This window comes from Streptomyces sp. NPDC047000 (genome assembly GCF_040644295.1).
Lineage (GTDB): Bacteria > Actinomycetota > Actinomycetes > Streptomycetales > Streptomycetaceae > Streptomyces.
The window spans coordinates 57672-106650 of the sequence record NZ_JBEYWE010000029.1 but is presented as its reverse complement, the minus strand read 5'-3'; the positions used below and the strand labels follow the sequence as shown (position 1 = coordinate 106650).

The window sequence follows — 48979 nt, the reverse complement described above, 5'->3', positions numbered from 1 at the left end:
GGCCGCGCCGAGCGCGTGCAGCGGGGCGTCCCGGTAGAGGGCGAGTGCCTCCTCGGGCGTGATCCGGCCGCCCTCGGCGGCACGGTCGAGCACGGGCTGGAGCGGGTGTGTGGACGGGGTCGGTCGGGACATGGTGCCGGCCTTTCCGGGACTGGGGTGGGGTTCTCGGTCGTGCGGGAACGGCGGTGAGCCGCGGGAACGGTCGTCGTACGGACGCGGTCGCTGTACGGACGCGGTCCTCGTACGGGGCCGGCGGGCGCCGGAGGCCGGGGGCCGGGGGCCGCGGCGTCACCCGGCGCCGTCGGCCTCCAGCAGGCGTACGGTCACGTCGGGCGCGAAACCCGCGTCCGCGCCGCCGACCCGGCGGGCGAACTCCGCGATTCCGGCGAGCTGTTCGGCGCCGAGCGAGAAGTCCAGCGCCGACGTGTAGTACTGCTCCAGCGTCGCCGCGTCGAACTCCTCCCACTGCGCGGCCTGTTCGCTCACCTCGGTCACCTCCCGCAGCGACAGGTCCCGGGAGGCCAGCAGATCGGCGTGCACACTGCGGACCAGTTCGGGCTCACGGGCGAGGAAGTCACGGCGCGCGGCGAACACCGCGAACACGAACGGCAGTCCCGTCCAGTCCTTCCACATCCGGCCCAGGTCGTGCACCTGGAGACCGAGCCGCGGAGCCTCGTACAGGGCGGCGCTCAGCGCGACGTCGCCGATGATCACGGCGGCGCTCGCGTCGGCCATCATCGCGCGCAGGTCGGGCGGCCGGACGACGTACTCGGGCCGTACCCCGACCCTTTCCTCCAGCAGCAGCCGGGCGAGCCGCACCGAGGTCCGGCTCGTCGAGCCGAGCGCGATCCGCTCGCCGTCCAGCTGGTCCAGCGGGACCTTGCTGAGGATCAGGCAGGACATCACGTCGCCGTCGCTGCCGACCGCGATGTCGGGCAGCGCGACCAGGTCGTCGGCGTTGCGCAGGAACTCGACCAGGCTGATCGGCCCCATGTCGAGGTCGCCCGCCGCGAGTGCCTGGTTGAGGCCGTCCGGGCTGTCCGTGTGCAGATCCAGGCCCAGCAGGCTGCCGGTACGGGCGAGTCCCCAGAACAGGGGAAGGCAGTTGAGGAACTGGATGTGCCCGACGCGGGGGCGGCGGCGCTTGGCGCGCAGCGCGGGCGACGGTGCTGCGGCGACGAGTTGTTCGGTCATCTCTGGGCGCTCCCGTGACGTTTCTGTCGGGCGGTGCTGCGGGGGTTCGATGCGGAAGGCGGTGCGGGTCTCACGCCCCCGGGACGGCCGCCGCGGCGGTGAAGTGGTCCGTGAGGACGGCGAGGACGTCCGCCGCGCGCTCGGTGAGGTAGAAGTGGCCGCCGGGGAAGACGTGCAGCTCGCTGCCGCCGAGGGTGTGCCCCTCCCAGGCGCGGGCCTCCTCGAGGGAGGTCTTGGGGTCGTCGTCGCCGGTCAGGACGGTCACCGGGCAGCGCACGGTGTCGTCCGGCGCGGCCAGGTAGGTCTCGACGGCCGTGTAGTCGCTGCGGATGGCGGGCAGCACCATGCGCAGCAGTTCCTCGTCGTCCAGGAACCGCGAGTCGGTGCCGCTGAGGGAGCGGATCTCGGCGATCAGCCGGTCGTCGCCGAGGGTGTGGGTGCGTTCGTCACGGGTGCGGGACGGTGCCCGGCGCCCCGACGCGAACAGCCGTACCGGCCCGGTGCCGGACTGCTCCAGACGCCGGGCGGCCTCGAAGGCCACCACCGCGCCCATGCTGTGGCCGAAGAAGGTCAGCGGCTTGTCGTCCCAGCCGTAGAGCGTCTCGGCGATCCGGTCCGCGAGTTCCGCGACCGAGGTCAGCCCGGGCTCGGCGCGCCGGTCCTGCCGTCCGGGGTACTGCACGGCGACCACGTCGACACGGGGGCTGAGGGCCGTGGCGACCGGCAGATAGAAACTGGCGGAGCCGCCGGCGTGCGGGAAGCACACCAGCCGCTCCGGTGCGTCGGGAGCGGGACGGAAACTGCGGATCCACAGATCGTCCCGGGCACTCGCGGGGTTCGCACTCATGAGGCGTGAAGGTCCTTCCAGGGTCCAGGGTCCAGGGGCCGGGACCGAGGTCCGGGGCCGGGGCCGGGGGCGGGGCGGAGACGGTCAGGCGCTCTCCGCGTCCGGTCCCCACACCTCGACGGCGTCCTCGACGCGCCGTACGTGGATGCACTCGCCGGGGCACTCCTTCGCCGAGTCGGTGACGTCCTGGAGCAGCTGGAGCGGCACCCTGGTGCTCGCCCTGGGCTCCTGGAGGAGTTCGTCGTCCTCGTCCTTGACGTAGGCGATGCCGTCGATGTCCAGCTCGAAGACCTCGGGCGCGTACTGGGCGCAGATACCGTCGCCGGTGCACAGGTCGTGGTCGATCCAGACCTCGTAGTCCTGCTCGTCGCTCGTCTGCGGAGACATGTCCACCTGCCTGTCTGCACTGCCGGGTTCGGTCGTGGGGGGGTGAGGGAGAGGAAGAGGCTCTCCCGGACGGGGCTCTCCCGGGCGGGGCTCAGACCCGCATCGGCTGCGGCGCGTCGCGGCGGGCCGGGTCCGGTCCCTCGTACTCGCGGATGATCTCGTAGCGCGTGTTGCGTTCGACCGGGCGGAAGCCGGCCTCGCGGATCAGGTCCAGGAGGTCGTCACGGGTCAGCTTGTTCGGCGTGCCGTAGTTGTCGGCGTCGTGCGTGATCTTGTACTCGACGACCGAGCCGTCCATGTCGTCCGCGCCGAACTGCAGGGCCAGCTGGGCGGTGTGCAGGCCGTGCATCACCCAGAAGACCTTGACGTGCGGCACGTTGTCGAAGAGCAGCCGGGAGACCGCGAAGGTCTTGAGTGCCTCGGCGCCGGTGGCCATGGTCGTCCGCGCCTGGAGCTTGTTGCGGACCTTGCCGTCCTTCATGTCGACGAAGTCGTGCTGGTAGCGGAGCGGGATGAAGACCTGGAACCCGCCGGTCTCGTCCTGGAGTTCACGCAGCCGCAGTACGTGGTCGACGCGGTGGCGGGGTTCCTCGATGTGGCCGTAGAGCATGGTGCACGGGGTCTTGAGACCCTTGCCGTGGGCGAGGCGGTGGATGCGGGACCAGTCCTCCCAGTGGGTGCGGTGGTCCACGATGTGCTGCCGCACCTCCCAGTCGAAGATCTCCGCGCCGCCGCCGGTCAGCGACTCCAGCCCCGCGTCGATGAGTTCGTCGAGGACGTCGGAGGCGGGCAGCCCGGAGATGGTCTCGAAGTGGTGGATCTCGGTCGCCGTGAACGCCTTGATCGACACGTTCGGCAGCGCCTTCTTCAGCTCCCGCAGCGAACGCGGGTAATAGCGCCAGGGCAACGACGGGTGCAGGCCGTTGACCATGTGCAGCTCCGAGAGGTGCTCGTTCTCCATCGCCTTGGCCAGCCGCACGGCCTCCTCGATGCGCATCGTGTAGGCGTCCATCTCGCCCGGCTTGCGCTGGAACGAGCAGTAGGCACACGACGCGGTGCACACGTTGGTCATGTTGAGGTGACGGTTGACGTTGAAGTGCACGACGTCGCCGTTCTTGGCGGTGCGCGCGTGGTGCGCGAGACCGCCGAGCCAGGCGAGGTCGTCCGACTCGTACAACGCGAGACCGTCCTCACGGGACAGCCGCTCACCGGAGTAGACCTTCTCCTCCAGCTCACGCTTGAGCCCAGCGTCCATTACCGGGGAACCTCCTCGGTCAGTGCCTGGCGGCACACGTACATGCGGTGGTGGATGCGGTGGATCCGACGGATGCGGTGGAATTCGGCCGCTTCGGATGAGGCCCCCTCATAGTCGCGGAGGGCAGTCTGGGGAAAACCCCACATCCATCACGGGTTTCCTGGAGGTGCCCCAGCACAGACGAACCGAGCAGCGAACAGAATGAGGCGGGCCGCATGACGTCACCCCTGACCCTGGCGCACTCCTCGTGCCCGAACGACACCTTCGTCTTCCACGCCCTGACGCACGGCCTGCTGCCCGGCGCCCCCGCCACCGACCTGCGGATCGCCGACATCGACATCACCAACGGCCTCGCTCAGCAGGGCGAGTTGGATGTCCTGAAGGTGTCCTACGGCGTGCTGCCGTACGTCCTCGGCGACTACGCCCTGCTGCCCTGCGGCGGCGCGGTCGGCCGCGGTTGCGGGCCCCTCGTCCTCGGCAGGCGGGCCGGCGACCCGGCCACGGCCCTCACCGGCGCCCGGGTCGCCGTACCCAGCACCACCTCCACGGCGTATCTGCTGTTCCGGCTGTGGGCCGCCCGCGCCGTGCCCGGCGGTGTCGGCGAGACCGTCGTCATGCCGTTCCACGAGATCATGCCCGCCGTCCGGGACGGCGCCGTCGACGCCGGACTCGTCATCCACGAGGCCCGCTTCACCTACGGCCACTACGGGCTGCACTGCCTCACCGACCTCGGCGAGGAATGGGAGAAGGACACCGGGCTGCCCATCCCGCTCGGCGCGATCATCGCCCGCCGCAGCCTCGGCGCCGAGCGTCTCACCGCCCTCTCCGCCGCCGTACGGTCCTCCGCGCAGGCCGCCTGGTCCAGCCCCGCCGCCTCCAGGCCGTACGTCCTCGAGCATGCCCAGGAACTGGCGACCGACGTCGTCGACCAGCACATCGACCTGTACGTCAACTCGTTCACCGCGGACCTCGGCGCCGAGGGCCTCGCCGCCGTACGCGCCCTGCTCGACCGCAGCGCGGAACAGGGGCTGCTGCCGGCCGTCCCGGAGGGCGCCCTGGACTTCCCGGGACCCGCCGCCGCGTAGGGCCGGGGCGGGTGGGAGCTCCGGGGCCGGGACGGCAGCACTAGGGGTTCTCTTAGAGCTGGTCGGAGCAGGTCCGGGGCCCGGTACAGCCGTTCACATAATCAGCCCCGGGCACCGCCGCACCGGCGGACCACCTGCACCGGCAAACCGCCGACACCGGCAAACCGCCCGCCACGCGAGCACACCGCACCGCACCGCACCAGCACACACCGCACCACCGCACCGCACACCCGGCGAGAACGACGGGCCCGCTGCCGAAGGGAACCGATCCGTGAGCGACGACACCAACCGCGAGCTCCGCGATTTCCTGAAGCGCGTCACCGCGGACCTCCAGCGCACCCGCACCCGGCTGCGCCAGGTCGAGTCGAGGGCCACCGAACCCGTCGCCGTTGTCTCCATGGCCTGCCGCTACCCCGGCGGCGTACGCACCCCCGAGGACCTGTGGCGGCTCGTCGACACCGGCACCGACGCCGTCTCCGGCTTCCCCGAGGACCGCGGCTGGGACGTGGCGACCCTCTACGACCCCGATCCCGACCGCCCCGGCACCTGCTACACCCGCGAGGGCGGCTTCCTGCACGACGCCGCCGACTTCGACGCCGGCTTCTTCGGCATGTCACCCCGCGAGGCCCTCGCCACCGACCCCCAGCAGCGCCTCCTCCTGGAGGTCGGCTGGGAGGCCATGGAACGCGCCGGACTGCGCCCCGCCGACCTGCGCGGCAGCAACACCGGCGTGTTCGCCGGCGTCATGTACAACGACTACGGCTCCCGCTTCCCCGAGCCGCCCGAGGGCCTCGACGGCTTCATCGGCAACGGCAGCGCCGCCAGCATCGCCTCCGGCCGCCTCTCCTACACCTTCGGCCTCGAAGGACCGGCGATCACCGTCGACACGGCGTGCTCGTCGTCGCTGGTCGCGCTGCACCTGGCGGTCCAGGCACTGCGGGCGGGGGAGTGCGACCTCGCCCTCGCGGGCGGCGTCGCCGTCATGTCGACCCCGGTCACCTTCCTGGAGTTCAGCCGCCAGCGCGGCCTGTCCGCCGACGGCCGCTGCAAGTCCTACGCCGAAGCCGCCGACGGCACCGGCTGGGGCGAGGGCGTCGGCATGGTCCTCCTGGAACGGCTCTCCGACGCACGCCGGGCCGGACACGAGATCCTCGCCGTCATCCGCGGCTCCGCCGTCAACCAGGACGGCGCCAGCAGCGGCCTCACCGCGCCCAACGGCCCCTCCCAGCAGCGCGTCATCCGCGCCGCGCTGGCCGCCGCGGGACTGCGGCCCGGCGACGTCGACGCCGTCGAGGGCCACGGCACCGGCACCAGACTCGGCGACCCCATCGAGGCCCAGGCCCTCCTCGCCACCTACGGCCAGGAACACCCCGCCGACCGGCCCCTGTGGCTCGGCTCCCTCAAGTCCAACATCGGTCACACCCAGGCGGCGGCGGGCGTCGGCGGGATCATCAAGATGGTGATGGCGCTGCGCAACGGCGTCCTGCCCCGCACCCTGCACGTCGACGAGCCGTCCACCACCGTCGACTGGTCCGACGGCAACGTCCGCCTCCTCACCGGCCCCGTCGACTGGCCCGGCACCGCCGACCGGCCCCGCCGCGCCGCCGTCTCCGCCTTCGGGGTCAGCGGGACCAACGCCCACGTCATCGTGGAACAGGCACCGGCCGAGGAGACGGAAGCGAAGCCGGAGCCGGAGCCGGCGGACGGTCCGGGTCTGCCGGTGGCGCCCTGGCTGCTGTACGGGCAGAGCCCCGAGGCGCTGCGGGCGCAGGCCGGTGCGCTGCTCACCCGCCTGGAGAACCACCCGGACGGGAACGGCACCGACGACCACGCCGTCGCCCACGCCCTCGCCACCACCCGGTCCGTCTTCGAACACCGGGCGGTGGTCCTCGGCGCCGACCGCACCGCCCTGCTCCGGGGACTGAAGGCCCTCCGCGACGACGAACCCGCACCGCTCGAGACCGTGACGGGGAAGGCACGGCGGGGCGGGGGCAAGGTCGCGTTCCTGTTCTCCGGTCAGGGGGCGCAGCGGGTGGGTATGGGGCGGGAGTTGTACGAGGCGTATCCGGTGTTCGCGGACGCCTTCGACGAGGTGTGCGCCCGTCTGGACGGTGATCTGAAGGCGGTGGTCTTCGGTACGGACGCCGAGGAGTTGAACCGGACCGGGTGGACGCAGCCCGCGCTGTTCGCGGTCGAGGTCGCGCTGTTCCGTCTGGTCGAGTCCTGGGGTGTGCGGCCGGACTTCCTGGTGGGTCACTCGGTGGGTGAGCTGGCCGCCGCGCACGTGGCCGGGGTGCTGTCGTTGGACGACGCCTGCCGACTGGTGTCGGCGCGTGGCCGTCTGATGCAGGAACTGCCGTCCGGTGGGGCGATGTTCGCCCTGGAGGCCACGGAGGACGAGGTGGTGCCTCTCCTCACGGACGACGTGTCGGTCGCGGCGGTGAACGGTCCGCGTGCGGTGGTCGTCTCCGGTACCGAGGCCGCCGCGCAGGCCGTCGCGACGGAGATCGCCGCTCTCGGCCGCCGCACCACCCGCCTGCGCGTCTCGCACGCCTTCCACTCCCCGCTCATGGACCCGATGCTCGCCGACTTCCGCACCGTCGCCGAGAGCGTGACCTACGGCGAGCCGCGCATCCCGGTCGTGTCGAACGTGACCGGACAGGTGGCGGACGCAGGAGAGTCGGCCTCTCCCGAGTACTGGGTCCGCCACGTCCGCGAGGCCGTGCGGTTCGCCGACGGAGTCAGGACGCTCCAGGAACGCGGTGTCCGCCGCTTCCTGGAACTCGGCCCCGACGCCACCCTCACCGCGCTCGCCCAGTCCTGCGTCACCGAGGACGAGAACACCCTCCTCGCCCCCGTCCTCCGCAAGAACCGCCCCGAGCCGGTCACCGTGCTCGCCGCGATCGCCGCGCTGCACACGCGGGGTGTCGCCGTCGACTGGCCGGCCGTGATCCCGGCCGACCCGCGTCCGCCGTTCCCGCTGCCCACGTACGCGTTCCAGCGCCGCCGCCACTGGCTCGACCCGGTGCCCCGGGACACCTCGGCCGCCGAGCCGGGCGACGACCTCTTCGGCGTCGTATGGACGCCGCCCGAGGAACCGGCGGCGCTGCCGGCCGCCCCCGAAGTGACGCTCGTGGACTCCCTGGACGACCTGGACCGCCTCCCGGTGCCCTCCGGCGGCCCGCTGCCCGGGATCGTCGCCCTGCCCGTCCGCACCGCCCGTGGCACGACCGCCGAAGCCGTCCACGAGGCCACCGCGACCGCGCTCACCCAGCTCCGGACCTGGCTGGCGGACGACCGCCGCACCGGATCCCGCCTGCTGTTCCTCACCCGCGGAGCCGTCGCGGCGGCCGACGGCGAGACGGTCACCGACCTGCCCGCCGCCGCCGTACGCGGCCTGGTCCGCTCCGCCCAGGCGGAGAACCCCGGCCGCTTCCTGCTCCTGGACACCGACACGCCGGACACCGCGGCTCTCGCCGAGGCCCTCCGCCACGACGAACCCGACCTCGCCCTCCGCGCCGGCCGCGTCCTGGTCCCCCGCCTGACCCGCACCCCCACCGCACCCCCGGCGGACGCGTCCCCGGCACTGTCCTTCGACCCCCACCGCACGGTCCTGGTCACCGGAGGCACCGGAACCGTCGGCGCGGCCACCGCCCGCCACCTGGTCGCCCAGCACGGCGTACGGCATCTCCTGCTGACCGGACGGCGCGGCCCCGACGCCCCCGGCGCCCGCGAACTCGTCGCGGAACTCACCGAGTCCGGGGCGCAGGTCACCGTGGCCGCCTGCGACGCCGCCGACCGGGACGCCCTCGCCGCGCTCCTCGCGGCCGTCCCGCACGACCACCCGCTCGGCGCCGTCGTCCACGCCGCCGGAGTCCTCGACGACGGCGTCGTCACCGCCCTCACCCCCGAGCGCCTCGGCACCGTACTGCGCCCCAAGGCGGACGCCGCCGTCAACCTGCACGAACTCACCGCGGATCTCGACCTGTCGGCGTTCGTCCTGTACTCCTCGGCCGCCGCCGCACTGGGCGGCCCCGGCCAGGGCAACTACGTCGCCGCCAACTCCTTCCTCGACGCCTACGCCGCCCACCTCCGCCACCTGGGCCGCCCCGCCCTCGCCGTCGGCTGGGGCCTGTGGGCCGAGGACAGCGCCATGACCGGTGGCCTCGGCACCTCCCGGCGCGACCGTATCGACCGCAGCGGTATCGGCGCCCTGCCCACCGAGCGGGCCCTCGCTCTCCTGGACCGCTGCCTGGCCGGGCCAGCGGCCACGACCCCGCTGCCCCTGCGGATCGACCTGCCCGCGCTGCGCCGCAACGCCGCCGGACTGCCCCCGCTCCTGCGGTCCCTGACCGGCCCCGCCACCCCCGCGCGCCGCGACCGGGACCGGGCCGATGACACGACGAGCGCCCCGGACGCAGGCGCCGCACTGGCCGCCCTGCCGGAGGGACAACGGCAGAGGGCGGTGCTCTCCCTGGTCCGTACGACGGTCGCGGGCGTCCTCGGCCACGACACCGAGACCGCCGTCGACCCCGACCGCCCCTTCACGGAACTGGGCTTCGACTCGCTCACCGCGCTCGAACTCCGCAACGCCCTCACCCGCGCGACCGGCCTGGCCCTCCCCGCGACCCTGATCTTCGACCACCCCAGCCCGGCCGCCGTCACCGACGCGATCCTGGCCGGACTGACCCCGCCGGGAGAGACGGCCACCACGGACGAACAGCACGTCACCCGAACGGAGCCGGCGGACGACCCCATCGCGGTCATCGGCATCGGCTGCCACTTCCCCGGCGGGGTGGAGAGCCCCGGGGACCTGTGGGAGATGCTCCTCAGGGGCGAGGACGGCATCACCGACTTCCCCGCCGACCGAGGCTGGGACGTCGCCGCCCTCTACGACCCCGACCGCGAGGCACGGCGACCGGGCACGACGTACACGCACCGGGGCGGGTTCCTGAAGGACGCCGGATCGTTCGACGCGGACTTCTTCGGTGTCTCGCCGCGCGAGGCGCTCGCGATGGACCCGCAGCAGCGGCTGCTGCTGGAGACGTCGTGGGAGGCGGTCGAGCGGGCCGGTATCGACCCGAGATCACTGCGCGGCTCCCGGACCGGAGTGTTCACCGGCACCAACGGCCAGGACTACGTCCACATCCTCAACACCGCCGACACCGACACCGAGGGCTACCTCGGCACCGGCAACGCGGCCAGCGTCGTCTCCGGCCGCGTCGCCTACGTCCTCGGCCTGGAGGGCCCCGCGGTGACGGTCGACACGGCCTGCTCGGCGTCCCTCGTCGCCCTGCACTGGGCCGGCCGCTCGCTCACCGCCGGGGAGTGCTCGATGGCCCTGGTCGGCGGGGTGACCGTGATGTCGACCCCGGCCGCCTTCGTCGAATTCAGCAAACAGGGCGGCCTCGCGGCGGACGGCCACTGCAAGGCGTTCGCGGAGGGTGCGGACGGGACGGGGTGGGGTGAGGGTGTCGGGGTGCTGCTGGTGGAGCGCCTGTCGGACGCGCGGCGTAATGGTCATCCGGTGCTGGCGGTGGTCCGCGGCTCGGCGGTCAATCAGGACGGCGCGTCCAACGGTCTCACCGCCCCCAACGGCCCCTCGCAGCAGCGGGTGATCCGGGCGGCGCTGGCCAACGCGGGTGTGTCGGCGGCTGATGTGGATGTGGTGGAGGCGCACGGTACGGGGACGGCGCTGGGCGACCCGATCGAGGCGCAGGCGCTGCTGGCGACGTACGGGCAGGACCGTGATGCGGGGCGGCCGTTGTGGCTGGGCTCGGTGAAGTCGAACATCGGGCACACGCAGGCCGCGGCGGGTGTGGTGGGTGTGATCAAGATGGTGGAGGCGCTGCGCCACGGGGTGCTGCCCGCGACGCTGCATGTGGACGAGCCGTCGTCGCACGTGGACTGGGGGGCGGGCGAGGTCCGGTTGCTGACCGGGGCGGTGGACTGGCCCGACACCGGCGGACGTCCGCGCCGCGCGGGGGTCTCGGCCTTCGGGTTCAGCGGGACGAACGCCCATGTGGTGCTCGAGGCCGCCCCCGACGCGCCGGTGGCGGCCGCTTCGGGGACGCTTCCCGCCGTGCCGTGGGTGGTGTCGGCACGGAGCGGGGCCGCACTGCGGGCGCAGGCCGAGCGGCTGCTCGCCCATGTCGCGGACCGGCCCGAACTGGACACGGCCGAGGTGGCGTGGTCGCTGGTCGAGGGGCGATCGGTCTTCGAACACCGTGCGGTGGTGCGGGGCGCGGACCGGGAGGAACTGCTCGCGGGGCTGGCCGCGGTGGCGGAGGGCGCGGGCACGCACGCGGAGGAAGGCAAGGTGGCCTTCCTGTTCTCGGGGCAGGGGGCGCAGCGGGTGGGTATGGGGCGGGAGTTGTACGAGGCGTATCCGGTGTTCGCGGAGGCTTTCGACGCCGTGTGCGCGCGGGTGGAGGGTGATTTGAAGGCGGTGGTCTTCGGTACGGATGCGGAGGAGTTGAACCGGACGGGGTGGACGCAGCCCGCGCTGTTCGCGGTCGAGGTGGCGCTGTTCCGGCTTGTCGAGTCGTGGGGCGTGCGGCCGGACTTCCTGGTGGGGCACTCGGTGGGTGAGCTGGCCGCCGCGCACGTCGCCGGGGTGTTGTCCCTGGACGACGCGTGCCGTCTCGTCTCGGCCCGTGGCCGGCTGATGCAGGAACTCCCGTCGGGCGGGGCGATGTTCGCCCTGGAGGCGACGGAGGACGAGGTGGTGCCTCTCCTCACGGACGATGTGTCGGTCGCGGCGGTGAACGGTCCGCGTGCGGTGGTCGTCTCCGGTACCGAGGCCGCCGCGGAGGCCGTCGCGGCGGAGATCGCCGCTCTCGGGCGTCGTACGACCCGCCTGCGCGTCTCGCACGCTTTCCACTCGCCGTTGATGGAGCCGATGCTGGCGGAGTTCCGCGCGGTGGCGGAGAGCGTGACCTACGGTGAGCCGGGCATCGCGGTCGTGTCGAACGTGACCGGACAGGTTTCTGCCGCAGGGGAGTTGGCGTCTCCGGAGTACTGGGTGCGGCATGTCCGTGACGCGGTCCACTTCGCCGACGGGATACGCACCCTGGAGGACCGGGGAGTCACCCGCTTCCTGGAACTCGGCCCCGACGGCACCCTCACCGCCCTCGCCGCCTCCACCGTCACCGACAGCGGGAACACCCTCCTCGTCCCGACGCTCCGCAAGGACCGCCCCGAGCCCGGGACGGTCGTGGCCGCGCTGGCGAGGGTGTTCGAACACGGCGTGCCCGTGGACTGGCGTGCCGTCCTGACCGGCACCGGAGCCGGTGTTCGAGCCCGGCAAGTCGACTTGCCGACCTACGCGTTCCAGCGCGAGCGCTACTGGCCCGAGCCCGCCCAGGGTGCCGCCGAACGCGCCCGCGTCGACGGCTGGCGCTACCGGGTCACCTGGGAGCCGATGCCCGCACCGGTCTCCACCGAACCGGCGGTACCGGGCCGCTGGATCCTCCTCCAGCCCTCCGGCACCGACGGCGACGCGCTGGCCGGCATCGAGGAATTCGTCCCCGGCGTCGACCGCTTCACCTGCCCGGCCGGCGCACTGGACCGGCGTTCGCTCACGCGGGTTCTGATCCAGGCGGCGGAGTGCGGCCTGATCGACGGCGTGCTGGCGTCTCCGGGCCCCGCCGGGGACGTACGGGCGACGACGGCACTCGTCCAGGCGATGGGCGACGCGGACCTGACCGCGCCCCTGTGGGTGATGACCAGTGGAGCCGTGGTGACCGGAGCACCGGGCGAGGAACCGGCCGTCGACCCGTCGCAGGCCGCGGTCTGGGGCCTCGGCCGGGTCGCCGCGCTGGAGTACCCGGACCGCTGGGGCGGCCTGGTGGACGTACCGGCCGTGAAGGCGTCCGAGCCCGCCGACCGGGACACCCTGGCCGGGATCGCGGCGGCCCTGCTCTCCGGGGAGGACCAGATCGCCGTACGCGGCGGCCCCGGCGCCTCCCCGCTCGTACGCCGCCTCGCCCCCGCACCCTCCGTCTCCGCCCCGGCCACGACGTGGACCCCGCGCGGCAGGGTCCTGGTGACCGGCGGCACGGGCGCCATCGGCGGACACCTCGCCCGCTGGCTGGTACGGCGCGGCGCCCGCGACCTCGTCCTGACCGGCCGACGCGGCCCGGACGCACCCGGCGCCGCCGAACTCGCGGCCGAGCTGCGGGCGGCGGGCGCCGAAGTCGCCGTAGAGGCATGCGACATGGCGGACCGGTCCGCGGTCGAGGCACTCCTGGAGCGCTACGCGTACGACATCGACGCCGTCTTCCACGCGGCGGGCCGGGGCGACGCGCTGCCGCTCGCCGAGGCGGACGACCGGCACCTCGACGACCTCCGGGGCGCGAAGGCGGCCGGTGCCGAACACCTCGACGCCCTGCTGGGCGACCGGGACCTCTCCGCCTTCGTCGTCTTCTCCTCGATCGCCGGAGTGTGGGGCAGCGGAGTCCAGTCCGCGTACGCCGCGGCGAACGCGCAGCTCGACGCCCTGGTGGAGGACCGCAGGGCCCGCGGCCTGACCGGTACGGCCGTCGCCTGGGGTCCGTGGGGCGGGGGCGGCATGGTGACCGACGCGGGTGCCGCCGACCTGGCCCGCCTGGGCCTGCGCGTCATGGACCCCGACCGGGCACTGAGCGCGCTCGGCCGGGCCCTGGACGTGGGCGACGGGACGGTCGTCGTGGCGGACGTCGAGTGGGAGAGGTTCCTGCCCACGTTCACCAGCCGCCGCCCGAGCCCGCTGCTGTCCGCGCTCGCCGCGCTCGCGGAGCCGGCCGGACCGGCGACGCGCAGGACCCCGGAGGACGGTGCGGGGGCGGCCGGGGAACTGCGCACCCGGCTGGCGGGACTCTCCGCCGCCGACCGCACGCTGGCCCTGCGGGACCTGGTACGCGACCGCGCCGCCGCGGTGCTCGGCCGGGCGAACGGCGAGAGCGTGGCGCCCGCGCAGGCGTTCCGCGACATCGGCTTCGACTCCCTGACCGCCGTGGAACTGCGCAACCGGCTCAACCAGGACACCGGCCTGCGCCTGCCCAGCACCCTCGTCTACGACTACCCGACCCCAGGCCACCTGGCCGAGCTGCTCGACGCCGAACTCTTCCCCGACACCGCGGAGTCGACTGCCGTGGCCGACGCGGACGAGGCGGCGGTGCGCAGAAGGCTGGCGACCGTCCCCCTGACGCGGCTGAAGGAGAGCGGTCTGCTGACGGCGCTGCTGGCCCTGACCGAGCCGGAGCAGCCGTCCGAGCCGCTCCCCGGGGACGGCTCCGCCGACCTGATCGAGGCCATGGACATCGACGACCTCGTCCAACTGGCCCTGGGCGAGGCGGCGCACTGACGGCCTACCGCTTCACGCCGCCCTGCCTCGTCCCGCGAAGCACCTGCCGTAGACCGATGCCGAAGCAAGAACAGTGGAGCTGAGTATGCCCACCTCCGAGGAACGCGTAGTCGCGGCCCTGCGTGCGTCGCTGCTCGAGAACGAGCGGCTGCGCAAGCAGAACGACACCCTCGTGCGCGCGGCGACCGAGCCGGTCGCCGTGATCGGCATGGCCTGCCGCTACCCGGGAGACGTCAACTCGCCGGAAGACCTCTGGCAGTTGGTGTCCGGGGGCAGCGACGCAATGACCGCCTTCCCGGCGGACCGCGGCTGGGACCTCACCGGCTCCACCACCGACCCGGCCGCCCTGCGCGGCGGATTCGTCGCGACGGCCGCGGAGTTCGACGCCGGCTTCTTCGGCATCTCGCCCCGCGAGGCCCTGGCGATGGACCCCCAGCAGCGCCTCGTCCTGGAGACGTCGTGGGAGGCGCTGGAACGGGCGGGTATCGACGCCGCGGCGGTACGCGGCAGCCGCACGGGCGTATTCATCGGGTCGAGCAACCAGAACTACGGCGCCGGGACCGCCGAGGACGTCGAGGGCATCGAAGGCCACCTGCTGACGGGCAACGCGGCGAGCGTGGTCTCCGGACGGGTGTCGTACACGCTGGGCCTGGAAGGTCCCGCGGTGACGGTCGACACCGCCTGCTCGTCGTCGCTGGTGGCGCTGCATCTGGCGGTGCAGGCGCTGCGCACCGGCGAGTGCGACCTCGCGCTGGCGGGCGGCGTCACCGTGATGTCGACACCGGACGTGTTCGCCGAGTTCGACCGCCAGGGCGGCCTCTCCGGGGACGGCCGCTGCAAGGCGTTCGCGGACGGCGCCGACGGCACCGGCTGGGGCGAGGGAGCGGGCGTCCTGCTGGTGGAGCGCCTGTCGGACGCGCGGCGTAATGGTCATCCGGTGCTGGCGGTGGTCCGGGGCTCGGCGGTCAATCAGGACGGCGCGTCCAACGGTCTCACCGCTCCCAACGGCCCCTCGCAGCAGCGGGTGATCCGCGCGGCGCTGGCCAACGCGGGCCTGTCGGCTGCCGATGTGGACGCGGTGGAGGCGCACGGCACCGGTACGACCCTGGGCGACCCGATCGAGGCCCACGCGCTGCTGGCGACGTACGGGAGGGAACGGTCCGGGGCCGAGCCGCTGTGGCTGGGTTCGGTGAAGTCGAACATCGGGCACACCCAGGCGGCGGCGGGTGTGGCGGGTGTGATCAAGATGGTGGAGGCGCTGCGCCACGGGGTCCTGCCCGCGACGCTGCACGTGGACGAGCCGTCGTCGCACGTGGACTGGGACGCGGGCGAGGTACGGCTGCTGACCGGGGCGGTGGACTGGCCCGGCACGGGTGAGCGGCCGCGCCGGGCGGCGGTCTCGGCGTTCGGCGTCAGCGGGACGAACGCGCATGTGATCCTCGAACAGGAGACAGCACCCGCGCCCGCCGCCGTGGCAGCCGTACCGACGCCGATGCCGGCGGTCGTCCCGTGGATCCTCTCCGCCCGCACCCCGGAGGCCCTGCGTGCCCAGGCCCGTGCGCTGTCGGAGTTCCTGACCGAGCACCCGGACGCAGGTCCGTCGGCCGTGGCCTGGTCCCTGCTGACGACCCGATCGGCCTTCGAACACCGGGCGGTCGCCCTCGGAGCCGACCGCGACGCCCTGCTCGCCGCCGTGCGCGACCTCGCCGAGGGCGAGAAGACCCCGCAGGTGGTGACCGGACGGGCCCGGGAGGAGAGCGGCAAGGTGGCCTTCCTGTTCTCGGGGCAGGGGGCGCAGCGGGTGGGTATGGGGCGGGAGTTGTACGAGGCGTATCCGGTGTTCGCGGAGGCTTTCGACGCCGTGTGCGCGCGGGTGGAGGGTGATCTGAAGGCGGTGGTCTTCGGTACGGATGCGGAGGAGTTGAACCGGACGGGGTGGACGCAGCCCGCGCTGTTCGCGGTCGAGGTGGCGTTGTACCGGCTCGTCGAGTCGTGGGGTGTGCGGCCGGACTTTTTGGTGGGTCACTCGGTGGGTGAGCTGGCGGCCGCGCATGTCGCCGGGGTCCTCACGCTGGACGACGCGTGCCGTCTGGTCTCGGCCCGTGGCCGTCTGATGCAGGAACTGCCCTCCGGTGGGGCGATGTTCGCTCTGGAGGCGACCGAGGACGAGGTGGCGCCTCTCCTCACGGACGATGTGTCGGTCGCGGCGGTGAACGGTCCGCGTGCCGTGGTCGTCTCCGGTACCGAGGCCGCCGCGGAGGCCGTCGCGGCGGAGATCGCCGCTCTCGGGCGTCGTACGACCCGCCTGCGCGTCTCGCACGCTTTCCACTCGCCGTTGATGGAGCCGATGCTGGCGGAGTTCCGCGCGGTGGCGGAGAGCGTGACCTACGGTGAGCCGGGCATCGCGGTCGTGCCGAACGTGACCGGACAGGTTTCTGCCGCAGGGGAGTTGGCGTCTCCGGAGTACTGGGTGCGGCATGTCCGTGACGCGGTTCGCTTCGCCGACGGGATACGCACCCTGGAGGACCGGGGAGTCACCCGCTTCCTGGAACTCGGCCCCGACGGCACCCTCACCGCCCTCGCGGCGTCCTGCGTGACGGGTGACGCGGACGCGCTGCTCTTCACACCCACGCTGCACAGGACGGCCCCCGAACCGGCGTCGGTCCTGCGTGGCCTGGCCCGTCTGCACGCGGACGGCGCACCGGTCGACTGGCGGACGCTCTTCGCCGGCACGGGGGCCGACGCCGTAGACCCGGTAGACCTGCCGACGTACGCCTTCCAGCGGGAGCGCTACTGGCTGGCCCCCTCCGCGACCGGCCCGCGACCCGCCACCGGGACCACGCCGTACCCCTCCGCGGTGGTCGACACGGAGTTCTGGGAAGCGGTCGAGCGGCAGGACGTCGGCACCCTGGCCGGTGATCTGGACGTGTCCCCGGAGGTCCTGGACGCGGTCGTCCCGGCGCTGTCCCGCTGGTACCGCAGGCGCAGCGACCGGCACCTCACCGAGTCCTGGCGCCACGGCGTCGTCTGGCGCCCTCTGACCCAGGTCACGGCGACGGGCGGCACGGCGCCGTCCGGCCGCCGGCTGGTGATCGTCCCGCGGGCGGGCGGGGGCGGCGAGGACCGGTCCGTGACCGAGGCCGTGCTCGACGGCCTCCGGACCCACCACGGCTTCGACCTGCACCGGATCGAGGCCGCCGGTGACCGAGCCGGACTGGCGGCTCAACTCGCGGCGGCCGACGCCGAATACGGTCCTTTCGAAGGAGTGCTGTCTCTCCTTCCGCTCGCCGGCGACCACGACGGAGGAGTGACGGGCACGGTCACCCTGATCCAGGCGCTGGCGGACACCGGTCTGTCCGGTGGGCCGGTGGTGTGGTCGGTGACGCGCGGGGCGGTGTCGGTGAGCCGTTCGGACGCCCTGTCCGCGCCCGGACAGGCCGGGGTGTGGGGGGTCGGGAGGGTGGCGGCGCTGGAACACCCCGACCTGTGGGGCGGGTCGGTCGATCTCCCGGAGACACTCGGCAGGCGGGAGATCGGACGGCTGGCCGCCGTACTGACCACGTTGCCGGGGGAGTCGGGAGAGGACCAGGTCGCGGTCCGTGACTCCGCGGTCTTCGGACGGCGGCTGTCGAGGGCGGCGGCGGCGCCGCGAGAGCCGTGGCAGCCGCGCGGGCCGGTACTGATCACCGGCGGCACCGGGGCGATCGGCGCCCGGGTGGCGCGGTGGGTGGTCGAGCGGGGTGCGGAGGACGTCGTCCTGGTGAGCAGGCGGGGCCCCGCGGCACCGGGCGCGGCCGAACTGGAGGCGGAGCTGCTGTCGCTGGGCGCCGCGCGGGTCACGCTGGCGGCGGTGGACGTCTCCGTACGGGAGGACGTCGCCGAGCTGCTCGCCCGGCACCCCGTGGACGCCGTCTTCCACACGGCCGGGGTGCTCGACGACGCCGTACTCGGCGGCACGGACCCGGAGCGCCTGCGGCAGGTCATGCGCGCCAAGTCCGAAGCGGCCGTCCACCTCGACGAGTTGACGCAGAACCTGTCGGCCTTCGTGCTCTTCTCGTCCCTCGCCGGAGTGCTGGGCAACGCCGGACAGGGCGCGTACGCCGCCGCCAACGCCGTCCTCGACGCCCTCGCCGAGCGGCGGCGGGCCGAGGGGCTGGCGGCCACGTCCGTCGCCTGGGGGCCGTGGGGCGGGGGCGGTATGGCCACGTCGACGTCGGTGTCGGCGGCGGCGGAATCGGTTGTGGGCGGCCGGGGACACGCCAGGGGCACGGTGACCCCGCTCGACCCCGACCTGGCCGTCGCGGCGCTGGCCACGGCCCTGGACTCCGGCGTGACCTGCGAGTTCGTCGCGGACATCGACTGGGGGCGGTTCGCTCCGGCGTTCACGACGCTTCGGCCCAGCGCGCTGCTGGGGGAGCTGCCGGAGGCCGTCGCCGGGGCCCGTTCCGGGGAACAGGGGCGGATCGGGGTGAGCCGTGACGACGGTCTCGCCGCGCGTATCGGTGCGCTGCCCCGGGACGCGGGGATCCGGGCCGCCGTGGAGCTGGTGCGGGCGCGGGCGGCGGGGGTGCTGGGGTTTGCGGGTGCGGAGTCGGTGCCCGCGGACCGGGCGTTCCGTGAGCTGGGTGTGGATTCGCTGATCGCGGTGGAGTTGCGGAACGTGCTGGGGGCCGAGTGCGGGGTGCGGTTGCCGGCGACGGTGGTGTTCGACTATCCGACGCCTGCGGCTCTGGCCGGCTTCCTGTACGGGGAGTTGGGGGGTGCGGTCGCGGAGACGGCCGCGGCGCCTGCGGTGCGTGCCGTCGGCTCCGATCCGGTGGTGATCGTGGGGATGGCGTGCCGGTTCCCGGGTGGGGTGGAGTCTCCGGAGGGGCTGTGGGGGCTGCTGTCCGAGGGGCGTGACGGGATGACCGGGTTCCCGACCGACCGGGGCTGGGAGGACATCGGCTCCGTGTACGGCATCGACGACGGGACGCCGTTCGCCCGGGTGGGTGGGTTCCTGTCGGGTGTGGGGTCGTTCGACGCGGGGTTCTTCGGGGTGTCGCCGCGGGAGGCTTTGGCGATGGATCCGCAGCAGCGGTTGCTGCTGGAGGCGTCGTGGGAGGCGGTGGAGCGGGCGGGGGTGGATCCGCGGGTGTTGCGGGGGTCGCGGACGGGGGTGTTCGCGGGGACGAACGGTCAGGACTATCCGGCGTTGCTGTCGCTCGCGGAGGGTGACTTCGGGGGGTATGTGGGGACGGGGAACGCGGCGAGTGTGTTCTCGGGGCGGGTGTCGTACGTGCTGGGTCTGGAGGGGCCTGCGGTGACGGTGGACACGGCGTGCTCGTCGTCGCTCGTCGCGTTGCATCTGGCGGTGCAGTCGTTGCGTTCGGGGGAGTGTGATCTGGCGCTGGCGGGTGGTGTGACGGTGATGTCGACGCCGGGTGCGTTCGTGGAGTTCAGCAGGCAGGGGGGTCTTGCGGGGGACGGGCGGTGCAAGGCGTTCGCGGAGGGTGCGGACGGGACGGGGTGGGGTGAGGGTGTCGGGGTGCTGCTGGTGGAGCGGCTGTCCGACGCCCGGGCGAACGGTCATCCGGTGCTGGCGGTGGTGGCGGGGTCGGCCGTCAATCAGGACGGTGCGTCGAACGGGCTGACGGCGCCGAACGGGCCGTCGCAGCAGCGGGTGATCCGGGCTGCGTTGGCCAATGCGGGGCTCGCCCCGGGCGATGTGGATGCGGTGGAGGCGCACGGTACGGGGACGGCGCTGGGCGATCCGATCGAGGCGCAGGCGCTGCTGGCGACGTACGGGCAGGGCCGTGATGCGGACCGTCCGTTGTGGCTGGGGTCGGTGAAGTCGAACATCGGGCACACGCAGGCCGCCGCCGGTGTGGCGGGTGTGATCAAGATGGTGGAGGCGCTGCGCCACGGGATCCTGCCCGCGACCCTGCACGTGGACGAGCCGTCGTCGCACGTGGACTGGGACGCGGGCGAGGTCCGGCTGCTGACCGGGGCGGTGGACTGGCCCGACACCGGCGGACGTCCGCGCCGGGCGGGGGTGTCCTCGTTCGGCCTCAGCGGTACCAACGCCCACGTCGTGCTGGAACAGGCACCCGAGGAGACCTCGCCGGCGGAGTCTGCTGGGGTGCTCCCGGTGATCCCGTGGGTGGTGTCGGGCCAGGGGCCGGACGCCCTCCGCGCCCAAGCCGCACGCCTGCTGACGTACGTACAGGATCTGCCGGAACTGGACCCGGCCGATGTGGCGTTGGCACTGGCGACGACGAGGTCGGCGTTCGAGAACCGCGCGGTGATCAGGGGCGGTAGCCGTGAGGACCTGCTCACCGGGCTGGCCGAGCTCGCCCGGGGCGAGGACCGGTCGGCGATCGCCGGTGACGGCAGGCTGGCGTTCCTCTTCTCCGGCCAGGGTTCGCAGCGGCTGGGTATGGGGCGGGAGTTGTACGAGGCGTATCCGGTGTTCGCGGACGCCTTCGACGAGGTGTGCGCCCACCTCGACGGTGACCTGAAGCCGGTCGTCTTCGGCACGGACGCCGAGGAGCTGAACCGGACCGGCTGGACGCAGCCCGCCCTGTTCGCGATCGAGGTCGCGCTGTTCCGCCTCCTTGAGTCCTGGGGCGTGCGCCCGGACTTCCTGGTGGGCCACTCGGTGGGTGAGCTGGCCGCCGCGCACGTCGCCGAGGTCCTCACACTCGACGACGCCTGCCGTCTCGTCTCCGCCCGTGGCCGTCTGATGCAGGAACTCCCGTCGGGCGGGGCGATGTTCGCCCTGGAGGCCACGGAGGACGAGGTGGCGCCGCTCCTCACGGACGACGTGTCGGTCGCGGCGGTGAACGGTCCGCGTGCGGTGGTCGTCTCCGGTACCGAGGCCGCCGCGGAGGCCGTCGCGACGGAGATCGCCGCTCTCGGCCGCCGCACCACCCGCCTGCGCGTCTCGCACGCCTTCCACTCCCCGCTCATGGACCCGATGCTCGCCGGCTTCCGTACCGTCGCCGAGAGCATCGCCTACGACGAGCCGCACCTCCCGGTGATCTCGAACGTGACCGGACAGGTCGCCGCCACAGGGGAGTTGGCGTCACCGGAGTACTGGGTGCGGCATGTCCGGGCCGCCGTCCGGTTCGCCGACGGGATACGTACGCTCGCGGACCGGGGCGTGACCCGGTTCCTGGAGCTGGGCCCCGACGGCACCCTCACCGCCCTCGCCGCCTCCACCGTCACCGACGCCGAGAACACCCTCCTCGCCCCCACCCTCCGCAAGGACCGCCCCGAACCCGAGACGGTCGTAGGCGCGCTGGCGAAGGCATTCGAACATGGCGTGCCCGTCGACTGGCAGGCCCTGCTGACCGGCACCGGAGCCCGGCGAATCGACTTGCCGACCTATGCATTCCAGCGTGAGCGCTACTGGCCCAAGGCGGCGCAGTCCGGAACCGACGACTGGCGTTACCGCATCGAGTGGGAGCAGCTGACGGTCCCGCCCGCCGCACCCGACACCACGCGTCGCCTCCTTCTCCAGCCGGAAGGGGAGAAGGAACTGCTGCCCGGACTCGAGGAGTTCCTGCCCGGCATCGAGCGCCTCACCTACGACCCGCAGGCCGACCGGGCCGCCCTGAGCAGCGTCCTGTCTGCCGCGACCGGTGACGGATCCGCCGCCGCCGTCCTGGCCCGCCCCGCCGACACGGCCACCGCCCTCACCCTCGTCCAGGCCCACGCCGACGCCGCTCTGTCCGCTCCTCTCTGGCTGCTCACCGAAGGCGCGGTGTCCGCCGGAGCGCCCTCGGCGGACGGTGTCGACCCTGCCAGGTCGGCGCTGTGGGGCTTCGGCCGCGTGGCGGCGCTGGAACACCCGGACCGCTGGGGCGGCCTCATCGACACGACGCCCGACGCGAGTGCGGCCACCGTGGCGGCACTGCTGACCGACGGCACGGAGGATCAGGTGGCGGTCCGTGGTGCCGATGCCTACGCGCGCCGTCTCGTCCACGCCGCCCCGGCCACCCCGACCGCCGCCACCGCGACCGGTGAGTGGCGGGCGCCGGCCCGGGTCCTGATCACCGGTGGTACGGGTGGTCTGGGCGGGCATCTGGCGCGCTGGCTGGTGGCCCGGGGTGCCACGCACCTGACCCTGACCAGCCGCCGTGGCCCGGCCGCCCCCGGTGCGGCCGACCTGGCCGCCGAGCTGGAGGCGCTGGGTGCCGAGGTCACGGTGGTGGCCTGCGACATGGCCGACCGTGACGCCGTGGCCGCCCTGCTGACCGCCCGTCCCGCCGAGGCGGTCTTCCACGCGGCGGGTGTCCTGGACGACGATCTGATCGGCAGCCTCACCCCGGATCGTGTCGCCGCTGTCCTGGCGGCGAAGGCGACGGCCGCCGACCACCTCGACGCCCTCACCCGTGACAGCGACCTGTCGGCGTTCGTGGTGTTCTCCTCGATCGCCGGTGTGTGGGGCAGCGGGGGCCAGTCCGCCTACGCCGCCGCCAACGCCCACCTCGACGCCCTCGCCGCACGCCGCCGCGCCCGGGGCCAGGTGGCCACCGCCGTCGCCTGGGGACCCTGGGGAGGCGGTGGGATGGTGTCGGACGGGGCCGCGGCCGAACTGGCCCGAAGGGGCCTGCGGGTGATGGCACCGGACCGCGCGCTGACCGCCCTGGGCCGGGCCCTGGAACTGGACGACGCCGCAGTGGTCGTAGCCGACGTGGACTGGGCCAGGTTCCTCCCGCCGTTCACCAGCCGCCGCCCGAGCCCCCTCCTCTCGGCGCTCCCGGAGACGGCGTACTCCGCCGAGCCCCCGGCGAAGGAGACGACCGGGACCGGGACTGTGACGCGCCCGCTGCTGGAGAAGCTGACGGCGCTGTCCGCCGACACCAGGCTCCAGCAACTCCAGGACCACGTACGGAAGGCCGCCGCGACCGCCCTGGGACACGAGGGCGTCCAGGGCATCGAACCGACCCGGGCCTTCCGCGAGATGGGCTTCGACTCCCTCACCGCCGTGGAACTGCGCGACCGGCTGAACCAGGACACGGGTCTGCGCCTGCCCACCACCCTGGTCTTCGACCAGCCCACGCCGGCCGACCTGGCCCGCTATCTGGCGGGCGAGCTGTTCGGCGACGGGCCGGAGAACGCGTCGGTGCTCCTGGCGGAGGTGGAGAACACGGTGGCGAGGATCAGGCGAGCGGGTCCGGACGCCCAGACCCTCCTGAAGACCCGCCTCAGGACCATCCTCACCCAGCTGGAGACCCCGGACACCGACCCGGACCCCTCCACCGAGGGCATGTCGATGGCCGACCGCCTCGACGAGGCGAGCGACGAGGAACTGTTCGACCTCATCAGCCGGCAACTGGACCAGACCTGACGACCAGACCTGACGACCGGACGTGACGACCGGCCTGGCACCCGGACGTGACGACCGGACGTCAGGCCGCGCGCACCGCACCGCACCGCACCCCACCGTGCCGTCGGACTGTGCCTCGGTCATCCACCCGCATGGACGCCCCGGCAGGCAGGGCCTTCACCCGCGATCTACGTTCGTTCCGTCCCAGGACATCTTCCCGCCCGCGGCAGAACGGGCTTGCCGCCCGCGCCGGACGGAACGTGACAAAGAGCGAGGCTCCCGCCCATGCGCAGAGAAGCGAGAGAAGCGATAGCCGTACTCGGTCTGCTGGCACTGGTCGCGGCCACCGCCGGGTGCGGCACCACCGGCGACGGCCCGCCCGGATCTCCGGCCGGGGCGGCGGCCCAGGCGGCTCCGCTGTCCGGCCGGACCGAGGACTCCTTCTACACCTACCCCGACCAGAGCGTCATCGACCGGGCGGCGCCGGGCGACATCCTCAGGTCGCAGCCGATCCCCACCCCGGCGTCGTTCCTGCTGTCGTCCGTCGTCTCCCGGGCCGAACGCATCATGTACCGCACCGCGGACGAGCACGGCAGGCCCGTCGCGGCGACCGGGTTCCTGCTCGTGCCCAGGGGAACTCCCCCGGACAAGGACGGCTGGCCGGTGATCTCCTGGGCGCACGGCACGACGGGACTGGCTTCCCACTGCGCTCCGTCACGGTCCGCGAGCCTCGGCGGGGTGACCCCCCTGCTGCTGGACTGGCTGCGGAACGGCTTCGCCGTCGCCGCCGCCGACTACCCCGGCCTCGGCCCCGAGGGCCGCCTCAGCAGCTATCTCAGCCTGAGGGCGGAGGGCCTGTCCATCGCCCACGCCGCGCTGGCCGCGCGCCACGCCGGCGGGAACACGGTGGGCAGGAAGTGGTTCGCCGTGGGCATCTCCCAGGGCGGACAGGCGGCCCTGGCCGCCGGTGAATGGGCGGCTTCGGCCAAAGGCATGCAGTTCATGGGCACCGCCGCCATGGCTCCCGCCTCCCACCTCGACGAAGCGATGCAGACGATGGCGCAGAAGCAGAACGCCGGAGAGTCCCTGCTGGGGCTGCGCGGCCTGCTCACGTACATCGCCGTCGGCGCGCACGTCTACGACCCGGCGAAGTTCCCCTACCCGGCCCTGCTGTCCCCGAAGGTCGCCGGGGAACTGACGAAGCCCGGTGTGGAGAACCTCTGCCTCGACGAGATCGAGGGGTATCTCGCCCTCTTCGCCCCGGAGAAGGACGCCGGGACACTCAACCCGGCCCTGGCGCAGCTCACTCCGGTCATCAGGACGTACCTCGAGTCCCTGAACCCGGCGCAGCGGACGTCGTCCGGCCCGATCCTGATCCAGCAGGGGGAGGACGACGTGGTCGTGCTCCCGCAGCGCACCACGGAACTCATCGGTGAACTGTGCGCGAAGAACGACAGCGTCGACTGGCGGACGTACCCCCGCACCGACCACGCGGGCGTGGCCATCGCCGGCCACGACGACCTGAACACCTGGCTGAAGAACCGCCTGGAGCACACCCCGCCCCGCAACCACTGCGAACCGAGGACACCCCACCCGACACACGGCAAATGACCACCTTCCGGTCGCGCTCCCTCCCCGTCGCTGAGCAGAAGCGGGGCCGGGAACGGCGTCCATGGCGTTCCCGGCCCGCTCTCGGTGCGGGCCCCGGGGGGAGGGCCCGCACGTCTCAGTCCCCGGGGGCTGCCGACGGTACCGGTGCGCCGGGGAAGGGGTGGAGGCGCGCCTGCCACGCCGGGTCGTCCCGCAGCCGCGCCGCGTGCTGCACCGGCAGGCACAGGTGGACGTCGCGGCCGCCGTCCTGTGCCGGGGTCGGGGCGATGTGCGCCGTCGGGACGGGGAGGTCGGGGAACTCGTACCAGAACGGCTTCCCGGCGCCCAGGTCGATGCCGTAGAGCGGGAACTGCGACCAGTTGTTGACCGTCAGGGAGGTCTCCGAGACGTCGGGCGCGCGTACCGACATCACGTGCCGGGAGACCCCGGAACGGCGGTAGGAGTTCAAGTACGCGATCTCGTCCCGGAGTTTGTCCGCCGTGTTGGCCTCCAGGCAGGAGCGGACGTCCTGTGCGACCCCGCCCAGCGGGGCCCCGCGCAGGGCGCCCGCCGTCGTGCCGGTCCAGCTGTTGGTCACACAGTTGCCCCAGTAGCCGGCGGGGAGGGCGCCGGGGCCGAGGCGGGGCTGCGCGCCCACGATCAGGCCCAGCCATTCCGGGGCGTCGGCGGGGCGGGCGCGGAGTCCGGCGTACAGCTGCCAGAGGTGGGCTGTCAGGGCGTCGTTGGTGGAGACCCACGCGTCCGCGCCGGTGAGGCCGGTCTGCGCCTCCCGTTTCAGCGCCGCCAGTTCGGCCGCGCCGAAACGCGTCGTCACCGTCGCCAGTCTGTGCAGGCCCGCCCGCAGGTTCGTCCGCAGGAGACGGAGGCGCGAGACGCCGGTGAAGGCGCGGGCGGCCACGGTCGCCGGGTCGGTGGAGAGCTCGCCCAGCGCGTCCAGGGCCGTACGGTCGTGGTCCGGAGCCGGTCCGGGCCACGGCAGCCCCCGGTGCTCCCGTGACCAGTTCTCCAGGAACGCCACCGTGTTGCCGCCGTCCGCCAGGCTGTGGTTGATCATCACGCCCAGGACCGAGCCCCCGCCGCGCAGCTGCGTCAGGCGGATCTTGAGGAGCGGGGTGTCCCGGTCGATGACGCGGAACGCGCTCACCTCGCGCAGCAGGCCGCCGATCACCGGCTCGGCGCGCACGGACGGCCCGTACTCCCGCATCGGCTCCGGGGACTCCGCCTCCGTGAAGCGGACCCCGGCGTCGTCGCACAGCACGCTCAGGCCGCCGCCCGACCCGGCCGGGTCCCGGACCAGACGGCCGGAGAGGGGCGGGTAGCGGCGCAGGGTGCGGGCCAGCGACGCGCGCAGCTCCGCCCCGTCGAGCGTGTCGCGGTAGAAGAACGTCATCGGGGTGTACCAGGAGCCGGTCAGCAGGTCGTAACCGCTCAGCCGGATCCGGCGCGGCGGGGCGTCCGCCGTGCCCGCGCGGACCACGTACGAGCGGACCTCCCGGCTCTCCACCGTCCGCCGGAACGGCGCCGCCTCCGGGCTCCCGGCCCGCTTCCTCGACGTCGTCACCGCGTCCCCCTCAGTCCCACGCGACGAGCAGCCGGTCCACCCCGTAGTGCACCGCCCGGTCGCGCAGCGGGACCTCCTTTGCCGGGGTCGCCAGGCGCAGCTTCGGGAAGCGGGCGAACAGGGCGCTCAGACCGACCCGCAGACTGGTGCGGGCCAGATGCTGGCCCAGGCACTGGTGCGCGCCGAAGCCCAGCGCGAGGTGCCCCCGCGGGACGCGGGTGACGTCGAGGGTGTCCGGGTTGTCGAAGACCGCCGGGTCACGGTTGGCGGACGGCAGGGAGAGGACCACCGTCTGACCGGCCCTGACGGTGACACCGTCCAGCTCCACGTCCTCCAGGGCGCAACGGCTCGAACCCATCTGGGAGATGGTGAGGTAGCGCATCAGCTCGTCGACGGCGCCCGCCCCGTACAGTTCCGGGCGGGCGCGCAGCAGCGCCAGCTGCTCCGGGTGCTCCAGCAGCGCGAACGTGCCCAGCGCCAGCATGTTCGGCGTCGTGTCCAGTGAGCCGCCCAGCGTGAGGACCGCGAGGTTGACCATCTCCTCCTCGGTCAGCTCCCCGGTGGCCGCCAGCTGCCCGAAGAAGTCGTCGCCCTGCTCCGCCATCCGCTCCCGGACCACCGGCCGCAGGGCCGCGTCCATCGCCTCGACGGCGCCGATGAACTCCTCCAGGGTGTACGTCAGCGTCATCATCAGCGCGAAGCTCTTCGAGATGACCTCCATCAGCTCGGCCGACACCCCCATCAGGGCGCGCACCGAGCGGACGCTCACCACCTCCGCGAACGACTTCAGCAGATCGGCGGGCGAACCCTGCGCCTCCATCTCGTCGAGGGTCCGGTCCACGATGCGGACCAGCTCCGGCTCGAACTGCTGGATCTTGCGCACCGTGAAGTGACCGGCCAGCAGGCGCCGGTACTTGGCGTGCTCCGGTGCGTCGGTCTTCGCGAACGCGCCCGGCGCGGACGGCTGCGGGGCGTACTCCGTCATCGGGAACGGCGGCGCGACGACATGCGCCAGCAGTTCGTTGCGGTGACTGAAGCGGTTGTCGGCGAGGATCTGGCGCACCAGGTCGTGCCGGGTGACCAGCCAGCCGCTCGGGTCCTTCGGGTACACCTGGAAGGTGATCGGGCTGACCGGCTCCTTCTCGCGCAGCCGGGCGTACTCCGCGGGCGGGTCGAAGGGGCACCTGCCGCGGTCCGACGGGATCACGGGGGCGTCGGGCCTGCTCTTCATCGTCGCTTGCTCCTCGCGTCAGGATTCGGTCAGGCGCGCTTGACGACCAGCGGCAGGTGCCGCGCGCCGAACACGTTGGTGCCGTGGTAGGTGAGCCGGGCGTCCGGGGCGACCTCGACGCGGGCGTAGCGGTCGAGGAGCGCGTTCAGTGCGATCCGCGCCTCCAGACGGGCCAGCGGCGCCCCGATGCAGTAGTGGATGCCGTGCCCGAACGCCGCCTGACGGGCGTTGGAGCGGTCCGGGCGGAAGGCGGCCGCGTCCTCGAAGACCCGCTCGTCGCGGTTGGCGGACAGCAGCCAGAGGTGGACCAGGGTGTCGGGCCCGATCTCCAGCCCGCCGAACTCCGTCGCCGCCGCCGTCACCCGCTCGATACGGGTGAACGGCGGCCGCAGCCGCAGCGTCTCCTCCAGCACCGCCGGCAGCAGCGACCGGTCCTCCCGCACCCGCTCGAACAGCTCCGGGTTCTCGTCCAGCGAGATCAGCGCGTTGCCCAGCAGCACGGCCGTGGTGATGTGCCCGGCGAGCAGCAGCAGCGTCGCGAAGCTTGCGATGTCCTCGTCGTCCAGGCGCTCGCCGTCCAGTTCCGCGCCCACCAGCATGCCCAGCAGGTCGCTCTGCGGGGTGCTGCGCCGGTCGTCGATGAAACCCTGGAGGTACGCGGCGATGACCTTGCCGGTCTCCTCCATCCGCTGGACGGCCTCGGGGTCCTCGGGGTCGGTCGTCAGCAGCTGGTCGGCCCAGCCCTGGAAGCGGTCCCGGTCGGACGGCGGCACACCGAGCATCCGGGCGATCACCGTCACCGGCAGCGGGTTGGCGAGCGTGTCGACGAGGTCGAAACGGTCCGACTCGCCTGCCGCGTCGAGGAGTTCGGCGGTGAGGTCGGTGATCCACGGTTCGAGGCCGGTGATCAGGTTCGGGGTGAAGGCACGGCTGACCAGCCGGCGCATCTTGCCGTGCAGCGGCGGGTCCAGGAGCAGCAGCGTGCCGCGCGGCGCCTGCTTCTCGCCGCCGGTCAGCCGGCCCACGGTGTCGGAGGAGAAGGTCGCCGGGTCGGCCAGGACGCGCTGGATGTCCTCGTGCCGGAAGAGGTGCACATGGCCGTCCCCGTCCCGCCACACCGGGTTCTCGTCCCGCATCCGCGCCAGCCAGGCGACCAGGGCCCTGCCGCCGTCCGGCTCGACCGTGGGGGGCCTGCCGGCGGCGGGGGCGGCTCCGGGGGCGGTGCCGGGTACGGGGGCGGTGCCGGCTACGGCTCCGGGTCCTTCCTTGGCCACCAGTGATTCCCCTTTCGTGCGGCCCCGGCGCGCTCACGCGGGGGCGCGGGGTGCGGCACACGGCGCACCGGGTCGGACCGGCACCCCGGCGGGGCCCGGCTCTCGCGCCACTCCAGCACGCGCCGCGCCCCGCGGACCAGGAACGTCGGCGCACTCTAGGGATTCACCGAGTACCGGCTCCCGCGCCGCCCCCGAATCTCTGGAGGAAATCCCAGACAGTCCCGCCCACCGGCCGCAACGAGCAGGCGCAGAGCCGAAGATGGGCAGGCCCGGCCGCCGCCCAGACCGCCGGGCGCCCGTACCGCCCACGACGCGGAAGGCCGGCACCGGCATGGACATCGCGATCGACCACGACAAGTGCATGGGAGCGGGTCAGTGCGCGCTGATCGCCCCCGAGGTCTTCGACCAGGACGAGACCGACGGTCACGCCCTGCTGCTCGTGGAACATCCGGGCAGCGAGCACCACGAGGCGGTCCGCGACGCCGGCTACTCCTGCCCGCTGGGCGCCATCACCCTCCACGAGAACGACGACGAGCACGAGAACGACGACGAGAACGAGCACGGACACCAGCACGAGGACCAGCACCAGCACGAGGCCGCGGGCTGATCCCCGCCCCGCCCAGCGTCACCCAGGCATCAGGAACGAGAGGTCGCCATGCGCGTACTGTTCGCCGGTCTGTCGGAGAAGTCGCACCTCTACACCATGGTGCCGCTCGCCTGGGCCCTCGCGGCGGCCGGGCACGACGTGCTGATGGCCAACGCCCCGTCCCTGACCCCCGCCATCACCGGCGCGGGCCTCACCGCCGCCCCCGTCGGTGACGACCACGCCATCCACGCCGACATGGCCGCCGCCCGTGACTCCCAGGACGCCGACGTCGCCAACTGGGGCCGCCTCGGCCCCGGCGAGACCGACTGGGCGGCCCTGCGCGAGCGCTACGAGATCAGCGTGCCCTACGGCTTCGCCCGCTACAACGACCTCGTCCTCGACGACATGGTCGCCCTCGCCCGCGACTGGCGCCCCGACCTCGTGATCCGTGACCCCATCGCCTACGCGGGCGCCGTCGCCGCCCGCGCCTGCGGCGCCGCCCACGCCCGGCTGCTGTGGTGCGCCGACGTCTACGGCAGAGCCCGCCGCACGTTCGTCGAGCTGGCCCGGCAGCAGCCGGAGCCGGAGCGCGTCGACCCGCTCGCCGACTGGCTCGACGAACGCGGCGCGCCCTACGGCGTGACCTGCGACGAGGAGCTGCTGAACGGCCGGTTCACCATCGACACCCTCCCGCCGAGCCTGCGCCCGCCGTCCGAGCTGCACCAGCTGTCCATGCGCTACGTCCCCTACAACGGCCCCGCCGTCGCCTGGGACTGGCTGCGCGAGCAGCCCAAGCAGCCCCGGGTGTGCGTCACCCTCGGCAGCACCAACACCGAGGCGTACGGCGGTGACTACGTCCCCCTCGACGACATCCTCACCGCCCTCGGCGCGCTCGGCGTGGACGTCGTCGCCGCCCTCATGCCCGAACAGGCCGAGCAGCTCGGCGATCTGCCGCCCAACGTCCGCGCCGTCAGCGGGATCGCGCTGAGCACCCTGCTGCCGACCTGTGCGGCCGTCGTCCATCACGGCGGCTGGGGTTCCTTCTCCACCGCGCTCGTCAACGGTGTCCCGCAGCTCGCCCTCTCCACCAACGTCGCCGACCAGGAGCTGCGCGGGCTCGCCCTCCAGCAGGCCGGCGCCGGGATCTTCGTGCACCACAGCGACGTGGACGCCGGACAGGTCCTGGTCCACACCCGGATGCTCCTGGAGGACCCGTCGTTCGCGGCGGCGGCCGGGCGGCTGCGCGACGAGTCCGCCGCCCTGCCCAGCCCGCACGCCCTGGTCCCCCTCCTGGAACGCCTCACGGCGGACCGCTGACCCGGCCGCCGCGACCGGCGGCCACGCCCGGTCGGCGTCCGCGACCGACCGTCCTCCCCGACCGTCCGCCGTACACTCCACCCCGCCCCACCTGCTCCATCCCGCCCCACCCCCGGCCCTGCCCCACCCCGCACCGCACACACGAGGAAGGAGGACGGCGCCCCCGCCACCCCACCCCGGACCCACGGGGTGCCGGACGCCGTAACCCCGATGAGTCAGACGCGCATCCTGGTGACCGGCGGTGCCGGCTTCATCGGCTCCCACTACGTCCGCACCCTCCTCGGGCCCCTCGGCCCCGACGACGTGTCGGTGACCGTCCTGGACGCCTTCACCTACGCCGCCAAGCGGGCGAGCCTCGACGAGGTGGCCGGCTCGCCGCGCTTCCGGCTGGTCGTCGGCGACATCTGCGACGCGTCCGTCGTGGAACCGCTGATGGCCGAGCACGACCAGGTGGTGCACTTCGCCGCCGAGTCGCACGTCGACCGCTCGCTGTCCAGCTCCGCCGAGTTCGTGCGCACCAATGTGCTGGGCACCCAGGTCCTCCTCGACGCCGCGCTGCGCCACGGCATCCGCACCTTCGTGCACGTCTCCACCGACGAGGTCTACGGCTCCATAGAGTCCGGGTCCTGCTCCGAGGAGAAGTCGGTGGACCCCAACTCCCCCTACGCCGCGTCCAAGGCGGCCAGCGACCTGCTCGCGCTCGTCTACCACCGCTCGCACGGCATGGACGTCCGGGTGACCCGCTGCTCCAACAACTACGGGCACCACCAGTTCCCGGAGAAGATCATCCCGCTCTTCGTCACGCGTCTCCTGAAGGGCGAGAAGGTCCCCCTCTACGGCGACGGCCTCAACGTGCGCGACTGGCTGCACATCGACGACCACGTCCGCGGCATAGAACTGGTCCGCACCCGCGGCCGGGCCGGCGAGATCTACAACATCGGCGGCGGCACCGAACTGACCAACCGTCAGCTCACCGAGCGCCTCCTGGAGGCGTGCGGAGCCGGCCCCGGCCAGATCGAGTACGTCACCGACCGCAAGGGCCACGACCGCCGTTACTCCGTCGACTGGACGAAGATCCACACCGAACTCGGCTACAAGCCGCAGAAGGACTTCACCGAGGGCCTCGACGAGACCGTCGCCTGGTACCGCGCCCACCGCGACTGGTGGGAGACCGCCACGGAGACCACCGCGGAGAGCGCCACCGGCCCGGCCCCGGACCACGGGGCCACCACCGGGACCGGAGCCTGAGCATGCTGACCTTCCGCACCCTCGGGCTGCTCGAGGTGACCGACGACGGGCGGCCGGTGACCCCGACCGCCCCCAAGGTCCGCCAGATGCTCGCCCTGCTGCTGGCCCGCCGCAACACCCTGGTGTCCATCCCGGCCATCGCCGCGGAACTGTGGGACCACACCCCGCCGCGCAGCGCCACCGCCACCATCCAGACGTACGTCTACCAGCTGCGCAAGTTCCTCCAGACCGACGGCGACACGGTCGCCGGCACCGGTCCGCTCGTCACCCGGGCCACCGGCTATCTGCTGCGGGTGGCCCCCGGCGACTACGACGCCGAGGAGTTCGAACGGCTCACCGTGCAGGCACGTTCCGCGATCGAGGCCGGTGACGCCCGTACGGCGACGGAACGCGTCGGCGCGGCGCTGGCCTGGTGGGCGGGACAGCCGTTCGCCGACGTGCCGCAGGGCCCCTACCTCCAGGCGTACGCGCTGCGCCTGGAGGAACTCCACATGCACGCACTGGAGTTGCGTATCACCGCGGGTCTCTCGCTCGGGCTGCACCGCGAACTCGTCCCGGAACTCAAGGAACTCGCCAGCACCTATCCGCTGCACGAGTGGTTCCAGGGCGGCCTGATCATCGCGCTGCAGCGCTGCGGCCGGCGCAGCGAGGCCCTCCAGGTCTACCAGCGGCTGCGCAGCCTGCTGCGCGACGAGCTCGGCCTCGACCCGTCACCGGGACTCCAGCAGATCCGCCAGCACGTCCTCACCGACCGGGTCACCGCGGCCGACCTCAGCCTGCTGGTGGGCTGACCGGGCGCCCGGCGCCCCACGGCAGCCGGAGGAGCAGCCGCAGGACACGGGGCAGACCCGGAGGAGACGCGGCGAGCCCCGGCGGGACACGGGGGACACAGCGAGCCCCGGCGGGACATGAGGGCGCCAGGGGTCCTCACCCCGCCGCCTCCACCGCCGTCCACAGATCCCGCACCGCCTCCCCGACCCCCCGCCGGGGCTCCCACCCCAGCAGCTCACGGGCCGCGGAGACGTCGACGCACATCCAGTCGGCGTCCGCGGCGGGCCGTACCGTGCCGCCGCTGTCCTCGACCACCTGGGCGGTCCGCCCGCTGGCCGCGATGAGCAGGTCGACCATGGTGCGCACATGCTGCGACGTACCGCTGCCGATGTTCAGCACCCGCCCCCGCGCCGCCGACGTCCGGGTCGCCGCGACGATCGCCTCGGAGGCGTCCTTGGCGTCGACGAAGTCCCGGCTGCTGCGCAGCGGCGACAGCTGCACGGTGACCGGCTCGCCGGGGACGGCGGGCGGCGCGAGCAACTGCCGTGCGACCCGCCCCAGCAGACTGCTCGGCGGGGTCCCGGCACCGATCACGTTGGACAGCCGCAGCACCACGGCGTCGGTGCGGCCCTCGGCCGTCGAGCGGAGCACCGCGCGGGTGCCGAGCAGCTTCGACTGGCCGTAGTCCGTCGTCGGAACGGTCGGGGAGTCCTCGGCGAGGCACCCGCCCGCCGCCTGCGGCTCGTACTCGTGGACGGACCCGAGATGCACCAGCCGCGGCTGCCAGGAGGCGGCGCCGAGCGCGGCGAGGAGACGGTCCACCAGCAGCTGGTTGCCCTGCCGCATCACCCCGGGCGACGACGACCACGCCACGCCGGCGGCGTTGACGACGGCCACCGGGTGCTCCGCGTCGATCAGGCCGGTCAGCGGCGCGGGCCCGTCCTTGACCAGGTCCATCGGGAAGAACCGCCACGACGCCGGGGTCTTGCCGGCGTGCCGGGCGACCGCGAGCACCTCGTGACCGGCGGCCTCCAGGGCGGCGCCGGCGTGCAGGCCGACGAATCCGGTGGCGCCCAGGACGACCACCCGGCCCGACGGCCCCCCGCCCGGCCCCTGAGGCAGCCCCCGCGTACCGACCAGCGCCATGCCGCTGCCTCCTCCTGCCGACGGCTGCCGCCGAAGGCTTCCGTACCACGACCTTGCCCGGTCACCGCTGTGCACGTCACCGTGCCGCGCGGTCACTCTGGCACCCGGCGATCGAGGATTTCTTAAGGACGGTTCGACCCGAGCACGGCCTGAGCGGGCCCTGTGCCGGGCTCGAAACGTCCTCCAACGGTCCTCGAACGGGGCGCCATAGGGTGCTGACACCATGAAGGTTCGAGAGATGGCCGTGCCGGACGCCTTCCACATCACGCCGCACAAGCACGGCGATGTGCGGGGCAACTTCTACGAGTCGTTCCGCCACGACAAGCTGGCCGCCGAGATCGGCAGGCCGGTGCCCGTGGTCCAGGTCAACTACTCGGTCTCCCGCAGGAGCACCCTGCGCGGTCTGCACGGCACCCTGCTGCCGCCGGGCCAGGCGAAAGTGGTGTGCGTGGTGCGGGGCGCGGTCCTGGACATCGTCGTGGACCTGCGGATCGGCTCACCCACCTTCGGGGTGCACGAGGCGAACCGGATGACCGCCGAGTCGGGCGACACCGTCTTCGTCGCCGAAGGCCTCGTGCACGGCTTCCTCGCCCTCACCGACGACACCTGCGTCTCCTACCTCTGCTCCACCGAGTTCGTGCCCGGCACCCAGCTCGACATCGACCCCTTCGACACCGAACTCGCCCTGCCGTGGGACCTGTCGGAGACGCCGCTGATGTCGTCCAAGGACTCCGCCGCCGTCTCCGTGGCCACCGCGCGCACGGCCGGACTGCTGCCGTCGTACGAGGACTGCCTCGCCCACTACGCGGCCCTGAGCGGCACGGCCTGACGGCCCTGACGCCGCCGCCCGCACCGAAGGACCAGCCGATGCCGCACCCGCAGAGCCCCGCCGCCCCCCACCGCGCACTGCACTGCGCCGTGCTGCCGTTCGCGGACTTCGGGCATGTCGCCCCGAGCCTCGGCCCCGCCCGCGAGCTGATCGCGCGCGGCCACCGGGTGACGTACGTCGTGGACGAGCGGTTCGCCGCCCTGGTCGGGGAGGCGGGCGCCCGCGCCGTCACCTACACCTCCGCGCGCGGCGACTTCTACCGGTCCGCCGACCCGAGCCCCGACCAACTCGCCGACGAAGGCTACGCATTGCTGGTGGACACCATCCGCACGGTGTTCCCCGCCGCCCTCTCCGCCCTCGCCGACGACGTGCCCGACGTCGTCCTCTACGACTTCGAGAACGTGGCCGCCGGCCGGGTGGCCGCCCGGGTCCTGGGCGCACTGCCGGTCCAGATGTTCCCGAGCCACGCCGCGAACGAGACGTTCTCGCTGCGCAAACAGATGTGGGACCCGGGCCACCCCCGGATGGCCGACGGCGCCGGCGCCCTCATCGCCTTCATGGGCGAACACGGCATCGGACTCGACGAGATGGGCCGTTACGGCACCGAATGGGACGAGCACAACCTGGTGTTCCTCCCCCGGGAGTTCCAGATCGAGGGCGACAGCTTCGACGACGACCGTTTCGCGTTCGTCGGCCCGACGGTCACCGACGCCCCGGCCGGACTGTGGACCCCGCCCGCCGACGGCCGCCGTACGGCCCTGGTGTCGCTCGGCACGGAGGCCGGCGACCGCGGCGGCTTCTTCCGCACCTGCGCCACCGCCTTCGACCCGGAGCGCTGGCACGTGGTGATGACCCTCGGCCGCGGCGTGGACCGGGCACGACTGGGGCCCCTGCCGGAGCACATCGAGGTCCACGAGTGGCTGCCGCACCCCGCCGTCCTGCCGTACGCGGACGTCCTGGTCTGCCACGCCGGCATGGGCAGCCTCATGGAGGCGCTGTACCACGGCACCCCCGTCGTCGCCGTCCCGCGCGCCCACGAACTCGACCTGAGCGCCGCCCGGCTGGCGGAGTGCGGGGTGGGCAGGGCACTGCCCAGGGCGGAGCTGGACGCCGCCACCCTGGCCCGCACGGTCACGGACCTCCTCGACGACCCGCGCACCCCCGCCGCGCTGACCGCGATGCGCGCCGCCGTCCGGTCCGCCGGAGGCGCACGGCGCGCCGCCGACCTGGTGGAGCGCTGGTCGGCGGCGCGGAGGACGGACCGTGCGGGCCGTACGGCCGGGCTGCTCAGTGGGGCCGCTCGATGAAACCGCGCAGCGTGGCGACGCTGTGGTCGATCATCTCGTCCGTCAGCCCGGGATAGACACCGATCCAGAAGGTGCCCTCGGTGGTGGTGTCGCTGTTCGTCAGCGGGCCGCTGACCCGGAACTCCCGCTCGGCGTAGGCCGGGTGACGGGTGAGGTTGCCCGCGAAGAACCGCCGGGTGGCGACCTTGCCGGTCTCCAGGTGGTCGATGAGCGCGGCGGCCGCGAAGGGGGCGTCCGGCGCGACGGTGAGCGCGAAGCCGAACCAGCTCGGGTCGCTGCCCGGCGTGGCCTCCGGCAGGATCAGGTACGGCAGCCCGTCGAGACCCTCCCGCAGCCGCGCCCAGTTGTGCCGCCGCGCCTTGCCGAACTCGTCGATGTGGGACAGCTGCTGAAGCCCCAGCGCGGCCTGCAGATCGGTCGACTTCAGGTTGTAACCGACGTGGGAGAAGATGTACTTGTGGTCGTAGCCGGCGGGCAGCGTCCCCATCTGCTGCTCGAACCGCTTGAAGCAGCGGTTGTCCTCACCGGGTTCGCACCAGCAGTCGCGGCCCCAGTCCCGCATGGACTCCACGATGCGGGCCAGCGCCATGTTGTCCGTGAGGACCACCCCGCCCTCGCCCATCGTGATGTGGTGGGCGGGATAGAAGCTCTCGGTCGCGAGATCACCGAACGTCCCCGTCAGCTTCCCCCGGTAGGTGCTGCCGAAGGCGTCGCAGTTGTCCTCGATGAGGAACAGCCCGTGGGCGTCGGCGATCTGGGCGATCTCCTCGACGGCGTAGGGGTTGCCGAGCGCGTGCGCCACCATGATCGCCCGGGTGCGCGGGCCGATCGCCTGCTCGATCCGCTCCGGTGTGGGGTTGTAGGTGCCGAGCTCGACGTCCGTGAACACGGGGACGAGCCCGTTCTGGATGATCGGGTTGACGGTCGTGGGGAACCCGGCCGCCACGGTGATCACCTCGTCGCCCGGCACCAGCCGGGCGTCCTCGAGCTGCGGCGAGGTGAGCGCGCTGAGCGCCAGCAGGTTCGCGGACGAACCGGAGTTCGTCAGATGCGCCTTGCGCAGCCCGAAGTACTTGGCCAGCGACCGCTCCAGCTTGCGCGAGCTCGGGCCCGCGGCGATCCGCATGTCCAGCGCGGCCTCCACCAGCGCGACCCGGTCCTCCTCGTCGAGGACGGCGCCGGAGGCCCAGACGGGCGTGACACCGGGGACGAACCCCGAGGCCGCGCTGTTGCGGTGGTACTCGCGTACCAGGTCGAGGATCTCTGTCTTGGCGTTACCCATCGGCTGGTGGCCTCCCTGTGGCTGCCGACGGGTACGCGGGCCGTGCCTCGGCGGCAGGAGTGCGAGCGGGGTCCCCCGCACCGGAACGGCCGGCCGGGATGCCCAGCCCAGCACACCCCGCGGACCCCTGCCCAGCACGGCCGGGGAAGTCTAGGGATCCACCAAGACGCCCTGGGACGCCGCGGCCGAAGCCCTGGGACGGCGCGGCCGAAGCTAGGGATTTCCTCGCCCGTGACCCGTCACCCTGGAGTGTCCGCCCCGCCGCACCGCCCACCCGGGCCGACGATCCCAGCGAGGCCCCCCATGCCCCCCAAGCCCCTCCGCGCCCGCACCGCACCCCCGTCGTCCCGCACCACCACCGTGCGCGCCGGCACGGCGACCGGCGAACGCGTCCGCCTGAGCGTCTACGACCTGGTGAACGGCACCTTCGCGACGCCCCGCGTGTTCTTCCACCGCCACCGACTGGACGCCGCCGCCCTGCGCGACTCCCTGGCGGCCACCCTCCCGCACTTCCCCCTCCTCACCGGCCGCCTGGTCCGTGACCCCGACGGCGGCCTGAGCGTCCGCTGCGACGACTCCGGCATCCCGTTCACGGAGAGCCACAGCGACCGCCCCATGCCGGACTACGGCCCGGACCACCCGGCCCGGCCGGACCTGAACGGCTACCTCCACCGCGCGAACGCCTTCCGTGTGGTGGACCACGACACCCCCCTCCTGACGGTCCGCGTCACCCATATGCGCGACGGCGGCTCGGTCCTCGGCATCGCGATCAACCACGGCATCGCCGACGGCGCGAGCCACCTCGCCTTCCTCCAGCACTGGCAACGCGTCCACGCGGGCCAGGAGCCCCCCGCCCCGGTCCCGTACACCCGGGACCCTTTCAACACCCTGCGGGCGCCCGCAGGGGAGCCGCGCAGCACCCAGTACACGGTCGTCCCCGGCCGGCAGAAGTTCCGCTTCGTCTGGCGCGTCAACGCCGGCGCCCGCTCGCTCCGCACGGTCACCCTGCGCTTCACGGCCGACGAGATCGCCGCACTGAAGGACCACGCGCGCACGGGAGGCTCCCCCCGGATCTCCAGCGGCGACGCGCTGACGGCCCACGTGTGGCGGGTACTGGCAGCCCTCCGGGGCCGCCCGGCGGCCGCCCCGGAACGCCTGGGAGTCGTGGTGGGCCTCCGCCAGGTCCTGCGCGACCACCTGCCCGGCGGCTACTGGGGAAACGGCATCACGAACGTCACCGCACAACTCCCCGCCGGCCGGCTCCGGGAGGCACCCCTCCCCGAAGTGGCGGCGACGATACGCGAGTCGCTGTCGGCCCTCACCGAGGCCCGCATCCGCGAGGAGGCCGCCTGGCTGGACGTCCAGCGCCGGGCCCGCCGCATGCCCCGGGTCCTGAGCCGCATGGCCCTGGACTCCTTCGACACCCTGATCGGCGTCAACAACGTGGGCCGGCTCCCGGTCTACGAGCTCGACTTCGGAGCGGGTCCCGCCTTCTGGTTCGGCTTCCCGGGCAACCCGATCCCCTGGTCCCTCCTGATCACCCCGACCCCGGCGGGAGACGCGGGCCGGGACATCCACATCGGCCTGCCCAAGGACTACGCCCAGGCCCTGCGCACCCCCGAATACACCAAACGCCTGCACGCCTACGGCTGACCCGGGCCCACCACGCCGGACCGGTCTTCGCACCGAGCCGCCTGCGCCGGGAACCCCGGCGCGGGCGGCTCGGTCTCCTCCTGGGGCACGGGGCTGAGGGACCGCGCGCGATCAGACCCCCGCCGCCGCCCGCAGCGCCCCGACACGGTCGGTCCGCTCCCACGTGAAGTCGGGCAGCTCCCGCCCGAAGTGCCCGTAGGCGGCCGTCTGCGCATAGACCGGCCGCAGCAGATCCAGATCCCGGATGATCGCCGCGGGCCGCAGGTCGAACACCTCGGAGATGGCCTTCTCGATCACCGCCTGCGGAGCCGCCCCCGTGCCGAACGTCTCCACGAACAGCCCCACCGGCTCCGCCTTGCCGATGGCGTAGGCGACCTGGACCTCGCACCGGGCGGCAAGCCCCGCCGCGACGACGTTCTTGGCGACCCAGCGCATCGCGTACGCCGCCGAACGGTCCACCTTCGACGGGTCCTTGCCCGAGAAGGCGCCGCCGCCGTGCCGGGCCATGCCGCCGTACGTGTCGATGATGATCTTGCGGCCGGTGAGGCCCGCGTCGCCCATCGGGCCGCCGATCTCGAACCGTCCCGTCGGATTGACCAGCAGCCGGTAGTCGTCGCACTCCAGCTTGATGCCGTCGTCGGCCAGACCCGCCAGGACGTGCTCGACGACCTCGTGCCGGATGTCCGGGGTGAGGAGCGACGCCAGGTCGATGTCCGCGGCGTGCTGCGAGGAGACGACCACCGTGTCCAGCCGCAGCGGCTTGCTGCCCAGGTAGCCGATGGTCACCTGAGTCTTCCCGTCGGGGCGCAGATAGGGGACGGTGCCGTTCTTGCGGACCTCGGCGAGACGGCGGGACAGGCGGTGCGCCAGCTCGATGGGCAGCGGCATCAGGGACGGCGTCTCGTTCGTGGCGTAACCGAACATCAGACCCTGGTCACCGGCACCCTGCCGGTCGAGCTCGTCGGCCTCGTCCCGCCGGGAGGCACCCGCGACCCGGCTCTCGTACGCCGTGTCGACGCCCTGCGCGATGTCCGGCGACTGCGCGCCGATCGACACCGAGACACCGCAGGACGCGCCGTCGAAGCCCTTCGCGGAGGAGTCGTAGCCGATCTCCAGGATCTTCTCGCGGACCAGCGTCGCGATGTCCGCGTACGCCGTGGTGGTGACCTCGCCGGCCACATGGACCTGACCGGTCGTGATGAGGGTCTCGACCGCGACCCGGGACGACGGGTCCTCGCGCAGCAGCGCGTCCAGGATCGTGTCGCTGATCTGGTCGGCGATCTTGTCGGGGTGGCCCTCGGTCACGGACTCCGAGGTGAACAGTCGCTGAGACACAAAATGCTCCCTTGGCTGGGCTCTGCGGTGAGGTCTGCGGTGAGGACTGCGGTGGGCTCCGGCGGCGGGGCCGGTACCCGGCGGCCCGCGCTACGAGGGCTGCGGCGCCGGCAGCGGGCGGTGCGGGGCCTGCCCGGACCGGCGTTCGGACCGGTGAGGGGCGAAGGTGACGGACGTACGGGGGCGCAGGGGCAGGCCGTCCGCGGAAGCGGGCGCGGGGAGGTGGGTGTCCACCCACCCCGCGAGGATCCCGGCGGCGTGGTCCACGGCGTCCGGCCAGGTGGTGCGCGCGCTCTCGTCGGCCCGGTCGCTGACGTACTTGACCAGCCGTACCGGCACACCCAGCCGCCGGGCCACGGCCACGACCGCGTACCCCTCCATGTCGACCAGGTCGGCCTCCTCGGCGAGCCGGTCGCGGACGGCCGGGTCGGTGACGAAGGTGTCCCCGGTCGCCAGCGTCGGGCCGGGGGCCTGAACGACGGTGAGCGGGGCGCCGTAGACGCGGCCGCTGAGCGTGTGCAGCAGGGCGGTGTCCAGGTCGTGCTGGAGGACGCGGGAGATCACCTGGAGGCCGTGGAAACCTTCCTTCAGCGCTCCCGCCGTGCCCAGGTTGACGATCTCGCGCGGCGGCCCGCCCTCCGACAGCGTCACGGCGAGCGCGGTGGCCGCGTTCACCTTGCCCATCCCGGTGATCAGCACCGGGAACCGGTCGTCCAGCCGCGCCGCCTCCTCCTCCACGGCCGCGACGATCAGCGGACGGTCGCCGCGGATCTCGCCGTGCAGCACCGGGTGGAACGCCGGGTGGAACACCGGGTCTGCCGCCGGGGGTCCGGTGGTCGGGGGACTGGTCACGGTTCTCTTCTCTCTCTCGGCGTCGGTCATGCACGAGGGCCCTTCCGCGACCGGCGGAAGGGCCCTCGTGTCCCGCCGCGAGGATCCCGGCTTCGCCGGCGGTCAGCCGACGTCGCGCTCGGCGTCGAAGTCGTCGAGGTACGCCCGCTTCGCCGCCGTGTCGCGGGCCGACCGCAGATACACCGACCAGGCGCGCCGCTCGTGCGCGGTCACGTCCAGCTCGACGACGTCCTGGGTGGCGAGCTGGAGACCCGCCTCCTGCTCGTACGGCTGCCAGCCGCCGCCGTCGCGGGCGTAGATCGCCTGGACCAGCTCGTTGCGGTCGCGCCACACGCAGACCTGCATCACATGGAAGGCGGCACCGCAGCGGTGCAGCAGGACGTAGCCGAGCTCCCGGCGGAACTCCAGCAGCCCGGCCGCCGTCTCGGCACGCAGGAACTCCCTTGCCCCGTCACTGACCTCGGGAGACTCCGGCTGCCCGGCGACCCGGATGTCGTACCACTTCAGCCGGGCGCCCGGCAGGACCAGATGCCCGCCGGGGACGCTGTGGGACACCGGGTGCGTCCAGTCCCCGAAGTCGGCGTAGCCGTCCAGGCCGTCCGGGCCGGCCACGTCTTCCGCCGCCGCCACCGCCGCCGCGTCCGGTGCCGGTGTCATCTCAGGCCGCCGCCGTGGTCCGGCCGCCGGCCCCGTCCACCCCGTCGGCCTCCTCGGCCAGGGAGCCGGAGACCGTCGTGTGGGCGTTCGCGAACAGCTGCGGATGGGCGGCGCGGATGCCGCCGACGACCAGGTCGTAGGGGACGTCGTCGAAGGAGCCGTGCTCGTGGAGGAACTCCATGTGCCGGCGGCCGTCCTCGTCGTACGGGTGGTACAGGCTGTCCGTCCGCCCGTCGAACTCCAGCGGCTTGATCTTGTACAGCCTGCACAGCAGCTTGTTGAAGACCGGCGTGGCCTTCACCCACCTCCCGTCGAGCCCGACGACGGTCAGGCTGTGGAAGCGGAACACGTCACCGCCGACCAGCTCGCGCAGCCGCGGCGAGGCGAGGTGGTTGCGCACGTCGCCGTAGTAGACCTTGCTCGGGACGCCGACGGCGCGCAGCGCGGCCGCGTACAGGATGGACTTGTGGACGCAGAACCCGAAGCCCTTCTCCAGCACACCGGTCGCGCTCAGCCCGTGGCGGGTCAGGTCGGCGCCGTAGACCTCGTAGGTGATGCCGTCGCGGACGGCGTAGAAGAGGGCGATGGCCTTCTCGGTGCCGGTCGCCGCCGCGGGGACGGACGCGTCGGCCAGGGTCTTGTCGACGAACTCCCGTACGGCCGGGGAGTCGTGGTCCAGGAACTCGGTCGCGGCCAGCGTCGGCGCCTCGGCCGTCGCGGTGCCGGTGGTGTGCTCTGCCATGGGGTGGGGTTTCCTTCCGGATCCATGTGCCGGATCCATGCGCCGGATCCGCATGCTGCTCAAGCCGACGGCCTGACCGGACGGTTCAGGCCCATCAGGGAGGCCAGCCGCTGGCGCTGGATCTCCGAGGTGCCGGAGTAGATCCGCCCGCCGACGGCGTCCCGCAGGTCCTTCTCGACGCCGTACTCGCTGACGTAGCCGTAACCGCCGAACACCTGCACCGCGTTGAGCGCGGAGCGGACGTTGGCCTCGCTCACCACCAGCTTGGTGATGGCGATGTCACCCGCCGCGTCGGCCTTGGCGTGCACCTTCTCGGCGGTGTCGTGGATCCACTTCTGCGAGGTCTCGAGGTCGATCCGCATCTCCACGATCATGTTGGCGACGGACTGGTTGGCGCCGATGACCGTGCCGAACTGGGTCCGCGTGCGGGCGTACTCCACGCACCGCTCCAGGCGCCGGCGCATCTCACCGGTGCTGATCCCGAAGCCGCAGAGGATCTCCCACTTCATCACGTGGTCGAAGATGAGGAAGCCGGCGCCCCTGCTGCCGACGACATGGTCCCGGGGCACCCTGACGTCGTCCAGGAACACCTCGCACAGCGGTGAGGTGCGCAGCCCCATCTTGGAGATGGGGTTGCCCACGGTCAGTCCCGGCGTGTCCCGGTGCACCAGGAACGCGGTGATCCCGGCCAGGTCGCCGGGCGGTCCGGTGCGGGCGTAGACGACGATCAGGTCGGCGATGGAGGCGTTGGAGATGAACGACTTGCTGCCGTTCAGGACGTACGCGTCGCCGTCCAGGACGGCCGTGGTGCGCATCCCCATCACGTCCGAGCCGCCGGACGGCTCCGTGACGGCGTGCGCGCCGATCATCGAACCGGCGCAGATCTCCGGCAGATAGCGGGCCTTCAGCGCCGACGAGCCGAAGCGCTGGAGCGGGATCCCGGTGCTCACCATGTGGGTGGACACCGAGAAGTTCAGCCCGGAGTCCTGGCACGCGTAGCCGAGTTCCTCCAGTACGTGGACGGTGGTCGGCAGGTCCTGCCCCAGTCCGCCGTACTGCGGGTCGAACGGCAGCCCGAACAGGCCGACGTCCTTGAGGCGTTGCCAGCCGTCCCGGTCGAACGTGCCGGTCCGGTCGCGTTCGAGGTGGTCGGTGCCGGCCTTGGCGGCCACGGCGCCGATCGCCTCGCGCAGTTCCTGCTGTTCCGCGCTCCAGCGCTTCATGACGGGAGATGTCCGATCCTTGGGTGGCCGTTGGACCTGGGGACCCCGTGGGGCCCGTGAGGCCCGGCGGGGGCTCAGTACTGGGAGAAGGCCTCGTCGGTCAGGCTGTGGCTCTCGTCGCCCCGCAGCGGCGGGTTGAACACGCTCACCAGCTCCATGTCCTGCTCCGGGGAGGCGATCAGGAAGTGGGCGTCGTGGTCGTCGAGGACGTACAGCACACCCGGGGTGAGGTCCGCGGTCACGCTGCCGTCGGCGGCCTCCACCCGGCCCGAACCGTTGATGCAGTAGCAGGCCTCCAGGTGACGGCGGTACTGCAGCCGTGACTTGGTGCCCGCCCGGACGACGGTGTGGCAGATGCCGAAGCCCATGTTGTCCGCCTCGACCAGCAGACGGTGGCTCGGGCCGCTGCCCCACTCGACGGGGGCGACCTGCGACTTCTCGCGAATGAACATGTTCTGTCTCTCCAGGGGGTGAGTGAGGTCTCTCCAGAGGTGGGTGGATGGGGTGACGGGCGTGGCCTAGTCGGCGGTGGTCACGCCCGCGAAGCGCTGGACGACCTTCTCCATGGCCGCGACCGACCGGAAGTCCTCCGGGGAGATCTCCAGGTCGGCGAACGGGATGTCGTAGCGGTCGCCCAGCCACTCGATCAGCCGGAGCAGGTCCAGGCTGCTGATCACGCCGGTCTCCAGCAGGTCGTACTCCGGCTCCAGCTCGGACGCGGGGGTGCCCGGCAGGTACTCGGCCACGATGTACGCGGTGATGTCGCGTTGGACGGTCATGAGATCTTCTCCATCAGACGGCGACGGCTCACCTTGCCGGTGGGGCCGGTCGGCAGCGGTTCGGTCATCAGGTGGAACGCGGTGGGGATCGCCGCCCGGTTGACCTTGGCGGCGCAGTAGCTGCGCAGCTGGAGCCTGGTCACCGCGTCCTCGCCGAACCGGACGAAGGCGTGCAGCGCGCTTCCCGAGGCGGGATCCGGCACGGCGACCACCGCGGCCTCGGTGACCGCGGGATGGATCTGGATGACCCGCTCGATCTCCTCCAGGTTGATGCGCACCCCGCGCACCTTGACCTGCGAGTCGGTGCGGCCCACCAGGGTCAGCTCGCCGTCGGCGGAGCGGGTGACGACATCGCCGGTGCGGTACCAGGTGCGGTCGCCGCGCACGGTGAACCTGTCGTTCAGGCCCGTCGCGCGTGCCCCCGTCTCACCGAGGTAGCCGGCGGTCTGGAACGGGGTGTGGACCACGAGTTCACCGGTGCCGGGGCCGTACAGCACCTCGCCCCGGTCCAGGATCTCGACCAGGACGCCCGGCAGCGGGCTGCCCAGCGGCAGGACGTCCCGGTCGGCGGCCTCACCCGCGGCGAAGCTGTGGATCATGCTGTCGTTGGTCTCGGTGCAGCCGTACACGTTGTGCAGCCGGGCGCCGGGGAACAGCCGGGCCAGTCCGGCCCGCACCGGGCGCGGCACATGGTCGCCGGTGAGCAGTACGTCGCGCACGCCCGGGAAGTTTGGCGCGGTGCCCGACTCCGTCAGCAGCCGGAAGAACATCGGCACCGCCTGCACGACGTGCGGCCCGGTACTCGCCAGCAGCCCGCTCAGATACCGCCCGTCCAGGCACCGGTCGTGGTCCACCGGGATCACACAGCCGCCGTGCCGCAGCGTGGCCCAGATGTCGAGGAGGGTGAGGTCGAAGTTGAGGGGCGCGAAGTTGAGGACCCGGCTGCCGGCGCCCAGGTCGAAGGAACCGCCGGCCCAGGAGGTGAAGGCGTCGATGCCGTCACCGCCCAGCGGGACCAGCTTGGGGGTGCCGGTGGAGCCGGAGGTGGTCAGCACGAGGGCGGTGTCCGGGGGCAGCGCCGGGGCGGCGTCCGCCGGTACGACCCCGTCCCGGCGGTGCGTCAGCTCGTCGCCCAGGACGCCGAGCACGGCCTGGCTGCCGCTGCGGGCGACCAGGTCGGCGAGGAGTTCGCGGCCCAGCTCGGGGGAGGCCAGCAGCAGCGGGCGGCCGGACTGAAGACAGGCCAGCACGGTCGCGATCGCCACGGGCGACTTGGCCGCCTGGAGGGCCAGCGGCCGGCCGGTGTCGGGATACCCGGCGGCCAGTTCGGCGCCGATCCGCTCCGCGACGGCGGCCAGTTCGCCGTAGGTGACGACCTGGCTGCCGGTGCTGCCCAGCAGCAGCGCCGGGGCGTCCGGGTTCTGCTTCGCACGTTCTGTGATGTCACCTGCCAGCGATCTGGACATGGCTCCCCATCGAGTCGGACAACGGATCCCGTACTGCTTTTCCCCGTCATTCTGCGGGTGTCGGGCCATTTCTTTCTTCGGACCAGTGACGGGGTTTTGTACCTGTCCTTTGGTCCGGTTTTCGAAGAAGTGGGAGAACGCATGGAAAACCGCTCCCGGACGGTAATCCGGGAGAATCGGAAGCCGGAATGCTTATTCTCGGAACTTTTCTCAGAAAGGCCCGCCCCGCCGTCCTGCCAGAACTTGTTGGTCCCATGCGCAGACGATCGCCTGCGCCCGATTCCGCACGCCCAGCTTGCGCAGCAGATTGGACACATGGAATTTCACGGTCTTCTCGCTGAGCACCAGGGCCTCGGCGACCTCGCCGTTGGACATCCCGGCGGCGACCAGGTCGAAGATCTCCCGCTCGCGCGAGGTCAGCGTCGACACCCGGGGCGGATCGGGCTGCGGCGGCACGCGTCGTACCAGCAGGTCCACCAGCCGACGGGTCAGCGGCGGCGGCAGCACGGCGTGGCCCGCCGCCACGGCGCGGATCGCGGCGGCGATCTCGCTCAGCGCCGCGTCCTGGAGCACGAAGCCGTCGGCCCCGGCCCACAGGTACTCCAGCGCGCCGGCGTCCACGGTCCGGCCGCCCGGTCCGCCGGAACCCGTCCGGCCGCCCTCCCCGACGAGGACGATCGCCGCCGTGCGCCGCGGGCCGGACCCGAGGGCGCGCAGCACGTCGGCGGTGTCCCAGCCGGGATCGGAGTCGTCGATCAGGACGACGCGCGGCGCCGCCGTGTCCAGCAGGCGCCGCAGCTGCGGCCAGGACGCGGCCTCGCCGGCCGGGCGGAGACCGGGTTCCTGGGTCAGCAGGGCACGCAGGGCCGTCACGAGCAGCGGCCGCCGGGCCAGTACGGCGACCCGGAGGGCTCCGGTGCCGGGCGCGGTGCCCGGACCGGCGCCGGGACCGGTACCGGTGGGGAAGGTGGGCATGAGTGGCTCGACCTCCTAGCGTTCTTCCGCCCCGGCGGCCGGCACGGCCGCCGCGAGCAGCGGCTCGGGCCCGGACGCCGGGTCACCGCCGCCGGACGGACGGCCGGGCCCCGGCCGCCGCAGCCGCGGCAGCCCGCCCCCCGTCCGCAGCTGGTTCTCGCCGAGCAGGATGCTCGCGACGATCACCGCGCCGCCGACCGGCACGTTCCAGCTGATCGTCTCGCCCAGGAACACCGCGCTGATGACCAGGCTGATGAACGGCACGAGGTAGTTGACCGCGGAGGCGCCGGTCGCGCCGATGTCCGCGATCAGCCGGTTGTAGAGGACGTAGGCGAGCCCCGTGCCGAACACGCCGAGCAGCACGATGCTCAGGGCCACCTGCCAGGTGACCGACGGGGTGCGCCAGCCCAGGAAGGGCAGCAGCGCCGCCTGGAGGACCATCGCGACCAGGGTCTGCGCGGCCGCCGACGAGATCGGCGGGATGCCCCGGTCGGACAGGAACTTGCGGACGAACACCGCGTGCCCGGCGTAGATCACGGCGACGGCGAGACAGGCCAGCTCGCCGCCGGCGGTACCGGTCGCGCCGTGCCACGGCGCGATGACCAGCACGATCCCGGCGAACCCGAGGGCCACCCCGAGGCCGCGCCGCGCCGTCGCCCGCTCACTGCGCAGCTGCACGGTGGCCAGGCCCAGCGTCAGCACCGGGGTGGCCCCGGTGAGCACCCCGGCCATGGCGGCGCTGGTGTGCTGCTCGCCCCAGGCCAGCAGCAGGAACGGGGCGACCATGCCGAGCACGGTGGTCACGGTGATGTGCACCCACACGAACCCGAACCGCGGCAGCCGCGCCCCGGTGACCGCGCCGACGACGGTCAGCACCGCCGCCCCGAGGACCAGCCGGGCCAGCACCAGCTGACCGGGGTTCAGCCCTTCCCCGGACACCTTGATCAGGGGATAGCTGGAGCCCCAGATGATCCCCAGGGCGATGAACTGCAGGGCGCTGACACGCTTCACGGGATCGTCCCGTCCCTTCTCTCGCGCACGGCTCTGTCGCACGGCTCTCGCACCCGGCTCGGGCGCGTGGCCCGGACGCACGTCGTCCGTACGTCGTACGGCGGCCGGCGTACGCACGTCGTCCGGCCGCCGGGCGCCGACGCGCATGCGTCAGGCGTTGACCAGTGCCGGGATGCTGTCGCGCCCCTTCTCGAGGGCGGCGGGGTCGATGCTGTCGTCGGGGAGGGTGCCGCTGAGGTAGCGGTCGTAGGCGAGGAGGTCGAAGTTGCCGTGCCCGGACAGCCCGAACAGGATGGTCTTCGCGACGCCCTCCTCACGGCAGCGCAGCGCCTCGTTCACCGCGCCGCGGATCGCGTGGGTGGACTCCGGGGCGGGCACGATGCCCTCGGCCCGCGCGAACATCACACCCGCCTCGAAGCAGTCCCGCTGGCGCAGCGCGACCGCCTCCATCAGGCCCTCCTCCACCACCCGGCTGACCAGCGGGGCGATGTTGTGCGCGCGCAGACCGCCCGCGTGCACGGCCGGCGGCACGAACTGGTGGCCCAGCGTGTGGGTGCGGGTCAGCGAGGTGAGACCGGCGGTGTCCGAGTAGTCGTAGGCGATCCGGCCCTGGGTGAGCGACGGGCAGGCCGCCGGCTCCGCGGCGATCAGCCGCACGCTCGGCCCGCCGTGCAACTGGGCCCGCAGGAACGG

General features: G+C 72.9%; 31 protein-coding genes and 1 pseudogene (1 of these 32 running past the window's edge). 11 read left to right on the top strand and 21 right to left on the bottom strand.

From position 1 onward, the window contains the following. The 5 genes and pseudogenes from ABZ862_RS32125 to mqnE form a co-directional block, all read right to left on the bottom strand. Positions 1-132 (bottom strand): annotated as a pseudogene (locus ABZ862_RS32125) (dehypoxanthine futalosine cyclase); the annotation flags it as partial. 156 nt (positions 133-288) lie between these two features. After that, complete coding sequence (locus ABZ862_RS32120) at positions 289-1194, bottom strand: menaquinone biosynthesis protein (protein WP_360965889.1); 906 nt, start codon at positions 1192-1194, stop codon at positions 289-291. A gap of 70 nt (positions 1195-1264) precedes the next feature. After that, complete coding sequence (locus ABZ862_RS32115; RefSeq protein WP_360965886.1) at positions 1265-2041, bottom strand: alpha/beta fold hydrolase; 777 nt, start codon at positions 2039-2041, stop codon at positions 1265-1267. Between the two features lie 84 nt (positions 2042-2125). After that, positions 2126-2428, bottom strand: coding sequence for a ferredoxin (locus ABZ862_RS32110; protein WP_360965883.1), 303 nt, complete (start codon positions 2426-2428; stop codon positions 2126-2128). 91 nt (positions 2429-2519) lie between these two features. Beyond that, positions 2520-3683, bottom strand: coding sequence for an aminofutalosine synthase MqnE (gene mqnE, locus ABZ862_RS32105; RefSeq protein WP_360965880.1), 1164 nt, complete (start codon positions 3681-3683; stop codon positions 2520-2522). A 215-nt stretch (positions 3684-3898) separates the two neighbouring features. On the opposite strand from mqnE, the gene ABZ862_RS32100 reads away from it, so the two are divergent. From ABZ862_RS32100 to ABZ862_RS32085, 4 genes are all read left to right on the top strand, one after another. Next, the gene (locus ABZ862_RS32100; protein WP_360965878.1) at positions 3899-4768 is read left to right on the top strand and encodes a 1,4-dihydroxy-6-naphthoate synthase; all 870 of its coding nucleotides are present in this window, start codon (positions 3899-3901) and stop codon (positions 4766-4768) included. Positions 4769-5039: 271 nt separating this feature from the next. Beyond that, positions 5040-14114 carry a type I polyketide synthase gene (locus ABZ862_RS32095; protein WP_360965875.1) on the top strand — a complete coding sequence of 3025 codons (9075 nt, stop codon included), beginning with the start codon at positions 5040-5042 and terminating at the stop codon, positions 14112-14114. 85 nt (positions 14115-14199) lie between these two features. Next, positions 14200-23451 carry a type I polyketide synthase gene (locus ABZ862_RS32090; RefSeq protein ID WP_360965872.1) on the top strand — a complete coding sequence of 3084 codons (9252 nt, stop codon included), beginning with the start codon at positions 14200-14202 and terminating at the stop codon, positions 23449-23451. 264 nt (positions 23452-23715) lie between these two features. Continuing rightward, on the top strand, positions 23716-25041 hold the full coding sequence (locus ABZ862_RS32085; protein ID WP_360965869.1) for a prolyl oligopeptidase family serine peptidase: 1326 nt from the start codon (positions 23716-23718) through the stop codon (positions 25039-25041). A 115-nt stretch (positions 25042-25156) separates the two neighbouring features. Here ABZ862_RS32085 and ABZ862_RS32080 read toward each other — a convergent pair whose 3' ends face one another. From ABZ862_RS32080 to ABZ862_RS32070, 3 genes are read right to left on the bottom strand one after another with little or no spacing between them, the layout of a single operon-like run. Further along, positions 25157-26602, bottom strand: coding sequence for an acyltransferase (locus ABZ862_RS32080; protein WP_360965867.1), 1446 nt, complete (start codon positions 26600-26602; stop codon positions 25157-25159). 10 nt (positions 26603-26612) lie between these two features. Further along, entirely contained in the window at positions 26613-27833 is a 1221-nt protein-coding gene (locus tag ABZ862_RS32075; protein ID WP_360965864.1) for a cytochrome P450, read from the bottom strand. 29 nt (positions 27834-27862) lie between these two features. Further along, positions 27863-29107 carry a cytochrome P450 gene (locus ABZ862_RS32070; protein ID WP_360965861.1) on the bottom strand — a complete coding sequence of 415 codons (1245 nt, stop codon included), beginning with the start codon at positions 29105-29107 and terminating at the stop codon, positions 27863-27865. A 331-nt stretch (positions 29108-29438) separates the two neighbouring features. Here ABZ862_RS32070 and ABZ862_RS32065 point away from each other — a divergent pair, with 331 nt between their 5' ends. The 4 genes from ABZ862_RS32065 to ABZ862_RS32050 all read left to right on the top strand — a co-directional run bounded on the left by ABZ862_RS32065 (position 29439) and on the right by ABZ862_RS32050 (position 33049). Next, positions 29439-29714: a ferredoxin gene (locus ABZ862_RS32065; protein WP_360965858.1), complete on the top strand. Its 276-nt coding sequence runs from the start codon at positions 29439-29441 to the stop codon at positions 29712-29714. 48 nt (positions 29715-29762) lie between these two features. Further along, complete coding sequence (locus tag ABZ862_RS32060; protein WP_360965855.1) at positions 29763-31010, top strand: activator-dependent family glycosyltransferase; 1248 nt, start codon at positions 29763-29765, stop codon at positions 31008-31010. A gap of 210 nt (positions 31011-31220) precedes the next feature. Next, positions 31221-32258, top strand: coding sequence for a dTDP-glucose 4,6-dehydratase (gene rfbB, locus ABZ862_RS32055; protein ID WP_360965852.1), 1038 nt, complete (start codon positions 31221-31223; stop codon positions 32256-32258). A 2-nt stretch (positions 32259-32260) separates the two neighbouring features. Continuing rightward, the gene (locus ABZ862_RS32050; protein ID WP_360965849.1) at positions 32261-33049 is read left to right on the top strand and encodes an AfsR/SARP family transcriptional regulator; all 789 of its coding nucleotides are present in this window, start codon (positions 32261-32263) and stop codon (positions 33047-33049) included. Positions 33050-33185: 136 nt separating this feature from the next. Here ABZ862_RS32050 and ABZ862_RS32045 read toward each other — a convergent pair whose 3' ends face one another. Beyond that, positions 33186-34175, bottom strand: coding sequence for an NAD(P)-dependent oxidoreductase (locus tag ABZ862_RS32045; RefSeq protein ID WP_360965846.1), 990 nt, complete (start codon positions 34173-34175; stop codon positions 33186-33188). A gap of 223 nt (positions 34176-34398) precedes the next feature. Between ABZ862_RS32045 and ABZ862_RS32040 the strand changes: the two genes are divergently transcribed. Further along, the gene (locus ABZ862_RS32040; protein ID WP_360965843.1) at positions 34399-35004 is read left to right on the top strand and encodes a dTDP-4-dehydrorhamnose 3,5-epimerase family protein; all 606 of its coding nucleotides are present in this window, start codon (positions 34399-34401) and stop codon (positions 35002-35004) included. 38 nt (positions 35005-35042) lie between these two features. Next, on the top strand, positions 35043-36311 hold the full coding sequence (locus ABZ862_RS32035; RefSeq protein ID WP_360965840.1) for a macrolide family glycosyltransferase: 1269 nt from the start codon (positions 35043-35045) through the stop codon (positions 36309-36311). Here ABZ862_RS32035 and rfbH read toward each other — a convergent pair. After that, a complete protein-coding gene (rfbH, locus tag ABZ862_RS32030) occupies positions 36292-37593 on the bottom strand; it encodes a lipopolysaccharide biosynthesis protein RfbH (protein ID WP_360965837.1) in 1302 nt (433 codons plus the stop codon). The two genes, ABZ862_RS32035 and rfbH, sit on opposite strands and share 20 nt — an antisense overlap. Positions 37594-37896: 303 nt before the next feature. Here rfbH and ABZ862_RS32025 point away from each other — a divergent pair, with 303 nt between their 5' ends. Then, positions 37897-39246 (top strand): acyltransferase, encoded by a 1350-nt coding sequence (locus ABZ862_RS32025; protein WP_360965834.1) that lies wholly within the window; start codon positions 37897-37899, stop codon positions 39244-39246. A 111-nt stretch (positions 39247-39357) separates the two neighbouring features. Here ABZ862_RS32025 and metK read toward each other — a convergent pair whose 3' ends face one another. The 11 genes from metK to ABZ862_RS31970 form a co-directional block, all read right to left on the bottom strand. Then, the gene (metK, locus tag ABZ862_RS32020) at positions 39358-40581 is read right to left on the bottom strand and encodes a methionine adenosyltransferase (RefSeq protein ID WP_360965831.1); all 1224 of its coding nucleotides are present in this window, start codon (positions 40579-40581) and stop codon (positions 39358-39360) included. Positions 40582-40671: 90 nt separating this feature from the next. Beyond that, on the bottom strand, positions 40672-41433 hold the full coding sequence (locus ABZ862_RS32015) for a nucleosidase (protein WP_360965829.1): 762 nt from the start codon (positions 41431-41433) through the stop codon (positions 40672-40674). 102 nt (positions 41434-41535) lie between these two features. Further along, a complete protein-coding gene (locus tag ABZ862_RS32010; protein ID WP_360965826.1) occupies positions 41536-42090 on the bottom strand; it encodes a hypothetical protein in 555 nt (184 codons plus the stop codon). 1 nt (position 42091) lies between these two features. Further along, on the bottom strand, positions 42092-42832 hold the full coding sequence (locus tag ABZ862_RS32005; RefSeq protein WP_360965823.1) for a transglutaminase-like domain-containing protein: 741 nt from the start codon (positions 42830-42832) through the stop codon (positions 42092-42094). Between the two features lie 59 nt (positions 42833-42891). Then, a complete protein-coding gene (locus ABZ862_RS32000; protein WP_360965820.1) occupies positions 42892-44055 on the bottom strand; it encodes an acyl-CoA dehydrogenase family protein in 1164 nt (387 codons plus the stop codon). Between the two features lie 74 nt (positions 44056-44129). After that, on the bottom strand, positions 44130-44507 hold the full coding sequence (locus ABZ862_RS31995; RefSeq protein ID WP_360965817.1) for an ectoine synthase: 378 nt from the start codon (positions 44505-44507) through the stop codon (positions 44130-44132). Positions 44508-44573: 66 nt separating this feature from the next. After that, the gene (locus ABZ862_RS31990) at positions 44574-44834 is read right to left on the bottom strand and encodes an acyl carrier protein (protein ID WP_360965814.1); all 261 of its coding nucleotides are present in this window, start codon (positions 44832-44834) and stop codon (positions 44574-44576) included. After that, positions 44831-46300: an AMP-binding protein gene (locus ABZ862_RS31985; protein WP_360965810.1), complete on the bottom strand. Its 1470-nt coding sequence runs from the start codon at positions 46298-46300 to the stop codon at positions 44831-44833. Before ABZ862_RS31985 ends, ABZ862_RS31990 begins: the two co-directional genes overlap by 4 nt. 210 nt (positions 46301-46510) lie before the next feature. Further along, positions 46511-47275 carry a response regulator transcription factor gene (locus ABZ862_RS31980; protein ID WP_360965807.1) on the bottom strand — a complete coding sequence of 255 codons (765 nt, stop codon included), beginning with the start codon at positions 47273-47275 and terminating at the stop codon, positions 46511-46513. Between the two features lie 15 nt (positions 47276-47290). After that, positions 47291-48286: a DMT family transporter gene (locus ABZ862_RS31975; RefSeq protein ID WP_360965804.1), complete on the bottom strand. Its 996-nt coding sequence runs from the start codon at positions 48284-48286 to the stop codon at positions 47291-47293. A gap of 150 nt (positions 48287-48436) precedes the next feature. After that, on the bottom strand, positions 48437-48979 hold the end of the coding sequence (locus tag ABZ862_RS31970) for a TrpB-like pyridoxal phosphate-dependent enzyme (protein WP_360965801.1). It continues 822 nt past the right edge of the window; 543 of the gene's 1365 nt are visible here — the last part of the coding sequence; its start codon lies off the right edge, out of view; it ends in the stop codon at positions 48437-48439.

Bases quoted from the DNA above. Each gene is read 5' to 3' on its own strand.
- ABZ862_RS32065 (WP_360965858.1), top strand. From the start codon at position 29,439: ATGGACATCGCGATCGACCACGACAAGTGCATGGGAGCGGGTCAGTGC.
- rfbB (WP_360965852.1), top strand. From the start codon at position 31,221: ATGAGTCAGACGCGCATCCTGGTGACCGGCGGTGCCGGCTTCATCGGC.
- ABZ862_RS32000 (WP_360965820.1), bottom strand. From the start codon at position 44,055: ATGAAGCGCTGGAGCGCGGAACAGCAGGAACTGCGCGAGGCGATCGGC.
- ABZ862_RS32100 (WP_360965878.1), top strand. From the start codon at position 3,899: ATGACGTCACCCCTGACCCTGGCGCACTCCTCGTGCCCGAACGACACC.
- ABZ862_RS32035 (WP_360965840.1), top strand. From the start codon at position 35,043: ATGCCGCACCCGCAGAGCCCCGCCGCCCCCCACCGCGCACTGCACTGC.
- ABZ862_RS32085 (WP_360965869.1), top strand. From the start codon at position 23,716: ATGCGCAGAGAAGCGAGAGAAGCGATAGCCGTACTCGGTCTGCTGGCA.
- rfbH (WP_360965837.1), bottom strand. From the start codon at position 37,593: ATGGGTAACGCCAAGACAGAGATCCTCGACCTGGTACGCGAGTACCAC.
- ABZ862_RS32110 (WP_360965883.1), bottom strand. From the start codon at position 2,428: ATGTCTCCGCAGACGAGCGACGAGCAGGACTACGAGGTCTGGATCGAC.
- ABZ862_RS31985 (WP_360965810.1), bottom strand. From the start codon at position 46,300: ATGTCCAGATCGCTGGCAGGTGACATCACAGAACGTGCGAAGCAGAAC.
- mqnE (WP_360965880.1), bottom strand. From the start codon at position 3,683: ATGGACGCTGGGCTCAAGCGTGAGCTGGAGGAGAAGGTCTACTCCGGT.
- ABZ862_RS31980 (WP_360965807.1), bottom strand. From the start codon at position 47,275: ATGCCCACCTTCCCCACCGGTACCGGTCCCGGCGCCGGTCCGGGCACC.
- ABZ862_RS32005 (WP_360965823.1), bottom strand. From the start codon at position 42,832: ATGGCAGAGCACACCACCGGCACCGCGACGGCCGAGGCGCCGACGCTG.
- ABZ862_RS32010 (WP_360965826.1), bottom strand. From the start codon at position 42,090: ATGACACCGGCACCGGACGCGGCGGCGGTGGCGGCGGCGGAAGACGTG.
- ABZ862_RS32045 (WP_360965846.1), bottom strand. From the start codon at position 34,175: ATGGCGCTGGTCGGTACGCGGGGGCTGCCTCAGGGGCCGGGCGGGGGG.
- ABZ862_RS32050 (WP_360965849.1), top strand. From the start codon at position 32,261: ATGCTGACCTTCCGCACCCTCGGGCTGCTCGAGGTGACCGACGACGGG.
- ABZ862_RS32040 (WP_360965843.1), top strand. From the start codon at position 34,399: ATGAAGGTTCGAGAGATGGCCGTGCCGGACGCCTTCCACATCACGCCG.
- ABZ862_RS31990 (WP_360965814.1), bottom strand. From the start codon at position 44,834: ATGACCGTCCAACGCGACATCACCGCGTACATCGTGGCCGAGTACCTG.
- ABZ862_RS32115 (WP_360965886.1), bottom strand. From the start codon at position 2,041: ATGAGTGCGAACCCCGCGAGTGCCCGGGACGATCTGTGGATCCGCAGT.
- ABZ862_RS32120 (WP_360965889.1), bottom strand. From the start codon at position 1,194: ATGACCGAACAACTCGTCGCCGCAGCACCGTCGCCCGCGCTGCGCGCC.
- ABZ862_RS32025 (WP_360965834.1), top strand. From the start codon at position 37,897: ATGCCCCCCAAGCCCCTCCGCGCCCGCACCGCACCCCCGTCGTCCCGC.
- ABZ862_RS31995 (WP_360965817.1), bottom strand. From the start codon at position 44,507: ATGTTCATTCGCGAGAAGTCGCAGGTCGCCCCCGTCGAGTGGGGCAGC.
- ABZ862_RS32060 (WP_360965855.1), top strand. From the start codon at position 29,763: ATGCGCGTACTGTTCGCCGGTCTGTCGGAGAAGTCGCACCTCTACACC.
- ABZ862_RS32090 (WP_360965872.1), top strand. From the start codon at position 14,200: ATGCCCACCTCCGAGGAACGCGTAGTCGCGGCCCTGCGTGCGTCGCTG.
- ABZ862_RS32075 (WP_360965864.1), bottom strand. From the start codon at position 27,833: ATGAAGAGCAGGCCCGACGCCCCCGTGATCCCGTCGGACCGCGGCAGG.